The organism is Streptomyces sp. NPDC059994 (genome assembly GCF_042737755.1).
Taxonomy (GTDB): domain Bacteria; phylum Actinomycetota; class Actinomycetes; order Streptomycetales; family Streptomycetaceae; genus Streptomyces.
Map to the genome: position 1 here is coordinate 114,468 of NZ_JBHWUR010000006.1, position 55,322 is coordinate 169,789.

Here is a 55,322-nt window from a genome sequence, read left to right on the forward strand (position 1 = left end):
TGTGCGAGGGATACCACCGATATCGGCGAGATCTCTTGTGGCGGCGGCGCACGTCGCCGTCCACGCGGCGAGGTGCCCGGCGCGCATCGCGCCATGGCGGAGCCGGCGACAGTGGCCGTGTCGCTGCTGGCTGTGAAGGGCGGCACGGCGGAGCATGGGGCCAGTGGCCGGAGGGCTGATCGAGGTGCTCAACTGGCGGCTGAGTCCGTGGGCAGGACCGGTTTGCGAACTTGGAGAAGGTGTTGATGAGGACGCCGCCCCGACGTGTCCCTGGGGTCGTCGCCTTCCCGCTGTTGACCATGCGGTGGGAGCAGCTCGCGATGGTGCACTGGAGGTACGAGGCCGAGGCCGTCCAGCGCCTGCTGCCCAGGGGACTGCTCGTGGATCGGTTCGAAGACCGGGCCTGGGTCAGCCTGACGCCGTTCATGATGTCGTCCGTCCGCGGCCTGGGGGTCGTGCCGCTGCCTCCCTCTGCCTTTCCTGAGACAAACCTACGGACGTACGTACGTCTGCCGGACGGACGCCGCGGGCTGTGGTTTTTCTCCCTGGACGTCACCGCCCCCCACATGTTGGCGGCACGGGCGATCGGGGTGCCCTACCGGCTGGCGGAGCTGTCGGTGCGTGTGCGGGGCGTTGACACGGTCTACGGCGGGCGGCGCCGGGGCGTGGACGGCGTCGGATACCGGCTGCGCATCCGGGCGGGCGCGCTGGTCGAGGAGATCTCTCCTCTGGACGAGTGGCTCACTTCGCGGTGGGTCGCCTTCTCCCGGCGTGCGGGCCGCTTGTGGCTCACCCCGGTGCAACACGAACCCTGGACGCTCGGACACGGGACGATCATGGAGATGCGCCAGACGCTCACCCACAGCGCCGGTCTTCCCGATCCGGAACCCGCGCCGCTCGTGCACATGTCCCCGGGGGTGGGTCCTGTTCGCCTCGGACCTTCCCGTCCGTTGTTCTGACGGCGACGGTCAGGCGAGCAGGTTCACGGCGCTCTGGAACAGGCCGGGGAACCGGGCAGCTGCCGGGGTGACCATAGGCGCCAGCTGCGGCTGATTCCGGATCCAGAGGAGGGAACTGGTCAGGAGACGATAGCTGCGAGACAAGCGACACCAAGCACGTTCATATGCCTGCGGGCGGCCCTCGCGAAGACAACGTACGAGGGCGTCCGCCGCCGTCAGGGCGAGAGTCAGGCCCTCGCCTGTCAGCGCGTCGACGTATCCTGCGGCGTCGCCCACGAACAGCACTCGGCCTGCCACCCGGGAACGGGCTTGCTGCCGCAGCGGCCCGGCGCCCCTGACCGGTGTCCTGTCGGCCGTGAGCAGGCGGCTGGCCAAGAGGGGGAAACGGGCCAGCTGGTCGTCGTAGGGCAGTTGGCGTGAGGTGAGGATGGCGACGCCGACCTGCCGCGGTCCGAGCGGAGTGACGTACGCCTCGCAGTCGGCGGCCCAGTACACCTCGACCAGGTCGGTCCATGGCTCGACGCCGTAGTGGCGCCGCAGACCGTACCGCAGCGTGCGCCGCCGGGTGGCGGCCGGTCGCTCGGTCAGGCCGAGCGCCCGTCGGGTGGGGGAGTGCAGTCCGTCGGCCGCCACGAGATAGCGGGCGTTGATCCCGTCGGCGGTCACGTACGCGTCGGACTGGACCACCTGGCGAACGCGGTGCGGGATGACCGGAACGCCGAGTTGGGCGGCCCGGGCGGTGAGTGCCTCGTGCAGCACGGTCCGGCGGGTGCCGAGACCGGGTCCCATGGGGAATCGGGCTTCGGCGCGTCGGCCGCCGGTGGCGTCGAGGTAGCGGATGCCTTGGAGGTGTTGGCCGGGCACATTCACGTCGAGCGCTTTCAAGGCGTGCACCGCCGAGGGCATCAATCCCTCTCCGCATGCCTTGTCGACGGGTGAAGGGCGCGGCTCGGCGACCATGACGTCGAAGCCGCATTGCACTGCGTGGATCGCGGCGGCCAGGCCCGCCGGGCCGCCGCCGACGATCAGGAGGTCGATCACGACGCGGCACCGGGGCTGGGGAGAGCGCGTGACGGCGCCAGCGCGGCGTTCTCGCAGCGGATGCGCACGGTCAGCAGTGTCGCGTTCAACAGCGTGAAGGCCAGGGCGGTCAGCCAGGCGGTGTGTACCAGGGGGAGGGCGATGCCCTCGGCGACGACGGCCACGTAGTTGGGGTGCCGCAGGTACCGGTAGGGGCCGGAGGTGATCAGAGGAAGGTCGGGGACGATCAGCACGCGGGTGTGCCATCGGGGGCCGAGGGTGCTGATGCACCACCAGCGCAGCGCTTGCGCGGCCAGCGTGAGGCCGAGGGCGGGCCAGCCGAGCAGCGGCAGGAAGGGCCGGTCGGCCGCCCAGGGCTCGACGAGGCAGCCGAGGAGGAACGCGGTATGCAGGCCGACCATTGCCGGATAGTGCCCGGCACCGTGCTCACGGCCGCCCAGGGCTCGGCTCCAGGCGCCGTTGCGTCGCGCCACGGCGAGTTCCGCGAAGCGCTCGGCGACGACCAGCAGGACCAAGAGGGGGTACGGCGTCATGGGACTCTCACCAGGCCAGGAGGACGAGTTCGGACGAGAAGCCGGGCCCGAAAGCGATCATCAGTCCAGTCGTTCCGGGTGGGGGCTGATCGTTCTGCGTGTCCTTGAGGATGTGCAGTACCGACGCGGAGGACAGGTTTCCGTGGGCGGCGAGCGCGCGGCGGCTTGCCGCGAGGGCCGAGTCCGGAAGGCCGAGTTCATCGGCGAGCGCGTCCAGGATCCTGGGGCCGCCCGGGTGGCAGATCCATGCCGTGACGTCCGCGGGCTTGAGGTCGTGTCCGGCGAGGAAGGACTCGATCTCCTCGCTCACATGCAGCCTGACGAGCTCGGGGAGTTCCGGACCGAGCACCAGGCGGAAGCCCCAGTCGCCGACGTCCCAGCCCAACAGGTGCTCGCTCCCCGGATACAGGCGGCTCCGTGCCGCCATGACCGTCGGCACGGAGGATCCGAACCGGCGCGATGGCGTACGTGAGGGCGTACGGGAAGGGTCACTGCCGACGGCCACGAGTGCGGCGACCCCGTCCCCGAACAGACTGCCCGCCACCAGGTTCGCCATCGACATGTCGGCGCGCTGCAAGGTGAGCGAGCACAGTTCGGTGGACAGAAGAAGCGCCGTGCTGCCCGGCCGGCCGTCGAGGAAGTCGTGGACGCGGGCCAGTCCGGCGGCGCCCGCGGAGCACCCCAGCCCGAACAGGGGCGTGCGCTTGACGTCGGGCCGTAGGCCTGTCCGTGCGGCCAGCCGGGCCTCCAGGGAGGGGGTCGCGATACCGGTCACGGTCGTCGAGACGATCAGGTCGACGTCTTGCGGGCGCACACCGGCATCGTCGAGTGCCCGCTCGACGGCTTCGGCGCCCAGTGTGGTGGCCAGTTCGACGAAGATGCGGTTGGTCTCGCCGAAGGTGCCGAGATCACGGTAGCGGTCGAGGGGCAGAGCGAGATGACGGCTCTCCACGCCGGCCGCCGCGTGCAGCCGACGCACGAGTTCCCCGTCGGATCCGGGCGGCAGGCTGGAGACAAGGTCTTCGGTGATCTCGTGTTGCATATAGCGGTGCGGCGGGAACACCGTACTCACCGCAAGGACGCGGGTCATTGCTCCAACATAGGGACATTGAGACCTAGGCGCCCTCAACCGGGCGCTCATGGGCGCGCCGTCGCCTAGCGTGGTGCGATGCCCTCCACGACCGATGAAGGAAACCCGCGCCTCGCCGCCCCCGGTGTTCCCGGCTCGGCACAACACTCGGCCGTCGCGGGCCTTCTGAAGGCGAGCCACCCGATGCCGGCGGCGGCGGTGACAGTCCTCGCAGCGCTGCTGTCCGCTGCGTTCGGGCTGCATTTCGCCTCTGCGGCCAAGGCGGTGGCCGCGGTCATCGCGGGCCAGTTGTCGATCGGCTGGTGCAACGACCGGCTGGACCTGCGGCGCGACCGGGCTGCCGGACGTCGGGACAAACCCCTGGCCACGGGGGCTGCTCGGCCGGCCACGGTGGGCACGGCGGCCTGTGCGGCCCTACTTGTGTGCATCCCGCTGTCGCTGGCCTCCGGGGCCCTGGCCGGCGCGGTACACCTCGGCTGCGTTGCCGCCGGATGGACCTACAACCTGTGGCTCAAACGTACGGTCCTCTCCTGGCTGCCGTACGCACTTGCCTTCGGTCTGCTCCCCGCGTTCCTGACGCTGACTCTCCCGAGCCACCCGTGGCCACCACTGTGGTTGACCGTCGCGGCGGCGCTGCTTGGGACCAGCGCCCACTTCGCCAACGTCCTGCCGGACCTTGAAGACGACATCAAGGGCGGGGTGCGTGGCCTCCCGCAGCGAGTGGGCCGACGCGGATCCGTGGCGTCGGCCGCGATCCTGGCCCTCGTCTCCTGTGTGGTGCTGACGGTCGGTCCGACCGGCCGGGTACCCCTGGCCGGCGCGGGTGTGATCGCGGTGGCTCTCGCACTCTGCGTTCTGGCGGCGGCCGGGCCGCCCGCTCTGGTGCGCGGCCGGGGGCCTTTCGTCGTCATCCTGGCCATGGCCGGCCTCGACGCCGCACTCCTGGTACTGGGAGGCGCGCCGCCCACTGGACAGGCCTGGCCGTGACCGGAGCCGAGGAGACGGTACGGTGCCGCGCCGAGGGCGGCCCGAACAGGCGGCTGCGTGGCGCCCTCCAGGCTTGCCCCGACGTCATGGTCACCGTCACCCGCGCCCGCTGACTCCCAGCCCCTGGCCAGGTCTCTTTGCCGGGGTCAGCCCAACAGCCCTGTGCCGTCCGCGGCTTCGCGGGCTCCGTGCGCCGAGAGAGGCGGCTGGCGGTCGGGAACGGCCGTGCTGTTGCGTGGTGCCGGGCGGTCCTTCCGTCACGGGCGGGATGCCCGGTCCAGGCCACGATTGCGGACGGGCGGGCGGAGGACTGTTCTCGCCGCGGGTGCGGTGGTCACTGGTGGTGCCAGGCCGGCTTCGCCGCAGCAGGGCTGTGCGGCGAAGCCGACGTGCCGCTGCATGTGGTCTGAAGGAGAGGCCACGTGCACCAGCCGTCGCCAGGGCCGAGCACACACGGCCCCCTGGGTTGCGCGGGGTGGAATCGCCGCTGGCGGGTCCGGCCGAAGGTTGGTTGATCACGTGCAAAGTCCGCCGCTCCCGATCCAACCTCCGCAGAACGTCTGCCTGTGTGTGGGCCGGCGCGGCACGAGTCAGGGGCCTGCGTGGCAGGCGCCTGCCGGCCCGCTCGGATCTGCTGGGCGGGCCGGCGCCGTGTGCCCCGCAGCCCCACACCGCCGAGCACACCCGGGACAAGCCAGCCGGGGCCGCCGCCGCGGCGTCCCAGAGGCTTCACCGTGCCGAGTAACCCGTATGCCCCGGCGTAATCCGGCTGCGCCGAGGTTTGTGAAGCGTTCGGTTCAGTGCGGGGCCGCAGGTGGGCTGCCTCCCGCAATGAGGAGACCCTGGTCTGATCAAGGTTGGCCATGTGTGCGCCCGGCGGCTTGTGAGGCCGTTCGGCGGTCGCTTTCTGTGCCGACTGCACCACTTGCCCACTGAACTGCGATGTTCGGGGTACTCGTGTGCCATGGGAAGGGTCGGGCTCCCCGGCCCGCGGAACGAGAGGGACGGGAGGTGACCGCCATGACGGGCCCGTATCCGAAGGAGGCGGGGTTCGACGACAGCCCGCACCGCACCGGCCAGGAGCCGGTGAGCGAGCTGGTGCACCGTGCTTCGGAGCAGTTGACGGAGCTGGTGCGCGGTGAAATGCGCCTGGCGACGGCGGAAATGAAGGAGAAGGGCAAACGCTACGGCAAGGGCGGCGGCCTCTTCGGCGGCGCCGGAGTGGTCGGCTTCCTGATGCTGCAGGCACTGGTGGCCACCGTCATCGCGGCGCTGGCCGTGCCGCTGCCCGCGTGGGCTGCGGCGCTGATCGTGACCGTGGTGCTGGGGGTGATCGCCGCAGTGCTGGCCGTCGTCGGAAAGAGGCAGGTCACCCAGGCCGCGCCACCCGTGCCCGAACGGACGATCGAGAGCGTGAAGGCCGACGTGACCGAGATCAAGGAGAGCGCACAGCGATGACCCAGCCACACGACGAGCCCGCCGACGCCGGGCCCGAGGAACTGCGCGAGCACGTTGAGCAGACCCGCGCCGAGCTCGGCGAGACGGTCGCGGCGCTCGCTGCCAAGGCCGACGTCAAAACCCGTGCCCAGGAAAAGGCCACCGCGGCCAGGGAACAAGCCACGGCCAAGGCCGGCGCACTGAAGGCCAAGGCTGCCGACATGGCCCATGAGGCGCAGGACAAGCTGCCTGAGCCGGTCAGGGACAAAGCCGTCCACGCCGCCGAGCGGGCCCGCTCCAAGGCCGCCGAGGCCGGCCGGCTCTGGCATGACACGGCCCCCGAACCGGTACGGCACAAGGCCGCCCAGGGTGCGCGGATGGCTCGTGACAACCGCAGCCTGCTGCTGGCGGCCGCAGGCGCAGCCGTGCTGGTGTGGCTGGCCTGCCGCCGGAAGGAGTGACCCGAATGAAGGCATCGAAGATCCTCTACAAGCCGGTCGGCCTGGCCCTCGGAGCCGTCAGCGGCTTGGTCGCCAGTGCCCTGTTCAAGCAGGCATGGACGACCCTCCGCCACGACGAGGACGCCCCCGACGCCACCGACGAGGAGCGCACGTGGAGTGAAGTGGTGCTGGCCGCCGCGCTGCAGGGCGCGATCTTCGCCGTGGTCAAGGCTGTCGTCGACCGCGGCGGAGCCACCGCCACCCGCCGTCTCACCGGCACCTGGCCCGGCTGACCCGGCGACGCGGGGGGTGTCGGCCGGATGTGGATGCCGACACCCTCACCCGCGCCTGAGGAATGGCCCGCCTTGCTCGCGGGAGCGGTCGCTCGGCCGGAGCGCCGGGGCCAGTGGTCTCCCGGCGACGGTGCCGAGCGCGCCAGGCGCCTGCTCACCGAGCTGGCCGCCCGCTCTCGGAGGCAGGCCGCCGACGTACCGCGGTGATCCTCCCGCCCCTACAAGCGCACCCACGGCGTGACCTGCTTCCACGGCTGCTACTCGATCGGCGACGACACCCTGCGGGGCATCAACCGCCGCCGGAAGGGCACCGCGAACACCCTCGCCGCACTCCGTTCGATCCGCGCCGCCCGCCCGACGGCGCCCAGGTCTACGTGATCCTCGACAACCTGTCCGCCCACAACGGCAAGAAGTTCCTGCGCTGGGCGAAGAACAACAACGTCCACCTGTGCTTCACGCCCACCAACGCGTCCTGGGCGAACCCGATCGAGGCGCACTTCGGACCGCTGCGGCAGTTCACGCTCGCCAACTCGAACTATCCGAACCACACGGTCCGGACCCGCGCGCTGCACGCCTACCTGCGCTGGCGCAACGCCGCCCGCCACCGAAGCGGCGTGAACGACCTGCCTCTACAGGGTCGCTCACCCGAAGGCCTAGACCGGCACGCGGACGAAGCCCTCGGTCCAGTGGTCCTCATCGAGGTCGTACTCTCCGATCTGGAAGCAGTCTGGCTCGTCGGCGAAGCCCGGTAGAAGACGCGCGCGGCGGATCCGCTCTTCGGCCACGGCCTCGGAGGGAGTAGATGCCGAGCAGCTTGACGTCGTCGCCGTCCTGCTCGTTGATGAACACGCCCTCGTCGTCGAGGTGAACCGTCTCGTCGTTGGGGCCGGCTTCGTTCTGGTGGCTGATGCGCCAGAGGGGATAGACCGTCACGGGCGCAGCTACCCCGGGCCCATCCGGTGAACGCTCCCGGTCAGAGCACCAGCTCTCGTTTCACCCCGCTGGCGCTTGCGCCGCCGGGCCGCACACTACTCAAGCCGCTGACATCGGCCAGGGGTGCGGATTGCTGGGAGTGACTTCGTAGGTCAAGCAGCGAGTTGGTAGCGGGTCTGGTGATTGCGCCGGTGCCCTTGGCCCAGATGGTGGGTCCAGTAGCGGTCGAAGTCGCCGTTGGCGAGCAGCGCGCGGAGTTTCAGGACGGCTTCGGCGCCGGCGCTCCGCCCGGCCGTCGACGCGTTCGTCCGACAAATTCGCTACCTGGCGGCCGGAGCGCCGTGATACACAACCGAGATGCTAGACATTTTGGAGTTCCCCGAGGTCCTGCGGCTGATCGAAGACCGCTCGGCCGCGTTCCGCGCCGCGATCGCGTCCGCCCCCGACCTTGACGTCCAGGTCCCGACCTGCCCGGACTGGACGCTGCGCGAACTGGCGCAGCACCTCGGCGACGGCCGCCGCCGCCAGGCCGCCATCGTCGCGGCGGGCCCGGGCGCTGAGCCCCCGGCGAGGACGGACCCGAAGGGCGCCCCGACCGCGCCCCGCGACCGCGAAGCCCTGGACGCCTGGCTCGCCGAGGCGACCGAGCTCATGCTCGACGCGATGCGCGAGGCCGGCCCGGACCGCGGCTGCTGGACCTGGTGGGGCCGCTCGCAGGCCCCGGAGACCAGCGGAGCCGTGGCCCGGCACCAGATCCAGGAGATCGCCGTCCACACCTACGACGCCCAGCTCACCCAGGGGGCCGCACAGCCGCTGCCGACGGACGTCGCGGTCGAGGGCGTCGACGAGTTCCTGACGACCGTCTCGGCGACGACCGTCCCCTGGCCGTTCAAGCCGGCGACCATCGACCTGCACACGACCGAGGGCCGCTCCTGGCGCCTGACCCTCAACGCCGACGGCGTCCGCTGCGACGACCTCGCCGCCGACGCGGAGCCGGGCGACATGGCGATGCGAGGCGCAGCGAGCGAACTGGTCCTCTACTTCTACGACCGCGTCCCGCTCGACGGCCTGGAGACCACCGGCGACACCGAGCCGATGGAGCAGCTCGCAGACTGGGACCCGAACGAGTAAAACGCGCACTTGTGACGCATCTGTCGGTGGTGCGCGCGCTCCTGCGGGCGCCACTGGGCCCGGGGGTTGCGGACATCGCGCGGCTGCGGGCAGGCTGCGGGCCTGCTGTTCAAGGGCGAAAGGCGTACCTGCGGGCGGCTCGCGCTCGACTGGGGACAGTGCGCGGCGGGTGCGGTTTGCTGGGACTGACCTCGTAGATCAAGCAGTGAGTCGGTAGCGGGCCCGGTGGTTGCGCTGGTGTTCTTGGTCGCGGTGGAAGGTCCAGTAACGGTCGAAGTCGCCGTTGGCGAGCAACGCGCGGAGTCTCAGGACGGCTTCGGCGCCGGCCAGTGACCATCGGTGTGAACGCCGCCGATATTCCCCACCCCCAGCGTCACGGAATGGGACATGGGGACCACGGAGTTGCGCCGTCGTCCCCATGGGGATGCCACACCTTCCCGGGCCGCCCGATAGTCAGCCGAGGTTCAGGGGCGGGGCGGGCAGTCAAGGATGAGCGCAGCACATCGCCTTGGCGACGCCGAAGGCGTCCTTGACGGCCCGGCTCGGCCCGCACACTTCGAGATCGGGCGGCCCTCTCCGGAGGCACGGTCATGTCGAGGCCGGCACGTGGGGACGAAGGAGGCCGAGATGGGGAATTACGTGAACGCTGACAATCGGGCTCCGGTGATGTCCAGGCGGTCGCCGATCAGGTGGCGGCAGGCGCCTTCCACGATGCCCGTGGCGATCGGCCATCCTGCGGCCAGGGCGGTGTCGTAGCCCAGGTAGCCGTCCTTGTTCCTGAGGTAGCCGACGGTCTCGGCGATCTTCTTGCGGATCTCGGCGTCCAGGTGTCGGTCGGCGGCTTCGGCGTCGAGCCGGTTCGCGACGTCGGCCGCGCGGCCGTTGAGCACGGCCAGGGCGTGCTCGGCCACGACGGCCGCGGCCCCATCGGCGTCAGGGTGCAGGACGCGGACGGCGTGGTGCAGGTATTGCAGCACATGGATGAAGTCGATCAGGATGTGGATCTCCTTGCCGCGTTGCGCGGCCTCGGCGTTGATCGCGTCGAATTGCGCGTTCGCGCCGTCGACCAGGATGACGCAGGCTCGAGGTGTTCCTCGGCGGGCTCTGGCTCGGCGCCGGCCAGGTCGGTGCAGAGCTGTGCGAGGTCGGTGTGGCCGCGGGCGACGGCGGTCCGGTTCGCGGCCGGCAGGAGCCCGTCCCGGGCATCCCTGCTGTCCTGTGGTTTGTCCATCGCGTCGTACTCGTCGCTCCAGTGCTGGAAGGCGCGTTCGAGGTCGCGGCAGCGCGGGTGCAGGGCCTGGGCTCGCTCGCGCTGGGCCACCCGGTGGGGTGCCGTTTCGCGGTGGCGCACGGCGTCCAGGCCGGAGGAGACGGCGTCGGCCTGCCCGGGGTGGAGGCGGGCGTGCTGCTCGTCGTGGACACGGCGATCTCCAGAGCCGACTTGTCCGGGGCGCAGACTCGCCCCAAGGTCACTCATCCCTGGAGAGTGCCTTCGAGGGCACGCCTTTCTTCCATCGCGTCGGCGACGGAGTCCAGCACCCCATGGGCTTGCTGGGCAAGCAGGGGTTCGGCGAGGAAGCGGCCTTCCGTGTCGCCGCGGTGCTCAATGCCGGGGACCGACAGGGTGGCCGCCGGACGCAGACCGACGCGTGCCAGCACCGGCCGGAGCATTTCAATAGCGGGAGCCCCGCCCGAGGTGCCGGAGCTGTAGCTGATCAGACCCACCGGCTTGCTCTGCCACTCCTTGTAGAGGTAGTCGATGGCGTTCTTCAGCGCGGCGCTGAAGCCGCCGTTGTACATCGGCATCACGAACACAAAGCAGTCGGCGGCGTCGATCGCCGCACTCCAGTCCTTGGTGTGCTGGTGGACGTAGCTGCCCGTGGACGGGTGCTCCGGCTCCTCGTGGAAGGGCAGCCGGACCTCGGCCAGGTCGATGAGCGTGGTCTCGAACTCCTGGTGTTCACGGGCGAGTTCGGCGACCCACTGGGCCAGGGGGCGGCCCGCCGAGGCAGGACGGGTGCTGGCCGAGACGACATACAGACGGGACATGGAGTTCATCCTTTACACGACAGGGGATGCGGTCTTGCGGAGCGTGAAGTGGCGGATGGCCGGCTGGGCGAGCGGACCGATCGCCACGGCGAACAGGAGGGTGCCCACGCCGACCGTGCCGCCGAGGAGCCAGCCGCCGGCCAGGACGGCCACCTCGATGACAGTGCGGGCGGCGCGGATCGAGATCCCGTGGGCGGCCAGGCCGGTCATCAAGCCGTCCCGAGGGCCGGGCCCGAGGCCGGCGCCGATATAGAGCCCGGTGGCCAGCGCGTTCAGCGCGACGCCCACCAGCAGCAGCGGGACACGGGCAGCCAGGGCGCTGGGCTCCGGCAGCAGCCGGAGCGTGATGTCGGCGGCCGGCCCGACGACCAGGACATTGCAGAGCGTGCCGATGCCGGGGCGGACCCGCAGCGGTATCCAGGCGAGCAGCACCAGGGCGCCCACCCCGTTGACGACCCAGCCGAAGGACAGGCCGGTGCGGTGGGCGATGCCCTGGTGCAGAACATCCCAGGAGGGCACGCCAAGTCCCGCGGCGATCATCAGCGCGATGCTGACGCCGAACAAGTACAGCCCTGAGAACAGGTACAGCGGCCTGGCCACGGAAACTCCCAGATGGTTGACGTGTCATGTATGACGGTACGAGGAGGTGGGTGACACGTCAACCAGATCTGGCTAGGCTGTGGCCATGAACCAAGACCCACGCTGGCTGACGGAGCAGGAACAGCGCGCCTGGCAGGCGTACCGCCGTATGTTTCTCCTGCTCAACGCCCAGCTGTCGCGCGACCTCGGAAAGGACAGCGGACTCTCCGAGCCGGACTACGACGTGCTGTCCAACCTGAGCGGCAGCCCCGACCACCGCCGCCGCATCAGTGAGCTCGCCGACCGGATGCTCTGGTCCCGCAGCCGTCTCTCCCACCACCTGGCCCGCATGCAGCAGCGCGGACTGGTGACCCGGGAGGAATGCGCGACCGACGGCCGGGGCGCCATCGTCGCCCTCACCGAAGAGGGGCTGCGCACCATCGAGGCCGCGGCGCCGCTCCATGTGGCCTCTGTGCGGCGCCACTTCATCGATCTTCTCGATGCCGAGCAGATCGACGCATTCGCGGGGATCGGCGAGAGGGTCGTCGGACGTCTCACCGAAGACTGACACCGACCCGGAGGACCTGCTGTCTCGGCAACGGCTTCAAGGCCGCCAAGGAGATGTCGCCAACCAGTGAGAGGCCGCCCGCCCAGAAGCCGCCCGCATCCCGTCTCCTGCCGGTGATTCGAAGCGCTCCGCACACCCATCCGCCCGAGCCGCAAACGGAACTACTGCTGCCGATGATGGCTGCGTGGTTGTCCCCACGGCCGGGCAACCTGTTGACGGCACGCGTGCAAGGACGGCACGTTTCCTATCGGGTTCCGGCGCCAGCGGACAAGGACCGTGCAGCCGTCTGGGAACAGCAAGGCGAGCCGGCGCCGCTGAGCCGGTGCAAACAAACACGCGGGGCACCGTCATGGCGACGGCGCCCCGCGCCGCGTTCCAGATCCTGCCCCTATGACTCGCCGGAAGCGGCGCGTTCGCCCTGTACGTACGGGTCCAACTCGACGTCGTAGGTGCCCGCGTGGCCGGCCAGCTGTTCCACGATGCGTTCCCACTCGGCGAGCTCGGCGACCCGGCGTCCGCCGTCCGGCTCGGCCGACGGCTCCCCGATGCCCTCCGGCGCCGGGCTGTCCGCACGTGCGGCCAGCCGGTGGAACGCGCTGGCCGCCTCATGATGGGTCATTCCCTGGGCCTGGCGACGTACCGCCGCCCGCCCCGCGTGCTCGGCCTCGGTGGGCCCCTCCTCCGCCGACTCGGGGTGTGGCAACGGCTGTTGGTACGTCATCGGCTCTCCTCCTTCTGCGCGGACACGGCGACGCGCCAACGCCGCCTCGCTCCTGTGCCCTACCCCCATCCTCCCCGGATACGTCAGGGCTCCGGCCCGAAGGCGGTCAGGGCGTTCATCCCTGGGACCGCCTCACCGGCTCCGCAACCGTCCGCGTCGCGGCTGAGGAGTATGCCACGACCGGGAAACGGCGCCTTCTCGCTGAACGCTGCACCCAGGCCGCACGCATGCGCCGGGCCTGGGCCGACTGCCGTCGCGTCAGCGGATCAGCACCGGCAGCCCCAACGATCGGGCATCCGGCGTGTCAGCCGGAGAAGACCCGGGTGTTCTGTGCGGCCGCGATCCGCCAGCGGCCGTTGTCCTTGGAGAGGACGTACATCGGGCGGCCTTCCGGCTCGTCCTCGATGGGCTGCCCGTCGAGGGTGACCGGCCGCTGGCGGACGTTGACCGCGGCGACGTCCGGGCGGACGAACAGGATCCGCACGACCTCGTAGCTGGCCGTCGACTGCTTCATCGCGCCGGGCAGCACCTGGCGGGTGAAGGCGTCGATCTCGTCCCAGCCCGACAGCCGCTTGCCGTGCGCGGTCGTCCACACCGGGTGCTGCTTGCGGAAGTTGCTCATGAACGCGTCGACGAGCTCGTTCTGCTGCGCGTACTGGACGCCCGCCACGAAGCGGACGATGGCCTCGACGTCGGCCTGCTGCCCGTCCGCCGCACCGAACACCTCGATGCTGTCCGTGTCCGCCTGCGGGTACGAGAGTTGGCGTACGTCGGCGACCGCTCCCGCGCGCCGCGGCAGCCAGCCGAGGCTTGCGCGCGCCGCGTCCCCGCTGACGGTCTGGTCGAGGGCGAGCGCGTCGGCGAACGGTGCGCCGAGCTCCGCGCGGGCGTCCTCCAGAGGCCACGACCGCGGCTCGCCGTCGACCCCGGCCGCCGCTCCGGCCGCCGCCGCGAGGTCGCGTACCGGGACGGCGGATTCGGCGACACCGTGCCACAGGCTGCCGGCGGGCGCCTTCTCGGCGGTGGCGACGAACAGGTCGGCCAAGTCGTCGACGTGCACCATCGGCCAGTGCACGGCCTCCTCGCCGACATACGTCGGGGTCCCGTGCTTGCGAGCGAGGCCGACGAGCAGCGCGGGTATGCCGCCGCCGTTTCCGTGCACGATGCCGGGGCGGATGACCGTTGCCCGCACGCCGGCGTCAGCGGTGTCGAGCACCTGGCGTTCGATTGCCGGGCGGTAGCCGACGATCGGCAGCGGGTTGACGGGGGCGTTCTCGTCGGCGGCGTCCGGGCCGGTGGCGCCGAGGACCCATACGCCGCTCGCGTACACGAACGCGCGCCCGGTGCCGCGCAGCGGGTCGGTGAGCGCGGTGATCGCTGCGGCGTCTACCGCGGCGTCGCCGGTCGGGGGCGCGAGGTTGACGACGGCGTCGATGTCGGAGGTGACTGCGCGGGTGAGTGAGGCGGGGTCGGTCAGGTCTCCGACGCGCTGCTCGTGTCCGGCGTCCGGGCGGTGGGCGTCACGTACCAGCGCGACCACCTGGTGACCGGCGTCGGCCAGGTGCGCGGAGACGGCGGAGCCGATGTAGCCGGAGGCGCCGATGAGAAGGACCTTCACGGGGATCACCTTTCACGGAAGCCGAGCGCCCTGGTTGAGCGCTGGTCGAAAACTTCGATGTCGAAATATTAGACACGGAGCTACCGCGATGTCAAAAACTTCGACGTCGAAGTGTTAAGCTCGTGGCGAAGTCGGTTCGACGGTCGGCCGGGCGAGGCAGGACCCCACAAGGGAGGACACATGGCGGCAACCCCACCGGGCGACGGCGTGGACGCGATCATCCGGCAGTGGCAGCAGGTCCGGCCCGACCTCGACTGCTCGCCGATGGCCGTGATCGGCCGCCTGTCGCGTGCGTCCCGCCTGCTTGAGCGGGCCCTCAAAGAGCACTTCGCGCAGTACGGCGTCGAGCCGTGGGAGTTCGACGTCCTCGCGACGCTCTACCGCTCGGGCCCGCCGTACACCGTCAGCGCGGGAGAGCTCAGCACGGCCGCGATGGTCAGCTCGGCGGCGCTCACCAACCGCATCGACCGGCTCGTCGACAAGGGCCTCGTCGACCGCGAGCTCGACTCCACCCACCGGCGCCGCGTCCTCATCTCCCTGACGGACGCGGGCATCCGCGCCATCGAGGACCTCGTAGAACACCACTTGGCGAACGAGGAACGCCTCCTCGGCGGCCTGGCCCCCACTGAGCGCAAACAACTCGTGCGGCTCCTCCGCACCCTGCTGATCTCCCTCGGCGACCAACCGCAGACACCGACGACGCACTGAGGCGATCCGGGCCGCGGGGGTGCCCGCGGGACTCTGCCGGAACGAGTGCACGGTCATGCGCCGCGACACTTGTCGGAATCCGTGTGCTGGACCTCGCCAGCGGGCTGCTGGTGCCGTCGGCGGGCAGGCCGGGCTGGGCGGCAGCCCGGCGACCGCCCGGCGCGCGGCACTCGGCCGCTGACCTAACCCACCCGGGCCGGGCACCCCAAGGAGTGCCGGGCCCGAAGGTGTCAAGGGTTCTGCCGATTTCGGCCGTGCCGGTGGGGTGGGTGGGGCTCTGGCCGGTGCGGGGCGAGTGGCCGTTTATTCTTCAGGGTGGCCGCGGGAGGGTGGGCGCTTCGCGGTACGCGGCACCTGCGCAACGGCCGGTCCGGCCGGTCGAGGACACCGGCCTGCGTCGGGGCCTCGGCCTGGACGAGGACCACATGATGCTGAGCACGAAGGCCGTAGGGGAGTCGGGTGACCCCGCCGGCATGCGTCTCAGCGATGTGGGCCGCCCGCCCGCACACAGATGACCCCCGGGGAGAAGTGAGGTATGGCAGTGATCTGCGTCGGAGGCATGATCGGGATCGGTAAGACGAGCGTTGCCGAACTGCTCGCGAAGGAGCTGGGCAGCACGGTCTTCTACGAGAGCGTGGAAGACAATCCGATCCTTCCGCTGTTCTACACGGCGAGCCCCGAGGAGATCCAGGCTAAGCGCTACCCGTTCCTGCTTCAGCTGTACTTCCTGCAGACGCGGTTCGCCTCGATCAAGGAGGCGTACAAGCAGGGTGACAATGTCCTGGACCGGTCCATCTACGAGGACTGGTATTTCGCCAAGGTCAATCACGATCTGGGCCGGATCAGCTCCCTGGAGATGCAGCTGTACGAGGGACTGCTCGCCGAGATGATGCGCGAGATCGACAGCCTGCCGTACCGCAAGGCACCCGATCTCATGGTCTACCTCAAGGCGGACTTCCAGACGGTACTGCACCGCATCGGGGTGCGGGGCCGCGATTTCGAGCAGGACGACACTCTCGTCGAGTACTACCGCACCCTGTGGTCCGGCTACGACGACTGGGTGCACCAGCACTACTCGGCCAGCGATGTCCTCGTCGTCGACATGAACCACACCGATGTGGTGAACAACCCTGAGGATGCAGCCCGAGTGGGGCGCGAGGTCAAGGAGGCCCTGGCCGCGGCCAGGCGCCGCATCTGAGCCCGTTCCGCGGGATCGGATAGATGGGGTACGGGTACGGGGACGGGGACGACATGCCCATTCGGCTCCCGTCCACCGACCGCATCGCCATCGAGGTCGAGTGAGCGGTCACCGGACGTCCGCCGGCACCGGCCCATGCGACCCACCTGGCAGACGTCCGGCACAACCGCTTCCCGGCACTGTTGCGGACAAGGGCACCACAAGATTGGTCCGGATCCGCTGTTCCCGGCGGGGTGGGTGCCCCGAGCCCTGGGTATACGGCTGTATACAGTGTGCGGTATGAAGACGACCCGATCTCTGCTCGCCCTGGCGCTGGGGGTGTCCGCCCTGTTCGCGGGCGCTCCCGCCCCTGCCGTTGCCGATCCGGCGCCGCTCGTCACCACCGGCGCGGTGTTCAACAACCCGACGGGGGACGCGGCCGCCCAGGACGCGGTGTTCGGCCACATAGCCCGGCTCGTCGACGGGGCCCAGAGGGGCTCGGACATCAAGATGTCGATGTACGTGCTCGGCTCGGACTACCTCGCGGCCCGGCTGACCGCGGCGCACCAGCGCGGCGTGAACGTCCAGGTCGTCCTGGACAACGAGAGCCTGCTGCACTGGGCGGGCAAGGTCACGTACCCGAAGCTCGTCGAAGGCCTCAAGCCCGCGACGGGGTCCGGCACTTCATGGGTGCGGGTCTGCGCCGAGAATCAGGCGTGCCTCGCCAAGGACCCGAACCCGGGCGACTCCTTCCACGGTGTCAACCACAACAAGTTCGTGCTCTTCTCCCGCACCACCGGCAGCGGCGCGGGCACGGTCCCGGTCGACGACGTGGTCGTGCAGACGTCCGCCAACCAGACTCCGTGGGACCGGCAGCACGCCTTCAACGACGCGCTGACCGTGGCTGGCAACACCGCGCTGTACGCCGCGTACACCGGCTACTTCAACGACCTCGCGGCTGCCCAGGCCGGGACGAAGGCGCAGGTCGCCGACTACCCGACGGAGTATCCGGCGGGCAACGCGAAGGCGTACTTCTTCCCCCGGGCTGCCTCCGACCCGATCCTCAACATCCTCAACAGCGTCGACGACCCGGTGGACGGGCAGCCCGCCTGCTACGGGAACTCTGCGGGCCACGGCACCGAGGACGGCCGTACCGTTGTCCGGGTGGCGATGCACCAGATCACCCGGCCCGAGGTCGCCAAGAAGCTGTGGGAGCTCGACGACGCGGGCTGCTACGTCGACATCGTCTACCGCTACCTCGACGTCGAAGGGGCCGGTACGGCGATCGCCGACCAGCTGTCCAAGCCGACCAGGTTCGGCGGGATCGCCCTGCACCGCCTGGACGACGCGGATGACGGCGACGGCGACCCGAAGACGCGGAACGCGATGGCCACGCACTCCAAGTACCTTCTGATCGACGGGACCTACCTCGGCAAGGCCGACCAGAAGATCGTCTTCACTGGCAGCCACCCGTACACGAAGAGCGCGTTGACGACGAACGACGAGGCGCTCCTCAAGTACGACGACGCGGCGGTGCACGACGCCTACCGCGAGAACTTCCGCGCCCAACGCGCGCTGGCCGACCAGCAGATGGCCCGCGTCGGATCTCCCGGCTGACCCTCGACCAACATCGAGGAGACCGACGAGACGGTCCGCATCCGCCTCGGCGCTGATCCGGTCGACTTGCCGTACCCATCGCTGACATCAGGGCCCCGGGGCCGTCCACATGATGATTCGGGCCCCGAAACGCTCGTGCCCCGCGCCTCTCCCAGGGGGGGCGAACCCAGTTCCCCACTGAACATCACGGACCTGGCCGTCGCCCTCACCGGAGGCCGAGCCGTCCCGGAACACGCCTCCTCGCCGCGGCCCGGCCGAGAAGCACGGCCCTGTCTCGCCGGATGTGAGACAGGGCCGTCCATTGGACGTTCCCCGCCCGCGCAGGAGCAGTGCGGGCCCCGGAGAGCGCGTCAGCCGGGGCGGTCAGAAGAAGTGGCGGACGAAGACGTCCGACTTGCCGTTGGTGTCGCCGGGCACGATGTCGTCGGCCGTGGACTGGAAGACCACGTCGCGCCCATCGGCGCTGATCGCGTCGGTTCCGGCCGAGGCGGGCTGGTTCGAGACGATCTCGTCGGTGCCCGTCCGTAGGTCGCGCAGCGTCAGCGACGGTCCGGGCGTGTCGTGCGGGGCGTACAGCAGGTAGCGGCCGGTGGGATCGATGGCCACGCCCCGCACGTTCGGCACCACCAGGGCGGTGCCCGATCGCACGTCGTGGACGTAGGTGTCGGAGCCCGAGAGGTAGACGACCTTGCCGCCGTCGTCGCTGAGCTGGACGAGTGTCGCCCCCGCGGACGGGCCCTCGATCGGGCCGGCGGTGGCGCCGCTGGTCCGGTCCCACACGAAGACGTCCTCCGACTTGCCGTCCTGGTAGGCGATATAGCGGCCGTCGCCGCTGATGGACGGCCGGGACGAGTAGGTGTGGTCGAGGCCGGCGACGGTCACCTTGGCGCCGGTGTTCCAGTCCTGAACCTCGATGCGCTGGCTGGACGACGGTTGCCTGACGAGGATGACAAGGGCGATGGAGCGGCCGTCCGCGCTCAGCGACGGCTGGCTGCAGCTGTAGGCCGAGCAGTCGGCGGAAGCCGTCCTTCCCGTGCTCACCTGATCCTGGCGAATCCGCACGTTGTTCATCCACTGCACCAGATAGGCGACGTATTCCCCGTCACCGCTGATCACCGGGGACTGGAGCGGGGTCAGGTACCCGATCCGCTGGGTCTGCCTCGTCCGCTGGTCGCGGACGTACACCCGGTCGCCTCCCGTCGTGGCATCGGGTGTGAGGTTCTTCGCCGACGACGAGAAGACGACGTGGCGGCCGTCGGGCGTGATCGAGGCGCCGGCGGAGTTGTCGTCGGCCTGGGTGTCGCCGACCGCGACACTGATCCTCTCGACACCGGCACCGAGGTCGCCGCCCGCGACGCCCGCCACGGCCGTGGGCTCGGCCGAGGCGGCTCCGGGCAGCACCGCCGTGACCGCGCAGACCGCGACCGCCGTGCTCAGGGCGGCCCGCACACGTCTGGTGGTGCTCCGGTTCGCGTTTCCCCTCATTCTCCCCCCAGGCAGGACACGGTCTCTCCTCCAGTTCCCTACCAGAGGACCGCAAGCATGCAACCGTGGTGGCGCTGTGGGGTCAATGCGTCACATGACCGAGGGGCGCGGTTTCGGCCATGTGAGAGCGGTCCGCTGCGCAAATGGACACCGGGTTTTATATGCCGAGTGACTGCGTATGTGATGTGGAAAGAACGACTCGGCGAGGAGCGGTGTCGTAGCTTGAACCGATCCTGCCCATGCTGCGGCGGATGCCCTGCCGACGGCATACGTCGGCGAAGGCCGCCGCGTTGCATTGCGCGCTCCTGTCCGTGTGAAAGACGACGCCGTCGACGCAGGTTGCGGTGCGGGTGCCGGTCGCGGTGTCGCCTCGGAGTGGGTGGAGTGCAATCGGCTGCTGTCGGATGCCGCCCGCAAGGCCGTCGCGCCGCCCCGGTGAAGGTGGGACCGCGCCTCATCTGCTGTTGCTGCCGTGCTCAGAAAGCTTGGGCCCGCGGACAGGCGACTCACCAGCAGAGCGTCACACGGTCCTGCCGACCGACCTCAGTGGGCTTTGAGTTGTGTCAGTTCGGTACTGGACTGGCGATGCGTTCGATGCGGGGCTCGGCGAGCCTGGTGTAGTCCGCGCCGGAGATGGCCAGCGAGCGGTCAAGGCGGGCGGCGTTGAAGTGGAGGCAGGGCTGGGCGATGACGTCTGGGTCTGCGACGAGTTCAAGTTCGGGGTCGAAGCTGAAGGGCAGGACGGTGCCGGGGACGGCGTGGGCCAGTCGCTCGGCCGTGGCTGCGTCACAGAAACCGACGTAGCGGGCCGCGAACAGTGTACGGATGGCGTTGAGGTCCACACGCCGGTCACCGGGGACGACCGCGAGCACGTAGCGAGTGACTCGCCGGTCGATCTTGACGATGAGGATGAGGCATTTCGCTGCTTCCGACACCGGGTGTCCGCGCAGTGCGCTGACCGTTTCGGTTGTGCCTTCCGGTTCGTGGTCAATGAGCTTGTACACGGTTGCCGTGCTGTCGAGCAGGTTGATCAGACGCTGGTAGGTGTCGTTGTCCGGCATGGGGACTCCTCTTTGTGGGTGGTGCGGTGGGTGCGTTCGATGCCCTGTCCCCAGTACGTTCCGGTGACCATGAGCGCCGCCCCGAGGCCGGCAAGGGCGGTGACCTTTTCGCCGCCGAGGCCGATGCCGACCGCGACGGCCCAGACCGGTTCGGTGCCAAGTAGCAGACTGGCCCGGCTTGCGGAGCTGTTCTGTACCGCCCAGGTCTGGGCAAGGAAGGCGAACACGCTGCAGAACAGGGCCAGATGGACGAGCTGGCCCCAGACCCCGGGATCGACCTGAGTCAGCCTCGGCAGGCCGCTGGAGGCCGGCACGGCGAACAGCGCCGAGCCGAGAACCGTCTGGACGGCCGTGAGCTGCAACGGCCGGACAACGCGGCCCTTCGTCAGTCGCCCCACGAGCGCAACGTGCACTGCGCGCACCACCGCGGCGGCGAGCATCAGCAGGTCGCCGATGCGGGGAGTGTGGAAGCCGCTGCCAGACATGAGCAGTGTGACGGCCAGCAGGCACAACCCTGCGGCGGCGAAGAAGCGCGGGGGCAGCGGGCCGTTGTCTGCCGTGCGGTCCAGCAGTGGGGTGAGGACGATGGTGAGGCTGATGATCAAGCCGGCGTTGGCCGCGCTGGTGTGGGCGACGCCGTACGTCTCAAGAACCAGGACCGCAGCCTGGGTGACCCCCAAGAAGGACCCGGTACGCACCTCATCTCGCGTGTAGCGCCCCTCTTGCCGGATGGCGACGAGGGCGAGGCAGGCGATCCCGGAGATCGCATACCGTGCGAACAGCACTACGAGGACGGGCAGGGCGTAGGTGGCCGTCTTCGCGGCCAGGTAGCTGGAGCCCCAGACGATGGCGACAAGCAGAAGCACTGCGTCAGTGCGGCGGGCGTGGAACACCCCCCTACGCTGCATTGCTTCCACGCTGAAGCCAAGGGCGAAGTTCTTAAGAGATCTTGAAGTATCACTACACTGAGAGGGTGAATGAACGACAGTTGCAGATCTTGCGAGAGCTCGGCGAACTGGGAAGCGTCACCGCGACCGCCGAGGCGTTGCTGATGACTCCCTCGGCGGTCTCCCAGCAGCTACGACTGCTGCAACGCTCGATCCCCGTCCCGCTCACCGAGCGCGATGGACGGCGGCTGGTGCTCACTGACGCCGGGAACGCCCTGGCGAGCGCGGCCATCGAGGTGGAGACCGCGCTGGCCAGGGCAAGGCACACCATCGAGGAGTTCATCGACCGGCCGGACGCGGGTGTGTCGGTGGCGGCTTTCCACAGCGCGGCCGCCGCGTTCTTCCCGCTGTTGCTGCGTGGCCGGACCGGCTCTGGGCGCCCGCATCTGACGCTGGCCGACGAGGACGTCGCGCAAGACCACTTCCCGAGACTGACCCGGGACTACGATCTCGTACTCGCCCACCGCCTCGACCAGGCGCCACCCTGGCCGGCCTCGGTCGCCGCCGGCACGCTGCTGCGCGAACCGCTCGACATCGCTCTGCCGGCCGCCCACCCCCTTGCCGCCAAACGACGCCTCACCCCGCGAGACGTCGCCGATCAACCCTGGATCACCGTTCACGACGGCTTTCCACTGATGGCGACCATCGACGCCATCGCGACCGCCGCGAACCGGCGGCTCAACATCGTCCATCGCATCAACGAATTCACGGTGGCCGCCGAAGCCGTAGCCGCCGGAGGCGGCCTGGCTCTGATGCCACGCTGGACCACTCGTCCGCACCCCGCACTTGTTTTCCGGCCGCTCAGTGGTGTGCACACCCGACGCCATATCGATGTACTCCACCGCCCCGAACGTTCCGCACGACGAGCCGTACGGATGGTGCTCAACGAACTCGGCCATGCAGCCGCAGCGATCCGGAGCCGAGACGTCAACGCGGGTTCCGGTGCGAAAGAGACACTCCCCGCCGAAGCCTGAAGCGGCGAGTTGGCCATCTGAGTTCTGGTCACGAATTGCTGGCGTACGACGCCGACTATCCCGCTCGCACAATGAAATGCCATCCGCTCGTCGTGGCCCACGACATGCAGTCGGGGGCTGGTGCAAGGATTGACACAAGCAGGTCCTGGACTGGTGCAACACTGCCGTGACCGACCACCGGCCGATGTTCGATCACAGCGGTCGGTACGGCGAGCACTCGCCTCAACTGATGTATTTGGGGCCATGTGTTGACGGTTTGCCACCTTGTCCGCAGCAGGCCGAAGAGACTCCGGCCCAGGCTGCCCGATACACCCCCGTGACCGTCAGGGGGGCGTCCGTCCGACGGTGCACTCCCGCGCACCCACGGGGACTTCCCCGAAAAGCGCTGGCCCGGCCCGGAGCTGGGCCGTAGCTTGCTGCCGGTGACAAGTGACCCCCATGAACCATCGGAGCCCCTTCCCACCCCCGGACTCTTCTCCCGTACCTATCTGGCAGTCACGGCGAGTTTCGCCGCGGTGATGTTCCTGACCGGGTTCGCGGCGCTGGCGGTGATGCCGTTGCTGCCGGTGGCCGCCCGAGACCTCGACGGAGTCGGGCTCTACCCGCTGGTGGCAGGGGCGTTCGTGGCGGCGAGCCTGCTCGGTGGTGTGCTGGGCGGGGCATGGGCGGATCGTGGCGGGGCCCGGCGACCGCTGACAGCCGGGGTGGTCCTGACCGTCGCGACGCTCCTCGTCTCCGCAACCAGTACCACCATCTGGCAACTGGTCCTGGGGCGTTTCACCGACGGGATCGCGGCGGGCCTGGTGGCCGTGTCCGTCAACGCGGCCATCGGGCAGTCCTACCCGGATCACCTGCGCGCCCGCGCCCTGTCCCTCATGAGTGCGTGCTGGATTGTGCCGTCACTGGCCGGCCCTCCGCTCGCCGGGTTCGTAGCCGCGTCGTGGTCATGGCGAGTGGTGTTCTTCGGCGTCGCCGGGTTCACCCTGATCCCTGCCGCGGCCGCGGTGCTGCTCCTTCGCCCAGCACAGCCAGCAGCATCGCAAGGACCTCAAGGACCTGGGAGCCCCGAGGCATCCGTGCGTCGGCCCGCCCTGCCCGCCACTGTGGCGGTGAGCGGAGCCGCGGCTCTCACCCAGTACGGTGTTTCCGCCTGGAACGCATGGCACGCGGCGTGCGCGTCGGTCGGTGTGGTGCTGCTCGCGGCGTTCGCCCCGAGGCTGCTGCCACGGCACACCTGGCGGGCCGGGGGCGGGTTGCCCGCCACGGTGCTTCTGCGGGCGCTGACCTCTGGCGCGTTCTTCACGCTGGAAGCCTTCGTCCCCCTGATGCTCAGCACGGCGCGCCAGGTGCCGGGCGTGGTCACGGGGTTCGCGTTCACCGGAGCGGCACTTGCCTGGGCCGGAGCCTCCTGGGTGCAGGGCCGCCTGCAGAACCGGGTGCCGCGGCACAGGCTGGTCGCCATCGGAGCCGCGATCATGGCGGCCGCGGTGGCGGTGGCGGCACTGTGCACCATGCCGGCGGTGCCCCCGGCCGCGGCGGTGTCCTCGATGGCGATGGCCGCCGTCGGCATGGGGCTCGCGACGCCGTCACTCACACTGCTGTCACTCGCGCACACTCCGGCTGACAGGCAGGGCTACGCAAGCGGCGCGATGCAGACCTCGCAGAGCCTCGGCCAGACCCTGGTCCTGGCCGTGACATCGGCTCTGTTCACCGCGGTCTCAGCGGCGTCAACGAGCCGGCTCCCGGCGTTTGCCGGAGCCTACGCGCTCCTGATCCTGCCGATCGCGGCTGCCGCCTGCCTGGCAGGGCGGACGCGCGTCGCGGATGCGGGCCAGCACGATGCCTCGGGACTGCCCGTCGCCACGGCCGAGGGACAGCTACGGTAGGCCGATGCCACCGACGCCGCACCGCGCCGCGCTCCTCGTCATCGACATGCAGCACGACATGGGGCCCCTCATGCACCGCCCTGAAAGAACCGTCGGAACCATCGCGCAGCTCAGCTCTCGGGCGCGTGCCGCGAACGTTCCCGTCATCACGGTTCAGCAGCGAGGATGCGGTGATGCCTTGCCCGGACTGGCACCGCACGATGGAGAGCCGGTGGTGACGAAGACCTGTGCGGACGCCTTCTTGGACACCGATCTCGACGAGACGTTGATCCGGCTCGGCGTGACCGAGGTCCTTGTCACCGGCTTTGCCACCGAGAACTGCGTTGAGACGACCGCCCGCCAGGCCCTCAGCCACGGCTACGACCTGGTGCTGGTGACGGACGGGCACACCACATCGGTCCGCTCCCAGCCGACGGACTTTGCCCCGCCAGACCAGTCGATCGCCCATCACAACGAAATCTACCGGCACATCGACTTTCCTGATCGCAGCGTTCGCGTCCTGCCTGCCATAGAGGTTGACTTCATGGTGCCGAAGCCGGATGCACCTGCGGGGTAGGGCTAGGGAGGCTCGCCGCCGTACGGCCATGGCGGAGGGGCAGGCCGGACTCAGCCCGGAAGAGGTCCGTTCGTTGCCCACACCCCCGTCCCGCCAGAAGGCTCCGGCGAGGGTGCCGGACGGGCAGACCAGCCCTGTCGGTGTGATTCGACGGGCTCGACGCCCTCGGTCTGCTGTGCCGTGCCCGTCTGCGGAGTTGGGTCCTGCCGGCCCGCACCGACGGGTTCGTCACTGCTCTTGCTCTCATGGCTGACCGGCGTCCCCTGCCCTTGCCCGGGCGCCGTGTTCGCCTGCGTCTTCTCCGTCCTCGGCCCCGGTGCGTTGCGGTAGGCAGGTGTGGCGGCGTGGCTCGGTGTCCCGACCTCGCCTGTTTGGTGGCGCGGCGATCGAGTCGCGGGAGCGGAGGGAGCGGATGTCGACGTGGTGTTGGCGGTCGATGGAGCCGAAGGGAAACGTGCGGGTTGCGAATCGCTCTGAGCTTCAGGCCGACAAACCTGGCCAAGCCGACCGGAGTTCAGCGGATCCTGAAACCTGGCCGAAGCCGACTGGATCGTGATGCCGTAGTGCCCAGCAGGCTGGTAGCCATTGTGCTGGGTCTGCGAGAACCAGTGCCTCTGCTGGTCCCCCGGAGTGGTGGGTGTGGGGGGGAGCGGCACCGCGGCATCGCCCGTGTTCGGCGTCCCAGCGTGTCCGCCAGTGTCGGGAAGCTGTGGGCTCGGGTCGTCCGAGGGCAGCGAGGATGGTGATGATGACGTGCCGGCACTGCTCAGCATCCAACCGACGACAACGAGACTTCCTACCACGCCGATCCCGCAGGCTCCCGCAAGCTTGCCGGCCTTGCCCACGGGCCGTGTTGACCTGCTGAACTGACCTGAGGTCCGGCGCCGACTCGGCTGTGCCAGCGGAAGGTCGGCCTCTTGCAGTGCGTGGCATTCGACCCCCCTGCCGGGAGCGGTGAGATTCTGGTGCTGGGTGTCGCTGCTCGATTGAGGCGTGTCCCCCCTTCGGTCCAACTGGACTGCCTCGCCTGTGGGAGGCGTGTCCCAGGCCGACCGGAGAGGGACGGAACCTCGACGCGAGGACGAACTGCCCGGATCTGACCCTCTCGTCCGGTCCGCGCGCTCGGGTTCTCCCACGGCAGCTGCAGAGGTGGTGTCCTGAAGCTGCGTCCCACGAGCCCACAGGGGTCGTACGGGATTTGCTTCCGAAACAGTGGTGCGCTCCCCGGACGCCGGGCTCATCTCCTTCCGCGGCCGGAACGCATCCCAGTTCTCGGCGCCGGAAGCGGATTCGCGCGACGACTCGGTGGCCGCGACATCGGGCAGAGACGGCGGGCGACTGCGGCCGTGGTCGTCCCGCCACACGGTGTGAGGTAGGGGCGGAGACTGCGGACTCGTCCCCAGCGCGGGCCCACTGAGGCTGTGTTGCAGAGAGACATCGGTTGTGCGCAGCTCGGCGCGTACGGCGTCCAGGGCGTCCAGAACGTCATGGAAAGCCTCCGTGATCGAACGGCCGACGTCGGGTCCCGAAAGGTATTCTCCCCGCGGTTCGATGGGGTCGGTTCGCATCACAGTCCTCCTCAGCCGACACGCCCGAAGTGACCGGGTACGGGCAACCGACGCGTCTCTGGCGATCAGATAGGCATCCGAACGATCGAGCATGTCCTTTCCTCGATGCCCCGGCGTACCGAGACCGCACAAGATCGTTCAGTTGCCCAGTCATACGCATCCCGTCGGAACTTTTCTCATCTGACCTTCCTCGATACACGCCCTAGCGGCCCATGCCCGGCAGCAGCCGGCCTGTCAGATCCCGCGCTTAGGCTGTCCGCAGGGATTCGATCAAGGAGCAGGGCAGTGCGAATAGAGCGTCACCAGGTGGGCGGGCCCGTCGTGTCGGCAGCACGCGAGGACTTCACGAACCGCATCGGGGGCCAGGTGCGGTCCATGTCGAGGGCCGGCCGGATGACCACCTACGAGTGGCAGTCGATCGCCGAGGAGTTCCTCGACTACCTGGGCGCGCTCTCCGTCGAGACACCTGGCCTCGACACCTCGGAGGCCAAGGCCGCCCTCAAGGACGCCTCCGAGGCCGCGGCCGGCGCCGTCGCCTACGCGGCGTACCACCCGCACTGCAGTTTCCAGGTCTTCCTGGAGTACGTGAACTTCGGCATGAGCTACGACCCGGGTGAGGATGCCCCCGAAGAGAGCGTCACGCCCGCGGAGTGGATCGACGCGCTCTGCCTGACGGTCCTCAGGGACAAAGCCAAGTGGCACGGCGAGGCCTTCCACTTCGCCCGGGAGAAGTTCGCCGCGCAGGCGCGGGGAATGCCCACTGGCGAGCTCGCCACAGGCTTGATGGCCTTGGTCCTGGACGACACCGGCGACGACGAGGAGTACCCGCCGCGCGCGCAGGCCAAGCTCGCCGTCATCGACGCGGCCCTGGACCGCATCCGTACCCGCGCCGGGGAGACGGGCGAGCCCCTCCTGGACCGGCCGGACACCGTAGCGCTGCGCACGCTGCGCGCCCTGGCCGCCGAGGACCGGGAGGCCTTCGATGCCGCGCTGGCCGACCTCCTGGTCAGGCACACCACCCTGCAGGGCCCCGCGGCCTCCCCGAGCACCCTTCTCCCGCTTGTCCCCATGGCCCTTGCCGCGCTCGCGTACCGGACCCTGGGCTGGGCGCCTGCCGTTCACACCGACTACCTCCCACACGCGCTGATCACCGGCTTCGAGAGCAGCGGCCCGCGGGTCGCGGGGTTCGGCCGGGAACGGCGGGCGGATGCCGTGGCGGCGCTCGCCGCGGGCCCGCTGGTGGTGGAGCGGCCGGCCTTCGACTGGACGGTGAACCAGCAGATCGAGGCCATGTACGAGGAACACGCTCGGGAGGCGTTCACCCCCGTCGACGCAGAATCCCTCGCTGTCTGGCGGCTCGACAGTGTCATGGGCGACCAGGAGCGCCTGTTCAAGTGGCGTGCGGGCAACCCCGGCGGCGTCACAGACGCCCAGCTCGCGAACCTTCGGCTGGCCTCCCAGATGGGGGCGGCCCTGTTCCGGATCGCACTGGCGGAGCCGGGCACCGAGGTCGAGGTGACCATCGACGGCCGCACACTGCGCTACCCGGCCCAGCGGGACGAGAACGCCGGAGCCGGCAACTGGCAGAAGGCCACTGCCTTCGCCCTCATCACCGGCGCACGCGGGGACCTCGCCCCGCTGGTCCTCACCGGCCCGGCCTTCGCCCGCCCGGACGGCTCCGCCTTCGCCGCGTACCGCGAAGCCCTCCACGCCTACCTGAAGGGAACCGATCCCGAACCGGCCGCGCAGCGGGCCTTGCAGCAGGCAGAGAAGGCGAAGGACTGGGGTTTCGCCATGCCGCCGGCCGTGCTGCTGTCGCAGCTCGTGGAGGGCGACGAGGAGAGCTTCAACCTGGCCCTGGCCGACGCGCTCGAAGCCCACCGCGACTACTACCAGGTCGCCGACCGCGCCGACGATCCGGATGCTTTCGTCAACCTCGATGTCCTCGCCCTGGCCTGCCACGCTCGCCGCCGCGGCTGGGACATCCGCGTCGAATCGCCCTACCTTCCGCAGGGTCTCCTGCGGGCCGCTGAGCCCTTCTAGCGGCGGGTCCACAGCGGAACGCCCCTGCTGGGTGTCGTGCCGGACGGCACGCGACGCGACACGCGCGGGAAAGCCGTCGTCGTGTCCCGGCCAAATCGGTCGGTCTACGCCGGCGCCGGTTCGGGTGCTGCCAGACGGGGGTGCGCCTCGCCGACGCCCCCTCCCGGCGAGGCGTCCGCCACCCGTCCTGTGCCTACGAAGGGCTCGCCCGGTACCGCAGACAACGGACACCGGAGGGCGCGTCGAACTGGTTCATCCGGGTCCGGTATCCGGCGGGCACGAAAGCGGCCTTCGTCTGAACATGTACTTGGGCCAAGGAAGACACACGTTCAGCACGAAGGCCGTGAGGGTGAGTCTGCTGCATGCCCAGGTCGCCGGTAGGCGAACACCGCCGTGCCATGGGGGCCGGTATGCCGCTGCCGGCCCGTGGATGCATCGACGCCGACCGGCTGCGACGGGCACTGGCCGAAGCGCCAGGGCGGGCGGATCAGTGCATTCCGGCGAAGAGGTCGTTCTCGGGCACGGCCGCGCCGGTGGTGTCCTGGACACGTACGAAGGTTTCGACGCCCATCAACTCGGTGAACCTCTCCTGGCCCATCCTGAGGAAGAAGATGTTCTCGCCCTGGCTGGCGTGTGCGGCCAGCGCGTCGAACTTCTGGCCGCCGAACGCGGTGGTGTCCACCCAGGTGGTGATCTCCTCGTCGGGGAGTCCGATCTCGGCCAGCGCTGCGGCCTCAGCGGGATCCGGTTCCTGCCCGTCCGCACCGAACTCGCGCATGACCTCCCCGAACCGCTTCATCATCGAGCGGGGCGCCGTCGTCCAGTACACCTTCGGTGTCAGCCCGGTCATCGCGAGCGCCGCCATTGTGATGCGATTGGCCTGAATATGGTCGGGGTGGCCATAGAAGCCGTTCTCGTCGTAGGTGACGACCACATCGGGCTGGTAGCGCCGCAAGAGTTCCGCGAGTCGGGCAGCGCCCTCCTCGACGGGTGTCTGCCAGAAGGAGCCGGGGGCGTCATTGGTCGGCCAGCCCATCATCCCCGAGTCGGCGTAGTCCAGCATCTCCAGATGACTGACCTTCAGGATTTCACAGCTGGCCTCCAGCTCTTGACGCCGCATCAGAGCGACGGCCGCTGGATCGTGTCCGGGATCGCCCGGCTTCACACCCCCCGGTCCGTCACCGCAACCGCCGTCGGTACACGTGACGAGGACCGTGCGAATGCCCTCCGCCGCGTACCGCGCGAGGACTCCTCCTGTTCCAGTGGCCTCGTCGTCGGGGTGGGCATGTACCGCCATGAGCGTCAAGGGCCCGCTATTCATGAAAAGTCCTCCAGTGTGAAAACGTCTCGGTCCGAGTCCGTGGCCAGCGCGTGAGCGGCCGCCCCTCAACGTCGGATGACCGGGCGTACCGCGAACCCGAGGCGCCCCGCATCACAACAGGGCGGCCCGTTGGTCTCTGTGTTCCCCGCCCGCGCGGCGCCGGTCTCTTCGTCGGTGCAACAGTGTCGGCCGTACCGGTTGTTCCCGCCGCACACCGGAAAACCCTGGGCCTTGGCTTTCGCGAGGGCGCGGGGCTTGCTGCATCGGCTCGGACCGCGGCAGGCCGATGCACGGATCGCGACTCCTGACGGAAGGCCCGCGGCCGCCCCTGTGCGGGTTGAGGGACACGTCCGGCACAATCCGGGGGCAGCGTGGCGCGGGTGTCGGCATCGCATGGGAGATACGCGAAAGCCCTGCGGCCGGCGGTGCTTCGGTGTCCGGGCACGCAGGTGGTGAAGCCGACGTGGGTTCGCCGTACGCAACTACGGTCGCTCGGCGGCGGGTTCGACGAAGACCAGGACAGACGCCAGTTGTGCACCGTGCGAGTCCTCGCCGTGCCGGCCGAACCCGTAGTGCGTCTCGACGCGGGTCACGGTCAGCGGGTTGCCGGTGGTCCACAGGGTCACGCTCTGGCCCACGGCGGGGATGGGCATGGGGCCCTCGAAGAGGCCGAGGTCGATGGCCTCGTCGCCCTGCTGGTAGAGGAAGGTCATGACCTGGCGGGTGTGGTCGTAGGGCCGTGCTTCGTTCACCTTGTTGAGGGCGGCGAGAGTCTGCTGGATGGCGGTGGGGAGTTCTTTGTCCATCGGGTCATCATGCCTTTCTTGGGCGGGGCTCGGGGATACGGGTCGAGCGAGCCGGCTCGCAGCCGGAGCGGCTGATCGGGCACCAGCCGCCGCAGGGCGCGCACCAGTACGTTCGAGCGGTCGGCGCGGGGCACAGCGAGACGCTGCAACAACGCGCCACTCATGCGCCATCCACCGCGTCGGCCGACGGCCAGGCCTGCGGACATGATCATTTCTGGTTGGCGGGGCGGTGGTGGCACCGACCAGCCAGAGCGGGATGGCCACCGTGAGCACCCTGAACTGGATGGCCATAACCCCATCGAGGACAGTGAGCAGCAGGTAAGGGCGGTCGCGGAGGGCGATCCAGCGAGGGCCGCTGGTGGCCGGGACCGGCGCAGCCGCGACCCTTCGGGCCTGTCCTCGATGAGCGGCATTCTTGCCGGCGCCGCCTACCGTCTGCTGCCGGCCTGACGGCCCGGCCTCACTTCAGGTGCCGGCCGATGAACCGGTTCCCGTCGTGCACCTCGAACCACGGGGTGCCGACGTGCCCGCCATATTGGCGTGCAGCGTCTTCTCGTTGGTGCCGAAGGCGTCGAACAGGTCCGGGGCCCGCTGCCGGGGGTTCCCTTCGTCGTCCCACTTCAGCAGGAACAGCAGCGGAATGGTGACCTGCCGGGCCTCCTCGCGCTGGGCGCGGGGCACGTAACCCCCGGCGAAGAATCTGGCGGCCGAGATGCGCGGTTCGGCCACCGCCAGCCGAATGCCGATGGCGGTCATCCCCGAGTACCCGACCGGGCCGCTGATCTCGGGCAGCGAAAGGAGGTCGTCCAGGGTGGTCCGCCATTCCGGGACCGCCTTTCGACCAGCGGGACGATGAAGGACTCGAAGATCTCGTCGACCGCCTCGCCGGCCTGCATCGCCCGGTGGAGGCCGGCGCGAGCCTGCTCATCGACGGCGGAACGGGGCCGGTCGCCGTGCCCGGGGTGGTCGATGGCGGCCACCGCGTAGCCGTACGCCGCGGATTGCCGGGCCCGGGCCACCAGCCGGGGTTCCCGCCTGTGCAAGCCGCCGTTGTGGCCGAGCAGTATCAGCGGGGCGGGTGCGGCGGATTCAGGCGTCCACAGGGTGCCGGGGATCTCGCCGAGGGTCGGCGTGTGTTGCCTCGACGGCTTCGGGGCAGGCCTCGTGCTTGGCGTGTCCGGGGAGGGCCCGGCAGATGCTGGACTCCGTCCCTTGCGCTTGCCGTTGGGGATGACCAGGTCTGGCTGGATCTGCTCGACTGGCTCGCCGCCCGCGCGGCGCCGGAGCACGGTGTGGAGCATGTCGTCGGTGATGACGGGGGGCCGGCCGCCATGCTTGCCCTTGCGGGTTGCGGTGTCGAGCCCTACCAGCGTCGATTCGCGAAAAGCCGCACAGGGAGCCGCGCGGCCCGGGTGCGGCGGGACGGACCGGCGAACGTTCGGAAGACGATCACAGGAGCCGCGGCTGCGAGCGGGGTTTCCCTTCAGGGGAGATCCGGCCCGAACGCCGGCGATGGCTCCGCCGGTCGGAGGTGTCTACTGTGGAGGAGGAACCAGATCCCTGGAGTGCGCCATGTTCGTCATCCTCGGGCTCATCATTCTGATCGCCGCACTCGTCATCGCTGTGGCCGGTGTATCCGCCAACGCCGGCAGCGCGCACGATCTCACGGGCGGATTCTCCGTCTTCGGCTACCACGTCACCGGCTCCACCGGCACCCTCTTCCTCTACGGCATCATCGTCGGCGCCGCCGCGCTCCTCGGCCTTGCCTTGCTCCTCGCCGGGTCCCGCCGCAGCGCAGCCCGCCACGGCCTGCGCCAGTCACGCCGAGAGCAGGCCGTGATCGACCGGGAACGCGACGACCTCATCGACCAACGCGACACCGCCCGCGCGCAGGCAGACGCACAGGCAGACGCGCAGGCAGACGCGCAGGGAACGGACGACCTGGCCCGACCCGGCACATCACGCCGAGGCAGGCACTGGTTCGGCCATCGCGCAGCCCACAGGTGACGCCCATCTGCGCCCTGGGCCGTCCCTCCGGCAATGGGCGGTGAGCGGGCGGCTCCCCCGCGGATAGGTCCCGGCGCGCTCTTGGCGGGCGGCCGGGTGAAGTGCGCGGCCGCCGCCCGCCCTGACGCTCGTTGGTGAGTCCATGGTTCAGGGTTTCGGGTCGCGTGCCGCGCTGGCGGCGGGTGTCCGGGCCGTGGCGCCTCGCCAGGGGCAGCGCTGCCTCCCGTAGGGCTCCCGTAGGGGATGCCCACCGCATGCTGATTGCGCCCGCGCGTTTCAGGACGGGACCGCGCCGGTGAGATCCACGGACGGCGGGCACGCCATCAGCGGTCTGGCCCACCGACAACCAGCAGGGGCGCGGTCCGACCTGAGAAGTCAGTGCTTTCGGCGGCGAAAGTGCTCACCTGCTGGCGGCTACGGAACCGGGCACCGCGGCTCCGCGGCGCCCATCAGGCGGCGTGCTCGGGCTGTCGCAGTTCTGCCTGGCCGAAGAGGAGGGCGTAGCCGCCGGGGAGCTGCTGGAGGATGCGGGCGAGCAGGTCGGGCCCGGCCAGGTGTGAGACGACGGTGAGTACGGCGCCGGTGTCCCAGCGGGCGGTGGCCGGGGTGGTGCCGGTGCGGGCGGCCAGGTCCTTGACGAAGCCCCAGCCGGTGAGCTGTTCGGTGTCGGGGATCTGGGCAGTCAGGGTGAGGGCGGCCTCGACGGGGAGGCAGCGTGCGAGGTCGACGCGTGCGTCTCCGGTGATCTGCCGGCCGAGTGCGGCGAGGACGTTGCGGACGGGTTCCGCGGCCCGTTCGCGGGTGGGGTAGGCGCCTTCGTAGCGCACGCGTTCCAGCATCTGCTCGAACGTCATGGCCGTCAGGGACGGGTTCCGTCGAGGCTGGTCGTACATGGTGCTGCGGTTGCCCTTCTCTTCGAGGGTTCGGGTTCCGGCCGGCGTCGGTCAGGTGGGCTGGGGCCGGCCGAACAGGAGGTCGTAGCCGTGCGGGAGCTGGAGCAGGACCTCGCGGGTGAGGGTGTCGCCCGCGGCCGCGGCGACGGTGGAGAGGACTGCGCCGATGTCCCAGAGGGATGTCTTCTCGGTGGCGCCTTCGATCCAGGCCGCGGCCGCCCGGACGAAGCGTTCGGGTGAGAGCGGTTCGGCGGCCTGCAGCGGGTTGAGGAGGATCAGGGCGTACGTCTCGGGGAGTCGGGCGGCGAGTTCGGCCCGCACGGTGCCGACCAGGTGTGCGCCCAGCAGGGCCAGGACGACGCGGGCCGCCCGTTCGGCTTCCACCGGGGTCTGGTACTCGCCGCGTTCCTGGATGTGGGACAAGAACGCTTCCCGGCGCATCGGCATCACGTCACCTCCGGGGGAGGGGTGAAGGGGTGAGGTATGCGGAGGACGGGGTGCCGGAGGGGGATCGACGCCCCGTCCTCCGCCGCTGGTGCCGGGCTGGTCAGCCGGAGATCTGCTTGCGGCCGGACTCTCCGCCGATGGTGATCTTCCGCGGCTTGGCGCGCTCGGCGATCGGGATCCGCAGGGTCAGGACACCCGCGTCGTAGTCGGCTTCGATGTGCTCGGTGTCGAGGGTGTCGGCCAGCATGACCTGGCGGGAGAAGACGCCAAGGGGCCGCTCGGAGAGCTCCATCTGTACGCCGTCGGACTTCCCCGTGGGCCGGCGCTCGGCCTTCACGGTCAGCATGTTCCGCTCGACGTCGATGTCGATCGCCTCGGTGCTCACTCCGGGGAGGTCGAAGGCGATCACGTACGCGTCGCCCTGGCGGTAGGCGTCCATCGGCATCACGGACGGCTTCGACCACGTGCCCGACGTGCCCGACAGTTGCTGGACGATCCGGTCCATCTCGCGGAACGGGTCGGTGCGCATCAACATCGCGAAACACCTCCAGTTGGTTCAGGCAGGAACTGCCAATGCGCTTCAACGTGCTCCCGTTGTAACATGTCATCGAACCGATGACAAGCGTGGAGTCATCTGGAGGATGACAGAGTGACGGAGAGTGTCATGAACGCAGCCGCCGAGCCGACCGCACCAGTCCCGTTCCTTACCGCCGCAGCGGCACTGGAGACCATCCACCAGGCCGTAAGGGACGCACAGCAGCCCTCCGCGAGAATGCCGACGGCCCAAGCGGCGCCCGCGCCGGACTCGGGCCCGCACCCGGCACTGGCCGCACTGCTGATGCTGCGCAAGGTCCGCGAGCAGCTCGCCGGCTGGGAGAGTGGCCTGATCGAAACCGCCCGCGAGCAGGGCGCCAGCTGGGCCGACCTCGCCGGCCCTCTCGGGGTCGCCAGCCGCCAGGCCGCCGAACGCCGCTATCTGCGACTACGCCCCGGCACCGCCGGTAGCACCGGCGAGGAACGCATCCAGGCCACCCGCGACACACGCGCCGCCGACCGCACCGTCACCGCCTGGGCCCGCGACAACGCAGCCGACCTGCGCCGACTCGCCGGCCAGATCACCTCCCTCACCGGCCTCCCCACCGGCGCCCAGGGCGCCATCGGCGACCTGAACCAGGCCCTCGCCGACAACGACGCCGCCCGCCTCCTCCGACCCCTGACCGACACTCGGCCCCATCTGCGACCCCAGGACGCCGAGCTCACCGAACGCATCGACGCCATGACCCGGCACACCGACCAACTCCGCCAGGACACCCACGACCAGCGCAGCACGTGACCCGTAGCCTGTCTGAGGCAGTCGAGGGGCAGGCGGCGACTCTCTTGTTGCCTCCGGCTCCCCGGGTCCCTGGAGAACTCTGTCAAGAGCGGCACAGCCCGGCGCCTGCGTGATCACCGCGCACCGGCAACCGCAAGGTCTTCGCGATCAATCCGCTCGCCGCCTCCCGCTACCGCGACCGACACGGCGTCAGCGGCAAGAAGTCCGACCCCGGCGCGCCCTGGCCCCGGCGAACATCCTGCGCACCGACATGCACGCCCACCGGCCACGGCCCCGGCCTCGTCGGGGGAACGGGTGGGTGCAACGATCAACGGGTGGAGGTTCCCGACCTGTCCGTTCTCCGGCGCCCGCTGGTCAACGCCCTGGCCGTGCTGGCGGCCGACGCCCCGGTGCAGGCGGCCTGGGTTGATCGGCACGGTGTGATGGTCGACGAGATCGCTCTGGACTTTGACCATGCCTTCCGTACGGCCGGGAGGCTGATCGAGCACCGGCAGTTGAGCGCGGACGCCGTTACCGCTCTGCGTCAGATCGACGCACTCCTCGTAGACATGAGCGGCCAGGCGCAGGCCGACCGATGGACACGGGACGCGCTCGCCGGCGACAGCGGATGGAGCCGAGCCCGCCACCTCGCTCGCCAGGTCCTGATCGAGCTGTCCGGCAAGTGGGACCACAACCTGCCGGACATCCAGGCGATCCGATAACCCCGCTCGCGGGGGCGGATGCCGCGTGCGGGAGGGACCGGCGGGCATTGTTACAGCGCTCCGTCTGCAACCGATGTCCCAGCTCAGGCGTCGGGCAACACATGGAACGTGAATGGTTTTTCTGTCTCATTCCGCTGACGATCGGCACGGTTTTCCTCTGCTTCGGTGTGTACGGTCTCCGCCGTGCCAAGGCGCTGCGCCGCAGTGGTGTGAGTGCCAGGGCGCGGATCGTCCGCCATGACGTCGTGCGCAATGACGACGGTGCCAGGTTCCGCTACCCGGTCGCGGCCTGGACGGCTGGGGACGGGCGCACCTGCGAGTACGCATCCAGGTTCGGCCGCGCGGCCGTGGGAAACGGCTTCGGCGTGGGGGCGCACGTCATGGTCCGATACGATCCGCAAGCCCCCGACCGGTTCGCCATCGAGGGCTGGGACACGAGAAGTGTCGACCTGCTGTTCACCGCGCTGGGGGCGGTGTTCACCGTGGGCACCGTGACCGTCCTGGTCGTGCGGCTCCTCACTCTCTGACCGTGGCCGGCTCGTAGCCCGCCGACCGCCGCGATGCGTCGCTGCCGGCTCGACCGGGGTCGCTTCCGTTGGGCCGCGTACCGAACCTCTGGGCGCGAGCGCCGCCGGGCGCGGAGCGGGCCCTTTGCTCCCGGCTTTCTCCCCGGCGTTTTTCGTGCGCGCGCATGGCCCGTCCCCTTCCTGATCGACTGAAGCACAGCCCGATGAGCCATGCACCGCAGTGAAGAGATCAGCGCTCGGCCACGACTTCCTTCCGCAACCGTTGTTACCGCCCGCTACCTGTACCGACAGCGCCCTACGGGCAGCCTTTGGGGCAATTCCTCGTCCTCAATGCTGCGCCGCGGGCCGGACTGAGCGGGTCTGCGGCGTACGGCAGAGGGCTGTTGACCCGCGGGCAGCTGGCTGGTCCGGAGAGAGTCACGGGTTGAGACCTTGGGGTGGGTCTCGCCGCCTCAACCGTCTCGACCTGCACCGCAGCCAGCTGCGGCAGGTCCTCCAACTCGATGGCACACGCTGTCATGCGGCTGGCCGGTGTTCTGTCTCCTGCGGGCCGGGGGGCATCCGAGGCGGAAGCGTCTCGGGGCATGCGGCCTTGTCCGGGTTGCCTTGGGAGGGGTCTTGAGTGATCTCCTGCTGTTCTGTGGCTCGTTGGCCTGCCCGCCTGTGAGGGCGGTAGTGGAGGGCCTCGTCGAGGGTGAGAACGGGGTGGAAGGTGTCGGTGAGCCGGGCCATGCGCAGGAGGCGCAGGGTTTGCGGATGGGGGCAGACCAGTTGCAGGTTCCCGTGGCGGGCGGTGACGCGCTGGTGGACGCGGCAGAGGAGTGTCAGGCCGGAGCAGTCGATGAAGGTGACGGGGGTGAGGTCGATGACGGCGAGGAGTTCGGGTGCAGTGGTTGCCGTGTCGAGTTGCGGGGTGATCTCGATGGCGGTGGCGAGATCGATGTCGCCGCGCAGTTCCAGGACGGCGTGTCCCTGGATGCGGTAGGTACGCAGGTGTCGGATGAAGGGTGTTGGGGTGTCCTGCAGCATGAGGCGCCACCTCGGTGGGGCGGGACCGCCGCCTTGGGGGCGGCGGGCAGATGAGCAGCGGAGGGGGTCACCGAGGTCTGGGGCGACGGGGCGGAGGGCGTGGGGTGGGGGAGACCCGCGGGAAGGAAAGAGGCGCGGGAACGATGCTCCCCTACCTCGATGCCCCATTGGGTATGAGGCCCAACATGTTTACTTGGCGTATCTATGTACTAGTTTTATCGGTCGTTCCTGCTGATTGCGGCATGTGTGCGCGGATGGCGGAGCAATCCCTCGCCCTGGCCCCAGGGATGACGTAGCGTCTCCCGGGCCCCTGGTCCCTGGGCATCCTGGTATCGACGAGTGACCGCCAGGGGTGCCGAACCGGCCTGCTCCTGCGGCTCCGCCGTCGTCCTGGCCATGGACGCAAGGGGAGTCTCTGATGGGACGCAGCATCAACGTGGCGGGTCTGCCCCGCACCACGTACGACGCCACCGTGCCGACCGTTCAGCGCGCAGGTCCGCCTCTGGCGCTCGCCTGCGAGATCCAGCGCCTTCCCGACACCCCGACACCCCGACACCCCGACCGCGCCGACCGCGCCGACCGCGCCGACCGCGCCGACCGCGCCGACCGAAGCGGCCGGCGTGGTACTGCGCGCTGCCGCGATCCCCGAACGGCCGGCACGCCGACTGGGTGAAGCTGCCCGGCTCTCGGCCCAGTACGTCTGCGGACAGAGCGACGCGCCCTATTACCGACTCCAGGTCACTTCTGACGGCACCTGGATCACCGTGGCGGTCGTGGCTCACTGACCTGGTCCTGCGGGTCGCCGTAAATAAGCCATGTGGCTGAAAGCGGCCTTACCGCTCTCTGGGGGATGCCCGTGAGGGCAGCTGCGATGGGGCGTACCCGGCGAGCGTGAGGGCAGGTCGTCCTACCCCGTAGCTGCCGTGCCCCCTGGAGCCGAACGCCCAGCTGGGGCCCATTGCCGCCGCCTCCTCGGCCCCGTTCGTCACGGCAGCCCCAAGGGTGCGCTGAGAACTTCCAACTGCCGGGAATTGCTGCCGGTTTACCCGCGCTCCCTTCCCAAGCCATGTGACATGTGCAATTTTTCTGGCTGCGACCACCGCAAGTCGCGTTCAAGCCAACGGATCAGCACGGCCCGTGGGTCATCGAAACCTGCACGGACACGCCCGTACGCACCAGGGCGGCCCGGAGGTCCCGGCAGCCCGCGGTACCCCCCCCACCGCCGCGCGCGACAGCGCGGCTTTCACTCCGCTGGGAGGCGGCACGTGAAGACTCCCTCAATACGACCAAGACGACGTCTCGGCGGCCTGCTCATACTCGCGCTCGCTCTGTGTCTGTCGATAGCCGTGCTCACCCCGGCCGGCCACGCCGCCGCGGTCGAGCGCCCCGGGCCGGCCCCGCGGCCCGCGACAACGGCACACACCGCCCCGCCGCCGACCGGATCGGCGGCGACGGTGTCCGACCGCGCGGACGAACGCCGCACCCCGATCGATACCACCCACCGGCCCCCGCAGAACCCGGTCCCGTCCCGCACCGCCCCGACGAAGCCGAGCCGTACGGAGGGCCTGACCGCGGCCTCCTGCACCCCGGCCGACTTCGGCAGCCGCAGCGGATCGGCCCTCGTGACCTTCGTCCAGGCATCGACCACGGACTGCGTCAACACGCTGTTCGCCCTCACCGGCACCGACGCCCGCAACGCGTTCCGCGAAGCGCAGATGGTCACCATCGCCAACGCGTTCCAGAACACGGCACGGACCTACCCCGGGGACAACTCCACCCATGTGTGGCAGCTCGTGCTGTTCCTGCGCGCCGGGTACTACGTGCAGTTCAACCACGCCTCCGACGTCGGGCCGTACGGTGCGGCCCTCTCCTCGGCGACCGAGGCCGCGCTGGACACCTTCTTCGCGTCCCCGCACTTCATGGACGTCAGCTCCGCCAACGGCGACGTCATGGGCGAGGTCATCATCCTGACGGACAGCGCCGACGAGCAGGCCCGCTATCTGAAGACGTATCAGAAGGTGCTCAACGGCTACAACAGCACCTACGACGCGTACTGGAGCATGGACACCGCCGTCAACGACGTGTTCACCCCGATCTTCCGCGGCCACTGGAACCCCGCCTTCCTCAAGGCCGTGACCGCCGACCCGAGCCTCATCGACACGCTGAGCGCGTTCGCGCACAACCACCGCGACAAGCTGAACGACACCTGGTTCTACCTCGACTCCAACGCCGGCACCGAGACCGCGCGCTTCCTCGACACCCCCGCCCTGCAGGCCAAGGTCAGGCCGCTGGCCAAGGGGCTGCTCGGCGACTCGGCCATCACCGGCGCGACAGCACCCCTGTGGGTCGGGGTCGCCGCCATGGCCGACACCTACGACAAGGCCCAGTGCTCGTACTACGGGACCTGCGACTTCGTCGGCCGGCTCACGGCCGCCGCGCTGCCGATCACCTACCGCTGCGACGCCGCCCACACCTTCCGCGCCCAGTCGCTGACCAGTGCGGCCCTCACCGCGGCCTGCACCAGCCTCCAGGGCCAGGACGCGTACTTCCACGGCATCGTCAAGGACAGCGGGCCCGTCGCCGACGACCACAACACGAACATCGAGATCGTGACGTTCGCCAGCCCCAAGGACTACCGCACCTACTCCGGCTGGATCTTCGGCAACAGCACCGACAACGGAGGGGAGTACCTGGAGGGCAACCCCGCCGACCCGGCCAACCAGGCCCGCTTCCTCTCGTACGTGAAGAGCGTGGGCGACGGCTTCCCCGGCGACATCTGGAACCTCAACCACGAGTACACCCACTACCTCGACGGACGCTACGACATGGCCGGCGACTTCGGCGCCGGAGAGGCCGTACCGGACATCTGGTGGATCGAGGGCTTCGCCGAGTACGTCTCGTACAGCTACCGCGGCCTGCCCGACACCGAGGCCATCGCCGACGCGGCCCAGCACACCTACGCACTGAGCACCCTGTGGGAGAGCACCTACGCCAACTCGGACCTGACCCGCACCTACCCGTGGGGCTACCTGGCCACCCGCTACATGATCGAGAAGCACCCCGCCGACGTGCAGAACATGCTGGCCAAGTTCCGTGCCGGTGACTACGCCGGGGGATACGCGGTCTACCACACCGGCATCGGCACCCGCTACGACGCCGACTTCACCACCTGGCTCGACGCCTGCGCCGCCGGAGCCTGCGGCAGTACGGGCAACGGGCCCATCGCCGCCTTCGACGCGACCGTCTCCGGTCTGACGGTGAACCTCACGGACAGGTCCACCGACACCGGCAGCACCATCACCGCGCGCTCGTGGAACTTCGGCGACGGCACCACGTCCACGGCGGCCAACCCGTCCAAGACCTACACCGCGCCCGGCACGTACACGATCTCCCTGGCCGTGACCGACGCCAAGGGCCTGACCTCCACCAGCACCAAGTCCGTGACCCTCAACGGCAACCTGCCGACCTGCACGAACGCCGACAGCCGCGTCCTGGGCCGCAACTGCTCCCGCTCCGGCCGCTCGGCCAAGGCGGGGGACCTGGACTACCTGTACCTGTACATGCCGGCCGGCACCGTCACGCTGCGGATCACCACCGCAGGAGGCACGGGCAACGCAAACCTCTACTACAACCCCACCACCTGGGCGGGCCCTTCGGCGTACACCGCGCGCTCGACGAACACCGGCAACGCCGAGAGCATCACCGTCACCAACACCACGGCCGGATACCGGTACGTCAGTTTGTACGCGCAGACGGCGTTCAGTGGCGTCACGGTCACCACGGCCTACTGACCCCGTCTCAACGCGGCCGGCCCGCCGACCCCTCCTCGCCCGTCCGCCTGCGCGGGCGGACGGGCGCAAGGTCGGCTCTGCGCGCCCGTTTCCGGCGGACTTCGGTTCGCGGGAGACGGGCGCGCCCTGTTGCCGGTGCTCGCCCCTCAGCGCTGGGCCGCCAACAGTCTGTACCTACTGGTATGTAGGATTGCGATCTTGTCGATCCCGTATCCGGAGGATCTATGCCGCTCGTACGCATCGATGTGCTGGGCCGTGACACCGGGCGGCTGACGGCCTCGGGGCGGGCGGTGCACGAGGCGTTGGGGGAGGTGATGGGCTTCCCGGACGAGGACCGGTTCCAGATCCTGACGGCACACGACGGCCAGAGCGGCGTCCTGCGGCACGGCACCTGTCTCGGCGGGCAACGGGACGACGGCATCGTCTACGTGGCGATCACCCTGCGGGAGGGCCGTCCGGCCGCGCAGAAGCAGGCGCTGTACCGGCGCATCGCCGAACTCGCCCAGGAATACGCCGGAACGGAACCCCGCAACGTGTTCGTGGTGCTGACCGAGAACGCCGACGCCGACTGGTCGCTGGGCAACGGCGAGGCCCAGTACCTCGCCTGACGCCCGGCCGGGCGGGCCGCGGATCCAACGGGGCCCAGCGGGACGACCTCGGTCAGGCCGTCGCCGGTGGTCGGGGATCCGTGGAGAGGCAGGTTCCGCTGAGCACCAGCACACCGCCGCTGCTCGAAGCGTCGGCGACCGGTCCCGGATCCGTGGTGCCGGGCGGCAGGCTCGGGTCGGGGGCCAGCTCAGCGCGGGGCGCATGCGGCCGGCGTACGAAACGGGCGGGGCACAGGCGCGGAGCGGTTCTGTCCAGGTGGCCCGGCCACGCCGCCCGCCTCGCAGAGCGACGCGAGGGGGACCCGGCCGAGGCCGGACAAGGGCATGAGCAATCCCGCCGCGCTGATCAGGCCGGCTCCGGGCAGGAGCAGCCCGGTCTCCGCGGTCGCCTCCAGGGCGCGGTGGGCCGGCGGGGGGTTGCAGGTGCCCAGGATCACGTAGGGCTCCAGCGTTGACGCCGGTCTTCTCCGCCACTGCCGCCCGCACGGGGGGTCTCGCGAAGGGAGGCGCTCATCGCTCCCGTGCGCCCCGGAAGCGGCCCGCGCGCCCCGATCGGTATGCTGCGCGCGTGATGATCAACGGGGTGGCGATGCGTGAGGTCTCGCCTGGGGACGCGGCGGGTCTGGCGGAGACGTTGCGCCGCAACCGGGTGTCGCTGCGGCCCTTCGAGCCGTACCGGCCCGAGGAGTTCTACACCGAGCACGGCCAGCGCGAGAGGATCAGCGGACTGCTCGCGGAGCGTGAGGCAGGGCGACTACGACCGTACGTCCTGATCGAGACGGCTACCGGCACGCCTGTCGGGGCCGTCAACCTCGGCAGTATCGCCCTCGGGCCGTTCCGCAGCGGCGGCCTCGGCTACTGGGTGGACCAGGCGTGGGCGGGCAGGGGACTGGCGACGGCCGCGGTGAAGGAGGTCTGCCGCATCGCCCGCGAAGAACTCGGTCTGCACCGTGTGGAGGCCGGCACCCTGGTCGACAACACCGCCTCGCAGCGCGTGCTCGCCAAGGCGGGGTTCGAGCAGTACGGCACCGCGCCCAAGTACCTGCACATCAACGGTGCTTGGCGCGACCACCGCCTCTTCCAGCGGTTGCTGCACGACGACCCGCCCACCGACTGACGGGGCGGGGGCCGCGGCCGGGCGGGAGCCCGGGCCGCTCACGGTCCGTCCGGCGTACCCGGCTCGCCCGCCTCGCGAGGAGCGGCGCGGCCCAGGGTGCGGATCGCCGGGACCGCGAACAGTGCCACACAGCCCGCCAGGCAGGTGGCCGCCGACACCAGCAGCAGCCGCCCCGGGTCGTCCAGCGCGGTGGCCGGCCCCGCCAGTATCTGGCCGAGCACCATCCCGGACACCGACCCGGCCTGCTCGTACGCCGTGACGCGGTTGAGCACCACGGGCGGGGGTGTGGGTCTGCACGCTGGTCGCCCACATCACCGACCAGAACGCCCAGGCGCCGCCGCCCAGGACGTGGCCCGCCAGCAGTACGGGCAGGTCGGCGCCCAGTGCCACGCAGAGCGGCAGCCCGGTGTACAGCACCATCGCCGCCGCAACGGCGGCCAACGGCCGGGCAGGGCGAAGCCGCAGGGCCGGCAGGCCGCCGAGCACCGTTCCGACGCCGCCTGCCGGCTGACAGCCGGGCAGTTGGAGCGTGCCTCCAGGGCTCAGTCTGCGCGCCATGGCGGCACGTTCACACGTCCCGGCGCCTCACGACGAGCACGGCGAGTGCGACCGTGATCAGCGGCCAGAGCGCGTACACCATCCAGGAGCCGGGGACCGTGGCGGTGTAGCCCAGGGATCCGGGGTCCGGCTCCCAGTTCTGGGCCAGGCGTTTCCAGGCGGCCGACACCAGTGTGTGTTTGATGTCCGCCGACCAGCGGTTGCCCTCCGAGAACATGGTGGGCAGCATCAGCAGGGTGAAGACGCTGGTGACCGTGGTTGCGGCGGCGTGCCGGAGCAGAACGCCGAGGCCCAGACCGACCAGGGCACAGACCGGGGCCAGCAGCGCGGATGCCAGCAGCGCCCGGAACACCCCGGGATGGGTGATCGGAACGTCGGCATGGTGCCCGTTCAGGATGGCCTGGGAGACCAGGAAGGAACCGGTGGAGGCGGCCGTGCCGACCGCGGTCCACAGCACGGCGGTGACGGCTGCCTTGGCCAGTACCAGCTGGCCGCGGGCGGGGACGGCCACGGTGGTGGTGCGGATCAGGCCGCTGCTGTACTCGCTGACGACGGTGAGGGCGCCCATGCTGGCGGCGACGAGTATCAGCGTCCAGGAGCCGGCCGGAGGGTAGGCGTCGAAGGGCAGGAAATCAGCGGGGCCGGAGCCGGAGCCCGCGGCGTTGTCCGACAGCGTGGCCACGGCGGCGGACCCGATGACGAACAGGACGGTCAGGACGATCGTCCACGGGGTGGAGCGCAGGGACCGCGTCTTGATCCACTCGGAGGCGAGCAGGTCGCGGAAGCGGGCGGGCGGCCCGGCGACGGGGGTGGCCGGGGACACGGGGGCACGTGTGGTCATCGGGGCTGTCCTGCCTGGTATTCGACGCTCTCGGCGGTGAGTTCCATGAAGGCCGCCTCCAGTGAGGCGGTGCGGGTGGTCAGCTCGTCCAGCCGGATACGGTTCTCGAAGGCGAGCGCTCCGATCCGGTCCGCCGGGAGCCCGGTCACAGCGAGCTTCTCGGCGCCCGCCGAGCCCTCCGGCTCGACCGAGGCACCCGCCGCGCTCAGCACGGCTGCCAGCTCGGCGGCCTGTGGTGTCCCGACCACGACGCTGCCACGGGTGCCGCGGGCCGCGAAGTCCCGTACCGACTCGGCGGCGATGAGGCGGCCCAGGCCGATGACGACCAGCTGGTCGGCGGTGTTCTCCATCTCCGACATCAGGTGACTGGAGAGGAAGACCGTGCGCCCCTCGGCGGCCAGGCGCCGGAAGAGGCGGCGTACCCAGAGCACGCCCTCCGGGTCCATGCCGTTGATCGGCTCATCGAACATGAGCACGGGCGGGTCGCCGAGCAGGGCGGTGGCGATGCCCAGCCGTTGCTTCATGCCGAGGGAGAATCCGCCGATGCGACGGGTCGCCGCATCGGCCAGCCCCACTTCCTGCAGCACCTCGTCCACTCGGCGCCGCGGGATGCCGTTGCTGCGGGCCAGGGCGGACAGGTGGGCGGCGGCGCTGCGGCCGCCGTGGACCTGGCCGGCGTCGAGGAGGGCGCCGACGTGCCGCAGTCCTCGCGGGTGGCGGTGGAAGGGGACGCCGCTGACGGTGGCGGCTCCGGTGGTGGGCGCGTCCAGGCCGAGGATCATCCGCAGGGTGGTGGACTTGCCGGCTCCGTTGGGGCCGAGGAATCCGGTGACCTGGCCCGGCCGCACGGTGAAGGACAGATGGTCGACGGCCGTCTTGCTGCCGTAGCGCTTGGTGAGTTCGTTGACTTCGATCACGGCACCCACACTGCCGAGCGGACCCCCGTGCGGACATGGGGCCGTGGGCGGCAATCATGCGGCCGGGTTGGCCCGTGGGCGTACGTCCCCGGGCTGATGCCGCGCGGGCGGTGACCGGCTAGTCTCTCGGCGTGAACCCCAAAACGATCACCACGTTGGCCGCGCGCGTTGCGCACCGCGGTCCTGTTCCCGAGATGGCACACCGCCGATGACGAGAACGAAGGCCGTGGCCTGGGCGGGGGGTGCCACCTACCTCCTCATCGTGGGGCTGCTCGTGGGAGGCGCGCCGCGTGCGTCGGGCTCGGTCCACGCTGTCGGGTCACTGCTGGCCGTGAGCCTGCTCATCGGCGTGGTGCGACGGATGCCGCTGCTGGCTCTGGCGATGGCGCTCTTTGGATCCACCGCCGTGGTGGTGGGCACTCCAAGCTCCGTCCATGCGGACCTGTCGGTGGGGTATCAGGGCCAGTTCCTGTCGTATCTGGCGGTGGACCTCGTCCTGGGCTTCATCGTCGCCACCTGCGTGCGGCGGCCTTCGATCGTCGCCGTGGCCGTGTCCTTCACCGTGCAACTCCTGGTGATCGGCGGCTTCGCGCACGGGGACAACCTGACTGTCAACGGGGTGATCGCCCTCTTGGCGATGGCCGCGTCCTGCATGGCCGGTCTGATGAGTCGCGAGCGCCGCGAGCACGCGGTGGCGCTGCGTTCGCAGGAGGTGGCCGAGGCCGTGACCGCCGAACGGCTGCGGATCGCACGGGAGCTGCACGACGTGGTCGCGCACAGTATCGGCATCATCGCCATTCAGGCCGGTGTGGGGAGCCGGGTCATCCAGACCCAGCCGGCGGAGGCGCGCGAGGCGCTGCGCGCCATCGAGGCCACCAGCCGAGAGACGCTGTCGGGCCTTCGGCGCACGCTGGTGTCGCTCCGTCAGGCCGACCGGGGCGCGAGCGCCTCGGAGCAGTCACCGCTCGGGCCCTCGCCAGGGCTGGCGGACGTCGAACGGCTGGCGGCAGCGACCGCGGACGCGGGAGTACGCGTCGACGTGCGCCGCAGTGGGGAGCAGCGTGCCGTGCCGGCCGACATCGACCTGTCCGCCTACCGCATCGTGCAGGAGGCGCTGACCAACGTGGTGCGCCACGCGGGCACCGGACGTTGCCAGGTGGCTATCGACTACAAAGACGAGGAGCTGTCCGTGGAGATCGTCGACGACGGGCGCGGCGCTACTGAGAACAGCCCGGCCCACGGCTTCGGCATCGTGGGTATGAGAGAGCGGGTCGGCCTGCTCAGCGGCCACCTGAGCGCCGGGCCGCGTCCCGAGGGGGGCTTCCGGGTAGCAGCGCGGCTGCCACTGCCCGCACCCGTCAGAGTTCCGGTGGAGGCCCGATGACCGTCCGGGTGGTGCTCGCCGACGACCAGCCGCTGGTGCGGTCCGGTCTGCGTGTACTCATGGCCGATCACCCCGACCTGGAGGTCGTCGGTGAAGCCTCCACCGGCGCCGAGGCGGTCCAACTGGTCGGGGATATCAGCCCCGACGTCGTGGTGATGGATATCCGGATGCCCGGCATGGACGGGATCGAGGCCACCCGCCTGATCACGGCCGGTCCGGCAACGACCCACGTCCTCATCCTGACCACCTTCGACGAGGACGACCACGTCTACGGCGCGCTCCGGGCCGGCGCCAGCGGCTTCGTGGTCAAGGACATGGCGCTTGACGACATCCTCGCGGCGATCCGCGTGGTCGCCGCCGGCGACGCACTGATCGCACCGGGCGTGACGCGCCGTCTGATCGCGGACTTCGCCCGGCGCCCCGAAGCTGCCCCGAAGCGCTCCTCCCGGCCGGTCGAGGGCATCACCGAGCGGGAACAGGAAGTGCTGGCGCTGGTCGGACGCGGCCGGTCGAACACCGAGATCGCGGAGGACCTCTTCATCACCGTGGCCACCGCCAAGTCGCACGTGTCACGACTGCTCACCAAACTGGGCGCCCGGGACCGGGTCCAGCTCGTGATCACCGCGTACGAGATGGGGCTCGTCACGCTGCCTCGCTGATGGCGTTCCCCGTCCTCGGGCTCGTAGATCTCGGCCCCATCGCCGTGCGCTTCGGTTCCGAGGCGCGCTCAGGCGCGGTGCCTTCGTGCCCAGCCCGTACCGGGCCAGCGGCGCCAGCCGGTTTGGCGGGACCCTGTTCGGCTTCACCCGCCCCAGCCGCAACGCGGCGATCGCATCCACCCGCTGCGACGCGTTCTTCATCGCGCGGTGCCCGTGGTCCGCTCGGCGGTCGGCGCAGCTGCTCACGGTGCGAGTACCGCTTGTCCTGCGGCGTCTTCAGCGTAGCCACCAGGTCGCCGGGCGGAGTTGGGCGCGTGCGGCGGGCGGCCTTCGTGAGCGTGGCGTGCAGCCGCTTCTCCGCGACCGCACGGACCTCTGTCACCGCACGGTGGTCCGGTCCGGCTCAGAAGCTGGCCCCCGACCACGCCACCCACACCCCTCACCTCAGCCTCGGCGTCATCACCTTGGGCCGGCGCCACGCCGACCGCATCACCCTCGCCCTGCGCCACGCCCTGCAAGACGGCCCGAACTCCAAGAGTTCTTCAGCACGTCGCCATCACCCGCGCCCGCCAGACGGTGACGGTCGTCAGCTCCTTCACCCACCACGACCTCGACGGTGTGACAGCGAGCGCTTCTGCTCAACGTGAGGTCGTTCATGGGTGTCTCCGATCCGGATGCGGCCTGGGTGTCGGCCCGCACCTTGGGGCCATGCCCTGGTTCACCGCTCCGATGGACTGGGAGCGGTGCACAGTGCCCTGATCACGAAGACGTTGATCGCGATCAGAACGATGGCCCAGAACGGCGCGTAGGGGATCCACAGGAAGTTTGCGAGCATGGCCAGGCCGGCCAGCCCCACGCCGACGACCCTGGCCCAGGTGGCGCCCTTGAACAAGGCGGCACCTGCGAGAGTGACGAGGATGCCCACGAGCAGATGGATCCAGCCCCATCCGGTGAGATCGAACTTGTACACATAGTTGCGCGTGTTGACGAACACGTCGTCATTGGCGATGGCGGCGATGCCCGTGAAGATCATCATCAGGCCGCCGAAGATCATCAGGACGGCGGCGAACACCAGCCAGCCGCTGCCCATGCCGGTTCTTTCCGAACTCCGCACCGCCGCACCCGAGTGGGCGTCACTCATATGACTGGTCATCGTCGGCTCCTTCGTGTCGGACGGCCCCGCACAACCGCGCGTTCGCGTTCGGCCTGTCGGGCTACTTCCAATCTCGTCCCAGCGGGATCACTCCGCATCTCGGGGTGCCTGAGCGGGGTTGCTTGATGAGAAGTCCAGGGCCCATATGTGCAGGGCAGAGCGATTTCGTCGCGCATACGGCAACCACGTGACCGATCACGGCAACCGGGCTCTCGTATCTGCGGATGGCATCCCATCCGGCGTTTCCTGCAGGTCGGCGCGGACGAAGTGAGTGCCGGGAAGGGCATGGCAACTCGCGCCGCCGACGCTGAAACGAGCCGGATCCGCCGGAGAGGTCCACGGACACGTCAACCCGGCTGACTGGGTCTTCATGCAGCCCGGACCCTCGCCGGACTACCCGCCTGTCCCCATGGCGCGGCGAACCAGGCGCCCCCATGCGCGAGGCCGGGAAGGGGTTTAGGGTTGGGGGGAGCCTCAGCCTCGCGGAAGTCGGTTCTCTCCGGCTGATATATCCCTCGGGCCCGGAAACTCGCCAGGAGGGCTGCGACATGTCCACTGCATCGGAAACCCCTGTCCTGGACACCCTCGCCGCCATGACGGTCGACTCGATCGAGCGATGCGGGCCGGCCCCGGACATGCTCGAACTCACGCGCATCGCGGCGCCCGCCGCCTCGGATGCTCCGCCGATCTCCTACGTGGCCCATATCGACCCGCCCTGAAGAGCGGCCTGACCGCCGACCAGCCACAGGACGTCCTGGCGACAGCGCGCCCATCGTGGGCACCGCCCGCGTCATGACAGCGGGCAACATCGCCGCGGCACTCGGCACTCGGCATTCGGCATCGCCGTCGTCGTCGCCGATACCAAGATCGAGTCTCAGGGCTGAGAGCGTACGCCCATCCGGCATCGATGATCCGCGCGGCCGGCATCGGAGAAGGTCACGGAGCCCTCTTGTCCGACGTGCCCTCTGCCGGGCGTCCCAACGGCCGCAGGACCAGGCAGGAGGGCTTTGCGATGACCCAGAAGGCGATCACGGTGATGCGCGCGGTACCCGACGCCACGCCCGAGGAACGCGGGGCTTTCGGCAAGGAGGCACGGCGCCGCTCACCGCGGTCGGGCCACGCCGTGTACAAGCCGTCTCCCGGCCGGCCGGACCCGCTGGCGATCCTGGAGGCGCAGTCCGCTGCACGGGTGCCCGAACTCGTCCCGATCCGCTACGGCCGGATGATGGAGTCCCCGTTCCGCTTCTACCGGGGAGCCGCCGCAATCATGGCGTCCGACCTGGCCGACAGCCCGACCTCGGGATTCACGGCCCAGCTGTGCGGGGACGCGCACATGCTGAACTTTCGTCTGCTCGCCTCGCCGGAGCGACAGTTGATGTTCGACATCAACGACTTCGACGAGACGCTGCCGGGCCCCTGGGAATGGGACGTCAAACGGCTCTCGGCGAGTCTCGTCATCGCGGGCAGGGCGAACGGCTTCGACGACGCCGAGCGTGCCCGCATCGTGAGCGCCACGGTCCGTGCGTACCGCGAGGCGATGCTCCGCTTCGCAAAGACGGGCAACCTCGACGTCTGGTACGCGAAGATCGACGCGGACCTCCTTGAGTCCCTGGCCGCAGGCCGACTCCGCGGAACGAAGAGCGGTCGGAAGAGGCTGGTCCGTGCCATGGCGAAGGCCCGTACCCGCGACAGCCTGCAGGCTTTCGACAAGCTCACCGAGACGGTGGACGGCCGGCCCAGGATCGTGGCGGATCCCCCGCTGCTCATCCCGGCCGGCCACCTGCTGCCGGACGTCGAGCGCAGCGCTCTGGAGCGCCAGTTCCGCGGCCTGATCGAGCGGTACGGCAGCACTCTCGCTTCCGACCGGCGCACGCTCCTGGAGGACTACCGACTGGCGGACGTCGCCCGCAAGGTGGTCGGTGTCGGCAGCGTCGGCACCCGGTGCTGGATCTTCCTCCTGCTCGGCCGGGACGGCCAGGACCCGCTCTTCCTCCAGGCCAAGGAGGCCGACACGTCCGTACTCGCCGATTACGTCGGAGCGAGCCGGTACGCCAACCAGGGCGAGCGAGTGGTCTCGGGACAGCGGTTGATGCAGGCCACGAGTGACATCTTCCTCGGCTGGGAGCGGGTGGACGGGCTCGACGGCGAGCAGCGCGACTTCTACGTCCGCCAGTTGCGCGACTGGAAGGGCATCGCCATGCCGGAGAGGATGCAGCCGAAGGACATGCAGGCGTTCGGCGAACTGTGCGGGGTCACCCTGTCTCGTGCGCACGCGCGGTCCGGCGACCGCATCGCGATCGCCGCGTACCTGGGGAGCGGCGACTCGTTCGACCGAGCACTCGCCGCATTCGCGGAGTCCTACGCCGACCAGAACGAGCGTGACCACCAGGCCCTGGTCGACGCGGTGCGCGCAGGCCGACTTCCCGCGGAGGAGTTGCAGGCGGCCTGACCCGGGAGAGGCGTGTGCGCGGGGCGGCCGGGGTCGTGCCGGCGGAGTCGAGCGTGGTCGAGCGGCGGTGCCACGTGCTCTTGGTGAGGCGCTCGGCATGCCAGGCCTCGTCCGCTCGATGGGGCTGGGCTGTGCACCGCGGAATTGCCACCGCGTGGTGACGCCCTCCGGGCAGTCGAAGCCTGCCCGGGTCAGGGCGGCCTCGCTCGGGTTGCGGCTTTCGTACTCGGTCGCGGGTTCGGCCGCACACCGAAGGTGAGGCGGGTCTGAAGGTCGGGTAAAGGGTAAAGGCAGCCGATGCGGTGGTGAGCGTTCGAACTCTGCCCGAGTGCGGACGACGACACGCACATCTGCCAGCGTTTGAGGCTGCCCCTTGCGCCCCTCTCGCGCCATGACGACTCCCGCCCGAAGTGACTCCGCCAGCCTCGGCCCGCCAATCGGTTGACCTCCGCGGCGGGTCGCGGATCACCCTCCGGGGCAGCTGGGACGATTCGCCCATGGCACCCAGGACAAGCACTGCTGAGAGCTCGGCAACGGGGCGAATCGTCCTGCTGACACTCGCGGCCGGTCAGTTCCTGATGGCGCTCGACAGCTCGGTCATGAACGTCTCGATCGCGACGGTGGCCGACGACGTGGGTACGACAGTGACGGGTGTCCAGGGCGCCATCACGGCCTACACCCTCGTGATGGCGATGTTCATGATCCCCGGCGGCAAGGTCGGGGCACTGATCGGCCGTAAACGCGCGTTCATGATCGGCTGCGTCATCTACGGCTGCGGCTCACTCACCACCGCGCTCGCGCCGAACCTGCCCGTGCTGCTGCTCGGCTGGTCGTTCCTTGAGGGGATCGGGGCGGCACTCATCCTGCCCGCGATCGTGGCGCTGGTGGCGAGCAACTTCGCCGCTGAACGCCGTCCCGCCGCTTACGGCCTCGTCGCGGCCGCAGGGGCCGCGGCGATCGCGGTCGGGCCGCTCATCGGGGGTGTTGCCACGACCTACTTCTCCTGGCGGTGGATCTTCGCCGGTGAGGTCGTGATGGTGCTCGGCATCCTGGTGCTTGCCGGCCGCACCGCTGACGCGCCGATCGGTGAACGCCCTCGCATCGATCTCCCAGGCGCCGTACTGTCCGCGCTCGGGCTCGGGATCTTCGTCTACGGCGTACTCCGCTCGGACGAATGGGGCTGGTTCCAGCCCAAGTCCGACGCGCCCTCGTGGCTCGGGGTCTCGCTGGTCGTGTGGCTGATGCTGGCTGGGCTGCTGCTGGTCTGGCTCTTCCTCCGCTGGGAGGCCCGCATGGTGGAGCAGCGCAGGGAGCCGCTCGTCGACCCGGGCATGCTGCACAACAAGCAGCTCACCGGCGGGCTGACGATGTTCTTCTTCCAGTACCTCGTTCAGATGGGCGTGTTCTTCGTCGTACCGCTCTATCTGTCGGTCGCCCTGGGCCTGTCCGCGCTCACGACCGGCGCCCGCATCCTGCCGCTCTCGGTGACGCTGCTGGCGGCCGCCGTCCTGATCCCCCGCTTCCTCCCCGATGTCTCGCCGCGGCGGGTGGTGCGGCTCGGGATCCTCGCGTTGCTCGTCGGCGCGGTGGTCCTGATGGCCGCGCTCGACGCGGAAGCCGGCGCGGAAATCGTCACCATCCCCCTCCTCTTGATCGGGCTCGGCATGGGCGCACTGGCGTCCCAGCTCGGTTCGGTCACCGTGTCCGCGGTGCCTGAAGCACAGAGCGCAGAGGTCGGCGGCGTCCAGAACGCCGTCACCAACCTCGGGGCCTCGATCGGTACGGCACTCGCCGGTTCGATCATGATCGCCACGCTGACGACTTCCTTCCTCGCCAGCGTCGAGCGGAATCCGGCGGTCCCCGCCGAGGTCAAGATCCAGGCGACTGCCGAACTCCAAAGCGGCGCCCCGTTCCTGTCGGACGACCAGCTCAAGTCCGCCCTCGACAAGGCGGGCACGAGCACGGAGGTGACTCAGGCGGCACTTGACGCGAACGCCGACGCCAGGATCGACGGTCTGCGTGCCGCGCTCGCGATCCTCGCCTTCACCGCGCTCCTCGCGATGTTCTTCACCTCACGGATCCCGGAGACCCAGCCCCGTTCGGCGGAGCCGTAGCCACGGGACGGCCGGAACAAGCCGTCCTCGCTGCCCCGCCCCGAGGGGCGGGGAAAGGCGCACAGCGCCCATAAGGGCCGTGCCCGCGCACGCGGCCTGCATCGGCAAGGACCCCGTCGCGCAGCGCAGGACCACGGGCCCGGGTGATTGACCGCCACTCGCCCGTACGGCCCACCTGGGCGGGCCGTCTCAGCATAAAGCGGCGGAAATGGAGGCAGGTAATCCCCCAGGACCCTGGAGCCCCCATGACCAGCCCGCACGAGCCGTCCGAGCCCGATGCCGCCCCGGGGGGCGGCGCGGGTGACTCGGCGGTCAGTGAGCCCAAGCACGGCTCGGGGGCCCTGCGGATCGCGCGGAACACCGCCTCGGCAGTGCTCATCGTCCTCACCTGCATCCTGGTGCCGGTCGCACTGCTCACGGTCTGGGTGCACGACATCGCTCTCGACACCGACCGCTACGTGGCAACGGTCTCGCCGCTGGCCTCGGATCCGGCGATCGAGGACGCGGCGGTCAAGCGCATCACGCATGCCGCCGACGTGAAGGTGGACGGCAACCAGGCCGCCGCGGACATCGCCGCCTGGCTGCAATCACAGGGGCTGCCGCCTCGTGCCGCGCAGTCCCTGAAGGGGCTGGGCCCGCAACTCGACTCCGCGGTCAACGGCACGGTCGAGAAGGTGGCCACCCGTTTCGTGCGCAGCGACCGCTTCGAGCGGATCTGGACGAACGCCAACCGGGCCGCCCACACCACCGTCGTGCACGCGCTCACCGGCGAGGGCCGTGGCGCCGTGGGCGTGGACGGTGGGACGGTCACCCTCGACGTCGGCGAAGCCGTCGACCAGGTCAAACAGGCACTTGTCGACGCCGGGCTCTCCGCGGCCTCCAAGATCCCCGAGGTCGACAAGCAGATGGTGCTCTTCCAGTCCGACCAGCTGGAGAAGATCCGCAAGGGCGCCCACCTGCTGGACCTCATCGGGAACTGGTTTCCCGTACTCGTCGTGGTGATCGGCGCGGCAGGTGTGCTGCTGGCACACCGGCGCCGCCGGGCCCTGGCCCGTACGGCTCTCGGCGCGGCCTTCGCATGCCTGATCGTGGCCATCGCCCTGGTCATCGCCCGCCACTACTACCTGGATCATCTCCCACCCCAGGTCCAGTCGGAGGCCGCCGCGGCAGCCGTGTTCGACACGCTGCTGCGCTTCCTGAGGGTCAGCCTGCGCACGGCGATCGTGCTCGGTGTGGTCATCGCGCTGGGCGCCTACCTGATCGGCCCAGGGAGGCTGCCTCGCGCTGTCCGGGGCACATCCGAGCGCGCCGCGGGCTCCGCGGCTCAGTGGGCATACGCCCACCAGGTCCGCACCGGCCGGGCGGGTACCTGGGCCCAGTCCCACCGCCGGTGGATCGCCCTGGCCGCCGTGCTGATCGTGGCCCTGGTCTTCGCGCTCTGGAACCATCCGACAGTTCTGACCATCCTGCTGCTGGTCATCATTCTGCTGGCCGTCCTCGCACTGCTCGCCCTCCTCGCTGCCACCGGCCGCACCGCGACCATCGAAGCCGAGCGGGTGGCGCCACCTCGCCCGGAGAGCGGCGAGTGACGCTCTACCAGTGCTGTCACCCGCCCGCCTCGGCGGCCCGGCCGACCCGCGCGAGCACATTCGTGTAGACCGGGTTCTCGCGCTGCGCGGCGTGGGCCGAGCCCCCATGGCCGGGGGCCGGGCCGGTCAACCCGTGCGCTTCGCCTGCTCGTCCTTGACGGCCTGGGTGATGTCGGCGGTGTCGGAGGCGGACGGGACGGTGACTGTGGTGGCGTGGCCGAACGCGCCGAATTCCATCGTGACCTTGGCCGCGCCCATCGTCTGCTCCCACCGGACGGGCAGGTCGGTGCGGGGATCGACCCACACCCCCAGCGTGACCTCATGGACCGTGCCGGTGAAGTCGTTGAGAGCGCTGGGGGCTCCGTCTTTGCCCGTGAGCGCGTTCCCGGCGGCGCCCAGGCGGTCCGCTTCGATGACGGCCCTGTAGTGACGGGCCTGCTTGCCCTGCACTGTCTCGGTGCCCAAGTCGGTGGCATCCGAGGCGTACTTCAGGGATTTCAGACCTGCGGTGGGGTCGGCGTCCGCGCTGCGAAGTCCGGCGGCGCCCTTGTCGCCGAGTATCGCGCTGGCGTCGACCTTCATCCAGTGCTTGCCCTTGAAGGGGCCGGTGGGCTGCGGGTCGATCTGGTAAAAGTACGCTCCGTGCGTGTTCAGCATCCGCATCGTCTTGCGGGAGG

The 55,322-nt window shown here is 69.9% G+C and carries 51 protein-coding genes and 7 pseudogenes (1 of these 58 only partly in view); 30 read left to right on the plus strand and 28 right to left on the minus strand.

Features of this window, described 5'->3' with window-relative positions; genetic code table 11:
• Positions 1-245: 245 nt before the first annotated feature.
• On the plus strand, positions 246-959 hold the full coding sequence (locus tag ACFWA7_RS05710) for a YqjF family protein (RefSeq protein ID WP_385821192.1): 714 nt from the start codon (positions 246-248) through the stop codon (positions 957-959).
• Positions 960-968: 9 nt separating this feature from the next.
• On the opposite strand, the gene ACFWA7_RS05715 is transcribed toward ACFWA7_RS05710, so the two are convergent.
• Genes ACFWA7_RS05715 through ACFWA7_RS05725 form a run of 3 tightly spaced genes read right to left on the minus strand, consistent with a single transcriptional unit; the run spans position 969 to position 3,623 of the window.
• Positions 969-2,000 (minus strand): NAD(P)/FAD-dependent oxidoreductase, encoded by a 1,032-nt coding sequence (locus ACFWA7_RS05715; protein WP_385534383.1) that lies wholly within the window; start codon positions 1,998-2,000, stop codon positions 969-971.
• Entirely contained in the window at positions 1,997-2,533 is a 537-nt protein-coding gene (locus tag ACFWA7_RS05720) for an isoprenylcysteine carboxyl methyltransferase family protein (protein ID WP_385534381.1), read from the minus strand. Before ACFWA7_RS05720 ends, ACFWA7_RS05715 begins: the two co-directional genes overlap by 4 nt.
• 7 nt (positions 2,534-2,540) lie before the next feature.
• Complete coding sequence (locus tag ACFWA7_RS05725) at positions 2,541-3,623, minus strand: type III polyketide synthase (RefSeq protein WP_385534379.1); 1,083 nt, start codon at positions 3,621-3,623, stop codon at positions 2,541-2,543.
• 78 nt (positions 3,624-3,701) lie between these two features.
• Here ACFWA7_RS05725 and ACFWA7_RS05730 point away from each other — a divergent pair, with 78 nt between their 5' ends.
• The 6 genes and pseudogenes from ACFWA7_RS05730 to ACFWA7_RS05755 all read left to right on the plus strand — a co-directional run bounded on the left by ACFWA7_RS05730 (position 3,702) and on the right by ACFWA7_RS05755 (position 8,844).
• Positions 3,702-4,610, plus strand: a complete 909-nt coding sequence (locus tag ACFWA7_RS05730) for a UbiA family prenyltransferase (protein ID WP_385534377.1) — start codon at positions 3,702-3,704, stop codon at positions 4,608-4,610.
• 1,020 nt (positions 4,611-5,630) lie between these two features.
• Complete coding sequence (locus tag ACFWA7_RS05735) at positions 5,631-6,068, plus strand: phage holin family protein (protein ID WP_385821194.1); 438 nt, start codon at positions 5,631-5,633, stop codon at positions 6,066-6,068.
• Entirely contained in the window at positions 6,065-6,508 is a 444-nt protein-coding gene (locus tag ACFWA7_RS05740) for a DUF3618 domain-containing protein (RefSeq protein ID WP_385534373.1), read from the plus strand. The genes ACFWA7_RS05735 and ACFWA7_RS05740 overlap by 4 nt, the downstream gene beginning before the upstream one ends.
• A 5-nt stretch (positions 6,509-6,513) precedes the next feature.
• Positions 6,514-6,780 carry a DUF4235 domain-containing protein gene (locus tag ACFWA7_RS05745; RefSeq protein ID WP_385534371.1) on the plus strand — a complete coding sequence of 89 codons (267 nt, stop codon included), beginning with the start codon at positions 6,514-6,516 and terminating at the stop codon, positions 6,778-6,780.
• A 219-nt stretch (positions 6,781-6,999) separates the two neighbouring features.
• Positions 7,000-7,532, plus strand: a pseudogene (locus ACFWA7_RS05750) (transposase); the annotation flags it as partial.
• Between the two features lie 538 nt (positions 7,533-8,070).
• Positions 8,071-8,844, plus strand: a complete 774-nt coding sequence (locus ACFWA7_RS05755; protein WP_385821196.1) for a maleylpyruvate isomerase N-terminal domain-containing protein — start codon at positions 8,071-8,073, stop codon at positions 8,842-8,844.
• Positions 8,845-9,479: 635 nt separating this feature from the next.
• Here the strand turns inward: ACFWA7_RS05755 and ACFWA7_RS05760 are convergent.
• Genes ACFWA7_RS05760 through ACFWA7_RS05775 form a run of 4 tightly spaced genes read right to left on the minus strand, consistent with a single transcriptional unit; the run spans position 9,480 to position 11,493 of the window.
• Positions 9,480-9,821 (minus strand): hypothetical protein, encoded by a 342-nt coding sequence (locus ACFWA7_RS05760; RefSeq protein WP_385821198.1) that lies wholly within the window; start codon positions 9,819-9,821, stop codon positions 9,480-9,482.
• A 14-nt stretch (positions 9,822-9,835) separates the two neighbouring features.
• Entirely contained in the window at positions 9,836-10,321 is a 486-nt protein-coding gene (locus ACFWA7_RS05765) for a hypothetical protein (protein WP_385821200.1), read from the minus strand.
• Complete coding sequence (locus ACFWA7_RS05770; RefSeq protein WP_385821202.1) at positions 10,318-10,893, minus strand: NADPH-dependent FMN reductase; 576 nt, start codon at positions 10,891-10,893, stop codon at positions 10,318-10,320. Before ACFWA7_RS05770 ends, ACFWA7_RS05765 begins: the two co-directional genes overlap by 4 nt.
• A gap of 12 nt (positions 10,894-10,905) precedes the next feature.
• Positions 10,906-11,493, minus strand: coding sequence for a YitT family protein (locus ACFWA7_RS05775; protein ID WP_385534363.1), 588 nt, complete (start codon positions 11,491-11,493; stop codon positions 10,906-10,908).
• Between the two features lie 85 nt (positions 11,494-11,578).
• Here ACFWA7_RS05775 and ACFWA7_RS05780 point away from each other — a divergent pair, with 85 nt between their 5' ends.
• Positions 11,579-12,040: a MarR family winged helix-turn-helix transcriptional regulator gene (locus ACFWA7_RS05780; protein WP_385821204.1), complete on the plus strand. Its 462-nt coding sequence runs from the start codon at positions 11,579-11,581 to the stop codon at positions 12,038-12,040.
• 388 nt (positions 12,041-12,428) lie between these two features.
• On the opposite strand, the gene ACFWA7_RS05785 is transcribed toward ACFWA7_RS05780, so the two are convergent.
• Positions 12,429-12,761 (minus strand): hypothetical protein, encoded by a 333-nt coding sequence (locus ACFWA7_RS05785; RefSeq protein WP_385534359.1) that lies wholly within the window; start codon positions 12,759-12,761, stop codon positions 12,429-12,431.
• A 304-nt stretch (positions 12,762-13,065) separates the two neighbouring features.
• Entirely contained in the window at positions 13,066-14,379 is a 1,314-nt protein-coding gene (locus tag ACFWA7_RS05790; protein ID WP_385821206.1) for an SgcJ/EcaC family oxidoreductase, read from the minus strand.
• A 180-nt stretch (positions 14,380-14,559) separates the two neighbouring features.
• Here ACFWA7_RS05790 and ACFWA7_RS05795 point away from each other — a divergent pair, with 180 nt between their 5' ends.
• The 3 genes from ACFWA7_RS05795 (at position 14,560) to ACFWA7_RS05805 (ending at position 17,881) form a co-directional block, all read left to right on the plus strand.
• The gene (locus ACFWA7_RS05795; RefSeq protein ID WP_385534355.1) at positions 14,560-15,087 is read left to right on the plus strand and encodes a MarR family winged helix-turn-helix transcriptional regulator; all 528 of its coding nucleotides are present in this window, start codon (positions 14,560-14,562) and stop codon (positions 15,085-15,087) included.
• A gap of 535 nt (positions 15,088-15,622) precedes the next feature.
• A complete protein-coding gene (locus tag ACFWA7_RS05800) occupies positions 15,623-16,285 on the plus strand; it encodes a deoxynucleoside kinase (RefSeq protein WP_385821208.1) in 663 nt (220 codons plus the stop codon).
• 279 nt (positions 16,286-16,564) lie between these two features.
• Positions 16,565-17,881 (plus strand): phospholipase D-like domain-containing protein, encoded by a 1,317-nt coding sequence (locus tag ACFWA7_RS05805; protein ID WP_385821210.1) that lies wholly within the window; start codon positions 16,565-16,567, stop codon positions 17,879-17,881.
• A 363-nt stretch (positions 17,882-18,244) separates the two neighbouring features.
• Here the strand turns inward: ACFWA7_RS05805 and ACFWA7_RS05810 are convergent, their stop codons facing one another.
• The 3 genes from ACFWA7_RS05810 to ACFWA7_RS05820 form a co-directional block, all read right to left on the minus strand.
• Positions 18,245-19,330: a WD40 repeat domain-containing protein gene (locus tag ACFWA7_RS05810; RefSeq protein ID WP_385821212.1), complete on the minus strand. Its 1,086-nt coding sequence runs from the start codon at positions 19,328-19,330 to the stop codon at positions 18,245-18,247.
• Positions 19,331-19,929: 599 nt separating this feature from the next.
• Positions 19,930-20,427 (minus strand): YbaK/EbsC family protein, encoded by a 498-nt coding sequence (locus ACFWA7_RS05815; protein ID WP_385821214.1) that lies wholly within the window; start codon positions 20,425-20,427, stop codon positions 19,930-19,932.
• Entirely contained in the window at positions 20,397-21,320 is a 924-nt protein-coding gene (locus tag ACFWA7_RS05820) for a DMT family transporter (RefSeq protein ID WP_385821216.1), read from the minus strand. Before ACFWA7_RS05820 ends, ACFWA7_RS05815 begins: the two co-directional genes overlap by 31 nt.
• An 80-nt stretch (positions 21,321-21,400) precedes the next feature.
• On the opposite strand from ACFWA7_RS05820, the gene ACFWA7_RS05825 reads away from it, so the two are divergent.
• The 4 genes from ACFWA7_RS05825 to ACFWA7_RS05840 all read left to right on the plus strand — a co-directional run bounded on the left by ACFWA7_RS05825 (position 21,401) and on the right by ACFWA7_RS05840 (position 28,401).
• Positions 21,401-22,348, plus strand: coding sequence for a LysR family transcriptional regulator (locus ACFWA7_RS05825; RefSeq protein ID WP_385534345.1), 948 nt, complete (start codon positions 21,401-21,403; stop codon positions 22,346-22,348).
• Positions 22,349-22,866: 518 nt separating this feature from the next.
• A complete protein-coding gene (locus tag ACFWA7_RS05830; protein ID WP_385821255.1) occupies positions 22,867-24,234 on the plus strand; it encodes an MFS transporter in 1,368 nt (455 codons plus the stop codon).
• A 4-nt stretch (positions 24,235-24,238) separates the two neighbouring features.
• The gene (locus ACFWA7_RS05835; RefSeq protein ID WP_385821218.1) at positions 24,239-24,790 is read left to right on the plus strand and encodes an isochorismatase family protein; all 552 of its coding nucleotides are present in this window, start codon (positions 24,239-24,241) and stop codon (positions 24,788-24,790) included.
• A 1,874-nt stretch (positions 24,791-26,664) separates the two neighbouring features.
• Positions 26,665-28,401: an immunity 49 family protein gene (locus ACFWA7_RS05840; RefSeq protein ID WP_385821257.1), complete on the plus strand. Its 1,737-nt coding sequence runs from the start codon at positions 26,665-26,667 to the stop codon at positions 28,399-28,401.
• Between the two features lie 487 nt (positions 28,402-28,888).
• On the opposite strand, the gene ACFWA7_RS05845 is transcribed toward ACFWA7_RS05840, so the two are convergent.
• The 4 genes and pseudogenes from ACFWA7_RS05845 to ACFWA7_RS05860 form a co-directional block, all read right to left on the minus strand.
• Complete coding sequence (locus ACFWA7_RS05845) at positions 28,889-29,722, minus strand: PIG-L family deacetylase (protein WP_385821220.1); 834 nt, start codon at positions 29,720-29,722, stop codon at positions 28,889-28,891.
• A 482-nt stretch (positions 29,723-30,204) separates the two neighbouring features.
• Positions 30,205-30,528 (minus strand): hypothetical protein, encoded by a 324-nt coding sequence (locus ACFWA7_RS05850; RefSeq protein ID WP_385534336.1) that lies wholly within the window; start codon positions 30,526-30,528, stop codon positions 30,205-30,207.
• Positions 30,529-30,750: 222 nt separating this feature from the next.
• Positions 30,751-30,903, minus strand: a pseudogene (locus tag ACFWA7_RS05855) (MFS transporter); the annotation flags it as partial.
• An 85-nt stretch (positions 30,904-30,988) separates the two neighbouring features.
• Positions 30,989-31,760: pseudogene (locus tag ACFWA7_RS05860) on the minus strand (dienelactone hydrolase family protein).
• 340 nt (positions 31,761-32,100) lie between these two features.
• On the opposite strand from ACFWA7_RS05860, the gene ACFWA7_RS05865 reads away from it, so the two are divergent.
• Positions 32,101-32,535 (plus strand): hypothetical protein, encoded by a 435-nt coding sequence (locus ACFWA7_RS05865; protein WP_385534335.1) that lies wholly within the window; start codon positions 32,101-32,103, stop codon positions 32,533-32,535.
• 449 nt (positions 32,536-32,984) lie between these two features.
• On the opposite strand, the gene ACFWA7_RS05870 is transcribed toward ACFWA7_RS05865, so the two are convergent.
• From ACFWA7_RS05870 to ACFWA7_RS05880, 3 genes are all read right to left on the minus strand, one after another.
• Positions 32,985-33,428 carry a DUF2267 domain-containing protein gene (locus ACFWA7_RS05870; protein ID WP_385821222.1) on the minus strand — a complete coding sequence of 148 codons (444 nt, stop codon included), beginning with the start codon at positions 33,426-33,428 and terminating at the stop codon, positions 32,985-32,987.
• Positions 33,429-33,479: 51 nt separating this feature from the next.
• Entirely contained in the window at positions 33,480-33,875 is a 396-nt protein-coding gene (locus ACFWA7_RS05875; protein ID WP_385534331.1) for a DUF2267 domain-containing protein, read from the minus strand.
• Between the two features lie 100 nt (positions 33,876-33,975).
• Positions 33,976-34,410, minus strand: a complete 435-nt coding sequence (locus ACFWA7_RS05880; protein ID WP_385534329.1) for an Hsp20/alpha crystallin family protein — start codon at positions 34,408-34,410, stop codon at positions 33,976-33,978.
• A 129-nt stretch (positions 34,411-34,539) separates the two neighbouring features.
• On the opposite strand from ACFWA7_RS05880, the gene ACFWA7_RS05885 reads away from it, so the two are divergent.
• The 4 genes and pseudogenes from ACFWA7_RS05885 to ACFWA7_RS05900 all read left to right on the plus strand — a co-directional run bounded on the left by ACFWA7_RS05885 (position 34,540) and on the right by ACFWA7_RS05900 (position 36,436).
• Entirely contained in the window at positions 34,540-35,208 is a 669-nt protein-coding gene (locus ACFWA7_RS05885) for an HSP18 transcriptional regulator (protein WP_385534327.1), read from the plus strand.
• A 134-nt stretch (positions 35,209-35,342) separates the two neighbouring features.
• Positions 35,343-35,473 (plus strand): annotated as a pseudogene (locus tag ACFWA7_RS05890) (IS110 family transposase); the annotation flags it as partial.
• 49 nt (positions 35,474-35,522) lie between these two features.
• Entirely contained in the window at positions 35,523-35,909 is a 387-nt protein-coding gene (locus tag ACFWA7_RS05895) for a hypothetical protein (protein WP_385821225.1), read from the plus strand.
• Positions 35,910-36,010: 101 nt separating this feature from the next.
• A complete protein-coding gene (locus ACFWA7_RS05900; RefSeq protein WP_385821227.1) occupies positions 36,011-36,436 on the plus strand; it encodes a DUF3592 domain-containing protein in 426 nt (141 codons plus the stop codon).
• Positions 36,437-36,952: 516 nt separating this feature from the next.
• Here ACFWA7_RS05900 and ACFWA7_RS05905 read toward each other — a convergent pair.
• Positions 36,953-37,465 carry an STAS domain-containing protein gene (locus ACFWA7_RS05905; RefSeq protein WP_385534321.1) on the minus strand — a complete coding sequence of 171 codons (513 nt, stop codon included), beginning with the start codon at positions 37,463-37,465 and terminating at the stop codon, positions 36,953-36,955.
• Positions 37,466-37,883: 418 nt separating this feature from the next.
• On the opposite strand from ACFWA7_RS05905, the gene ACFWA7_RS05910 reads away from it, so the two are divergent.
• The 3 genes from ACFWA7_RS05910 (at position 37,884) to ACFWA7_RS05920 (ending at position 41,864) form a co-directional block, all read left to right on the plus strand.
• Complete coding sequence (locus ACFWA7_RS05910) at positions 37,884-38,138, plus strand: hypothetical protein (RefSeq protein WP_385821229.1); 255 nt, start codon at positions 37,884-37,886, stop codon at positions 38,136-38,138.
• Positions 38,139-38,730: 592 nt separating this feature from the next.
• The gene (locus ACFWA7_RS05915; RefSeq protein WP_385821231.1) at positions 38,731-41,256 is read left to right on the plus strand and encodes a collagenase; all 2,526 of its coding nucleotides are present in this window, start codon (positions 38,731-38,733) and stop codon (positions 41,254-41,256) included.
• 224 nt (positions 41,257-41,480) lie between these two features.
• Positions 41,481-41,864 carry a tautomerase family protein gene (locus ACFWA7_RS05920; RefSeq protein WP_385821233.1) on the plus strand — a complete coding sequence of 128 codons (384 nt, stop codon included), beginning with the start codon at positions 41,481-41,483 and terminating at the stop codon, positions 41,862-41,864.
• 64 nt (positions 41,865-41,928) lie between these two features.
• On the opposite strand, the pseudogene ACFWA7_RS05925 reads toward ACFWA7_RS05920, so the two are convergent.
• Positions 41,929-42,068, minus strand: a pseudogene (locus ACFWA7_RS05925) (NAD-dependent protein deacetylase 1); the annotation flags it as partial.
• A 155-nt stretch (positions 42,069-42,223) separates the two neighbouring features.
• A pseudogene (locus tag ACFWA7_RS05930) lies at positions 42,224-42,313 on the minus strand (DUF302 domain-containing protein); the annotation flags it as partial.
• A 122-nt stretch (positions 42,314-42,435) separates the two neighbouring features.
• Between ACFWA7_RS05930 and ACFWA7_RS05935 the strand changes: the two are divergent.
• Positions 42,436-42,981: a GNAT family N-acetyltransferase gene (locus ACFWA7_RS05935; RefSeq protein WP_385534462.1), complete on the plus strand. Its 546-nt coding sequence runs from the start codon at positions 42,436-42,438 to the stop codon at positions 42,979-42,981.
• A 38-nt stretch (positions 42,982-43,019) separates the two neighbouring features.
• Here the strand turns inward: ACFWA7_RS05935 and ACFWA7_RS05940 are convergent, their stop codons facing one another.
• The 3 genes from ACFWA7_RS05940 to ACFWA7_RS05950 form a co-directional block, all read right to left on the minus strand.
• Positions 43,020-43,256: a hypothetical protein gene (locus tag ACFWA7_RS05940; protein WP_385821235.1), complete on the minus strand. Its 237-nt coding sequence runs from the start codon at positions 43,254-43,256 to the stop codon at positions 43,020-43,022.
• A gap of 293 nt (positions 43,257-43,549) precedes the next feature.
• Positions 43,550-44,380, minus strand: coding sequence for an ABC transporter permease (locus ACFWA7_RS05945; RefSeq protein ID WP_385821237.1), 831 nt, complete (start codon positions 44,378-44,380; stop codon positions 43,550-43,552).
• Positions 44,377-45,297: an ATP-binding cassette domain-containing protein gene (locus ACFWA7_RS05950; RefSeq protein ID WP_385534311.1), complete on the minus strand. Its 921-nt coding sequence runs from the start codon at positions 45,295-45,297 to the stop codon at positions 44,377-44,379. Before ACFWA7_RS05950 ends, ACFWA7_RS05945 begins: the two co-directional genes overlap by 4 nt.
• Positions 45,298-45,505: 208 nt before the next feature.
• Between ACFWA7_RS05950 and ACFWA7_RS05955 the strand changes: the two genes are divergently transcribed.
• On the plus strand, positions 45,506-46,681 hold the full coding sequence (locus tag ACFWA7_RS05955; protein WP_385821239.1) for a sensor histidine kinase: 1,176 nt from the start codon (positions 45,506-45,508) through the stop codon (positions 46,679-46,681).
• Complete coding sequence (locus tag ACFWA7_RS05960; protein WP_385534307.1) at positions 46,678-47,340, plus strand: response regulator; 663 nt, start codon at positions 46,678-46,680, stop codon at positions 47,338-47,340. The genes ACFWA7_RS05955 and ACFWA7_RS05960 overlap by 4 nt, the downstream gene beginning before the upstream one ends.
• Here the strand turns inward: ACFWA7_RS05960 and ACFWA7_RS05965 are convergent.
• Positions 47,330-47,728: pseudogene (locus ACFWA7_RS05965) on the minus strand (Tn3 family transposase); the annotation flags it as partial. The gene ACFWA7_RS05960 and the pseudogene ACFWA7_RS05965 sit on opposite strands and share 11 nt — an antisense overlap.
• Positions 47,729-48,058: 330 nt before the next feature.
• On the minus strand, positions 48,059-48,481 hold the full coding sequence (locus ACFWA7_RS05970) for a hypothetical protein (RefSeq protein ID WP_385534461.1): 423 nt from the start codon (positions 48,479-48,481) through the stop codon (positions 48,059-48,061).
• Between the two features lie 560 nt (positions 48,482-49,041).
• Between ACFWA7_RS05970 and ACFWA7_RS05975 the strand changes: the two genes are divergently transcribed.
• From ACFWA7_RS05975 to ACFWA7_RS05990, 4 genes are all read left to right on the plus strand, one after another.
• Positions 49,042-49,212 (plus strand): hypothetical protein, encoded by a 171-nt coding sequence (locus ACFWA7_RS05975; protein ID WP_385534305.1) that lies wholly within the window; start codon positions 49,042-49,044, stop codon positions 49,210-49,212.
• Positions 49,213-49,505: 293 nt separating this feature from the next.
• Complete coding sequence (locus ACFWA7_RS05980) at positions 49,506-50,942, plus strand: DUF2252 domain-containing protein (RefSeq protein WP_385534303.1); 1,437 nt, start codon at positions 49,506-49,508, stop codon at positions 50,940-50,942.
• A 497-nt stretch (positions 50,943-51,439) separates the two neighbouring features.
• Positions 51,440-53,056, plus strand: coding sequence for an MFS transporter (locus tag ACFWA7_RS05985; protein WP_385534301.1), 1,617 nt, complete (start codon positions 51,440-51,442; stop codon positions 53,054-53,056).
• Between the two features lie 245 nt (positions 53,057-53,301).
• Positions 53,302-54,645, plus strand: coding sequence for a hypothetical protein (locus tag ACFWA7_RS05990; protein WP_385821241.1), 1,344 nt, complete (start codon positions 53,302-53,304; stop codon positions 54,643-54,645).
• Positions 54,646-54,771: 126 nt separating this feature from the next.
• On the opposite strand, the gene ACFWA7_RS05995 is transcribed toward ACFWA7_RS05990, so the two are convergent.
• Positions 54,772-55,322, minus strand: partial view of a hypothetical protein gene (locus tag ACFWA7_RS05995; RefSeq protein WP_385821243.1) — the 3' portion only. The gene runs 319 nt beyond the window's last position; 551 of the gene's 870 nt are visible here — the last part of the coding sequence; the start codon falls outside the window, past its right edge; it ends in the stop codon at positions 54,772-54,774.

Bases quoted from the DNA above. Each gene is read 5' to 3' on its own strand.
- ACFWA7_RS05710 (WP_385821192.1), top strand. From the start codon at position 246: ATGAGGACGCCGCCCCGACGTGTCCCTGGGGTCGTCGCCTTCCCGCTG.
- ACFWA7_RS05720 (WP_385534381.1), bottom strand. From the start codon at position 2,533: ATGACGCCGTACCCCCTCTTGGTCCTGCTGGTCGTCGCCGAGCGCTTC.
- ACFWA7_RS05725 (WP_385534379.1), bottom strand. From the start codon at position 3,623: ATGACCCGCGTCCTTGCGGTGAGTACGGTGTTCCCGCCGCACCGCTAT.
- ACFWA7_RS05730 (WP_385534377.1), top strand. From the start codon at position 3,702: ATGCCCTCCACGACCGATGAAGGAAACCCGCGCCTCGCCGCCCCCGGT.
- ACFWA7_RS05735 (WP_385821194.1), top strand. From the start codon at position 5,631: ATGACGGGCCCGTATCCGAAGGAGGCGGGGTTCGACGACAGCCCGCAC.
- ACFWA7_RS05740 (WP_385534373.1), top strand. From the start codon at position 6,065: ATGACCCAGCCACACGACGAGCCCGCCGACGCCGGGCCCGAGGAACTG.
- ACFWA7_RS05745 (WP_385534371.1), top strand. From the start codon at position 6,514: ATGAAGGCATCGAAGATCCTCTACAAGCCGGTCGGCCTGGCCCTCGGA.
- ACFWA7_RS05755 (WP_385821196.1), top strand. From the start codon at position 8,071: ATGCTAGACATTTTGGAGTTCCCCGAGGTCCTGCGGCTGATCGAAGAC.
- ACFWA7_RS05765 (WP_385821200.1), bottom strand. From the start codon at position 10,321: ATGAGTGACCTTGGGGCGAGTCTGCGCCCCGGACAAGTCGGCTCTGGA.
- ACFWA7_RS05770 (WP_385821202.1), bottom strand. From the start codon at position 10,893: ATGTCCCGTCTGTATGTCGTCTCGGCCAGCACCCGTCCTGCCTCGGCG.
- ACFWA7_RS05780 (WP_385821204.1), top strand. From the start codon at position 11,579: ATGAACCAAGACCCACGCTGGCTGACGGAGCAGGAACAGCGCGCCTGG.
- ACFWA7_RS05785 (WP_385534359.1), bottom strand. From the start codon at position 12,761: ATGACGTACCAACAGCCGTTGCCACACCCCGAGTCGGCGGAGGAGGGG.
- ACFWA7_RS05795 (WP_385534355.1), top strand. From the start codon at position 14,560: ATGGCGGCAACCCCACCGGGCGACGGCGTGGACGCGATCATCCGGCAG.
- ACFWA7_RS05800 (WP_385821208.1), top strand. From the start codon at position 15,623: ATGGCAGTGATCTGCGTCGGAGGCATGATCGGGATCGGTAAGACGAGC.
- ACFWA7_RS05805 (WP_385821210.1), top strand. From the start codon at position 16,565: ATGAAGACGACCCGATCTCTGCTCGCCCTGGCGCTGGGGGTGTCCGCC.
- ACFWA7_RS05815 (WP_385821214.1), bottom strand. From the start codon at position 20,427: ATGCCGGACAACGACACCTACCAGCGTCTGATCAACCTGCTCGACAGC.
- ACFWA7_RS05830 (WP_385821255.1), top strand. From the start codon at position 22,867: ATGTTCCTGACCGGGTTCGCGGCGCTGGCGGTGATGCCGTTGCTGCCG.
- ACFWA7_RS05835 (WP_385821218.1), top strand. From the start codon at position 24,239: ATGCCACCGACGCCGCACCGCGCCGCGCTCCTCGTCATCGACATGCAG.
- ACFWA7_RS05845 (WP_385821220.1), bottom strand. From the start codon at position 29,722: ATGAATAGCGGGCCCTTGACGCTCATGGCGGTACATGCCCACCCCGAC.
- ACFWA7_RS05850 (WP_385534336.1), bottom strand. From the start codon at position 30,528: ATGGACAAAGAACTCCCCACCGCCATCCAGCAGACTCTCGCCGCCCTC.
- ACFWA7_RS05865 (WP_385534335.1), top strand. From the start codon at position 32,101: ATGTTCGTCATCCTCGGGCTCATCATTCTGATCGCCGCACTCGTCATC.
- ACFWA7_RS05870 (WP_385821222.1), bottom strand. From the start codon at position 33,428: ATGTACGACCAGCCTCGACGGAACCCGTCCCTGACGGCCATGACGTTC.
- ACFWA7_RS05875 (WP_385534331.1), bottom strand. From the start codon at position 33,875: ATGCCGATGCGCCGGGAAGCGTTCTTGTCCCACATCCAGGAACGCGGC.
- ACFWA7_RS05880 (WP_385534329.1), bottom strand. From the start codon at position 34,410: ATGTTGATGCGCACCGACCCGTTCCGCGAGATGGACCGGATCGTCCAG.
- ACFWA7_RS05885 (WP_385534327.1), top strand. From the start codon at position 34,540: ATGAACGCAGCCGCCGAGCCGACCGCACCAGTCCCGTTCCTTACCGCC.
- ACFWA7_RS05900 (WP_385821227.1), top strand. From the start codon at position 36,011: ATGGAACGTGAATGGTTTTTCTGTCTCATTCCGCTGACGATCGGCACG.
- ACFWA7_RS05905 (WP_385534321.1), bottom strand. From the start codon at position 37,465: ATGCTGCAGGACACCCCAACACCCTTCATCCGACACCTGCGTACCTAC.
- ACFWA7_RS05910 (WP_385821229.1), top strand. From the start codon at position 37,884: ATGGGACGCAGCATCAACGTGGCGGGTCTGCCCCGCACCACGTACGAC.
- ACFWA7_RS05920 (WP_385821233.1), top strand. From the start codon at position 41,481: ATGCCGCTCGTACGCATCGATGTGCTGGGCCGTGACACCGGGCGGCTG.
- ACFWA7_RS05935 (WP_385534462.1), top strand. From the start codon at position 42,436: ATGATCAACGGGGTGGCGATGCGTGAGGTCTCGCCTGGGGACGCGGCG.
- ACFWA7_RS05945 (WP_385821237.1), bottom strand. From the start codon at position 44,380: ATGACCACACGTGCCCCCGTGTCCCCGGCCACCCCCGTCGCCGGGCCG.
- ACFWA7_RS05955 (WP_385821239.1), top strand. From the start codon at position 45,506: ATGACGAGAACGAAGGCCGTGGCCTGGGCGGGGGGTGCCACCTACCTC.
- ACFWA7_RS05960 (WP_385534307.1), top strand. From the start codon at position 46,678: ATGACCGTCCGGGTGGTGCTCGCCGACGACCAGCCGCTGGTGCGGTCC.
- ACFWA7_RS05970 (WP_385534461.1), bottom strand. From the start codon at position 48,481: ATGAGTGACGCCCACTCGGGTGCGGCGGTGCGGAGTTCGGAAAGAACC.
- ACFWA7_RS05975 (WP_385534305.1), top strand. From the start codon at position 49,042: ATGTCCACTGCATCGGAAACCCCTGTCCTGGACACCCTCGCCGCCATG.
- ACFWA7_RS05980 (WP_385534303.1), top strand. From the start codon at position 49,506: ATGACCCAGAAGGCGATCACGGTGATGCGCGCGGTACCCGACGCCACG.
- ACFWA7_RS05985 (WP_385534301.1), top strand. From the start codon at position 51,440: ATGGCACCCAGGACAAGCACTGCTGAGAGCTCGGCAACGGGGCGAATC.
- ACFWA7_RS05990 (WP_385821241.1), top strand. From the start codon at position 53,302: ATGACCAGCCCGCACGAGCCGTCCGAGCCCGATGCCGCCCCGGGGGGC.